At 46.3% G+C, this 45,161-nt stretch carries 50 protein-coding genes, 1 tRNA gene and 1 pseudogene (1 of these 52 cut by a window edge); 29 read left to right on the top strand and 23 right to left on the bottom strand.

The window, feature by feature from the left end; translation table 11 throughout:
• Positions 1-289: 289 nt before the first annotated feature.
• Positions 290-943 carry a YkgJ family cysteine cluster protein gene (locus MNV_RS13590; protein ID WP_096206490.1) on the bottom strand — a complete coding sequence of 218 codons (654 nt, stop codon included), beginning with the start codon at positions 941-943 and terminating at the stop codon, positions 290-292.
• Between the two features lie 486 nt (positions 944-1,429).
• On the opposite strand from MNV_RS13590, the gene MNV_RS13585 reads away from it, so the two are divergent.
• Positions 1,430-2,023: a superoxide dismutase gene (locus MNV_RS13585; RefSeq protein ID WP_096206489.1), complete on the top strand. Its 594-nt coding sequence runs from the start codon at positions 1,430-1,432 to the stop codon at positions 2,021-2,023.
• A 99-nt stretch (positions 2,024-2,122) separates the two neighbouring features.
• Entirely contained in the window at positions 2,123-2,482 is a 360-nt protein-coding gene (locus MNV_RS13580; protein ID WP_096206488.1) for a hypothetical protein, read from the top strand.
• 12 nt (positions 2,483-2,494) lie between these two features.
• Here MNV_RS13580 and MNV_RS13575 read toward each other — a convergent pair whose 3' ends face one another.
• Together MNV_RS13575 and MNV_RS13570 are read right to left on the bottom strand one after the other, a co-directional pair.
• On the bottom strand, positions 2,495-2,884 hold the full coding sequence (locus MNV_RS13575; protein WP_096206487.1) for a DUF473 domain-containing protein: 390 nt from the start codon (positions 2,882-2,884) through the stop codon (positions 2,495-2,497).
• Between the two features lie 4 nt (positions 2,885-2,888).
• Complete coding sequence (locus MNV_RS13570; protein ID WP_096206486.1) at positions 2,889-3,632, bottom strand: proteasome assembly chaperone family protein; 744 nt, start codon at positions 3,630-3,632, stop codon at positions 2,889-2,891.
• 160 nt (positions 3,633-3,792) lie between these two features.
• On the opposite strand from MNV_RS13570, the gene MNV_RS13565 reads away from it, so the two are divergent.
• The 4 genes from MNV_RS13565 (at position 3,793) to MNV_RS13550 (ending at position 9,190) form a co-directional block, all read left to right on the top strand.
• On the top strand, positions 3,793-4,167 hold the full coding sequence (locus tag MNV_RS13565) for a GerW family sporulation protein (RefSeq protein ID WP_096206485.1): 375 nt from the start codon (positions 3,793-3,795) through the stop codon (positions 4,165-4,167).
• Positions 4,168-4,197: 30 nt separating this feature from the next.
• Positions 4,198-4,809 carry a DUF2953 domain-containing protein gene (locus tag MNV_RS13560; protein ID WP_096206484.1) on the top strand — a complete coding sequence of 204 codons (612 nt, stop codon included), beginning with the start codon at positions 4,198-4,200 and terminating at the stop codon, positions 4,807-4,809.
• Between the two features lie 167 nt (positions 4,810-4,976).
• The gene (locus tag MNV_RS13555; protein WP_096206483.1) at positions 4,977-8,126 is read left to right on the top strand and encodes a PAS domain S-box protein; all 3,150 of its coding nucleotides are present in this window, start codon (positions 4,977-4,979) and stop codon (positions 8,124-8,126) included.
• A gap of 20 nt (positions 8,127-8,146) precedes the next feature.
• Positions 8,147-9,190 carry a peptidase U32 family protein gene (locus MNV_RS13550; RefSeq protein WP_096206482.1) on the top strand — a complete coding sequence of 348 codons (1,044 nt, stop codon included), beginning with the start codon at positions 8,147-8,149 and terminating at the stop codon, positions 9,188-9,190.
• Between the two features lie 20 nt (positions 9,191-9,210).
• On the opposite strand, the gene MNV_RS13545 is transcribed toward MNV_RS13550, so the two are convergent.
• On the bottom strand, positions 9,211-9,678 hold the full coding sequence (locus MNV_RS13545; RefSeq protein WP_143311783.1) for a hypothetical protein: 468 nt from the start codon (positions 9,676-9,678) through the stop codon (positions 9,211-9,213).
• Between the two features lie 104 nt (positions 9,679-9,782).
• Between MNV_RS13545 and truA the strand changes: the two genes are divergently transcribed.
• Both truA and MNV_RS13535 read left to right on the top strand, forming a co-directional pair.
• On the top strand, positions 9,783-10,592 hold the full coding sequence (truA, locus tag MNV_RS13540; protein WP_096206480.1) for a tRNA pseudouridine(38-40) synthase TruA: 810 nt from the start codon (positions 9,783-9,785) through the stop codon (positions 10,590-10,592).
• A 3-nt stretch (positions 10,593-10,595) separates the two neighbouring features.
• A complete protein-coding gene (locus tag MNV_RS13535; RefSeq protein ID WP_096206479.1) occupies positions 10,596-11,612 on the top strand; it encodes a TRM11 family SAM-dependent methyltransferase in 1,017 nt (338 codons plus the stop codon).
• Between the two features lie 130 nt (positions 11,613-11,742).
• On the opposite strand, the gene MNV_RS13530 is transcribed toward MNV_RS13535, so the two are convergent.
• Complete coding sequence (locus MNV_RS13530) at positions 11,743-12,483, bottom strand: helix-turn-helix transcriptional regulator (RefSeq protein ID WP_096206478.1); 741 nt, start codon at positions 12,481-12,483, stop codon at positions 11,743-11,745.
• Positions 12,484-12,707: 224 nt separating this feature from the next.
• On the opposite strand from MNV_RS13530, the gene MNV_RS13525 reads away from it, so the two are divergent.
• Positions 12,708-13,709 (top strand): hypothetical protein, encoded by a 1,002-nt coding sequence (locus MNV_RS13525; protein WP_096206477.1) that lies wholly within the window; start codon positions 12,708-12,710, stop codon positions 13,707-13,709.
• Positions 13,710-13,745: 36 nt separating this feature from the next.
• Entirely contained in the window at positions 13,746-14,015 is a 270-nt protein-coding gene (locus tag MNV_RS13520; RefSeq protein ID WP_218838028.1) for a hypothetical protein, read from the top strand.
• Positions 14,016-14,226: 211 nt separating this feature from the next.
• Here MNV_RS13520 and MNV_RS13515 read toward each other — a convergent pair whose 3' ends face one another.
• Together MNV_RS13515 and MNV_RS13510 are read right to left on the bottom strand one after the other, a co-directional pair.
• Complete coding sequence (locus MNV_RS13515; RefSeq protein WP_096206475.1) at positions 14,227-16,152, bottom strand: DUF2341 domain-containing protein; 1,926 nt, start codon at positions 16,150-16,152, stop codon at positions 14,227-14,229.
• 1 nt (position 16,153) lies between these two features.
• Positions 16,154-17,047 (bottom strand): hypothetical protein, encoded by an 894-nt coding sequence (locus MNV_RS13510; protein WP_096206474.1) that lies wholly within the window; start codon positions 17,045-17,047, stop codon positions 16,154-16,156.
• A gap of 336 nt (positions 17,048-17,383) precedes the next feature.
• On the opposite strand from MNV_RS13510, the gene MNV_RS13505 reads away from it, so the two are divergent.
• Entirely contained in the window at positions 17,384-17,929 is a 546-nt protein-coding gene (locus MNV_RS13505) for an epoxyqueuosine reductase QueH (protein ID WP_096206473.1), read from the top strand.
• Here the strand turns inward: MNV_RS13505 and MNV_RS13500 are convergent.
• Together MNV_RS13500 and MNV_RS13495 are read right to left on the bottom strand one after the other, a co-directional pair.
• Positions 17,918-18,643, bottom strand: a complete 726-nt coding sequence (locus MNV_RS13500; RefSeq protein WP_257000066.1) for a polysaccharide deacetylase family protein — start codon at positions 18,641-18,643, stop codon at positions 17,918-17,920. The genes MNV_RS13505 and MNV_RS13500 overlap by 12 nt on opposite strands.
• Positions 18,609-19,817, bottom strand: coding sequence for a glycosyltransferase family 4 protein (locus tag MNV_RS13495; protein WP_257000071.1), 1,209 nt, complete (start codon positions 19,815-19,817; stop codon positions 18,609-18,611). Before MNV_RS13495 ends, MNV_RS13500 begins: the two co-directional genes overlap by 35 nt.
• A gap of 232 nt (positions 19,818-20,049) precedes the next feature.
• Here MNV_RS13495 and MNV_RS13490 point away from each other — a divergent pair, with 232 nt between their 5' ends.
• Both MNV_RS13490 and MNV_RS13485 read left to right on the top strand, forming a co-directional pair.
• A complete protein-coding gene (locus tag MNV_RS13490) occupies positions 20,050-20,478 on the top strand; it encodes a hypothetical protein (protein ID WP_096206471.1) in 429 nt (142 codons plus the stop codon).
• Between the two features lie 52 nt (positions 20,479-20,530).
• A complete protein-coding gene (locus MNV_RS13485; RefSeq protein WP_096206470.1) occupies positions 20,531-20,770 on the top strand; it encodes a response regulator in 240 nt (79 codons plus the stop codon).
• 34 nt (positions 20,771-20,804) lie between these two features.
• On the opposite strand, the gene tgt is transcribed toward MNV_RS13485, so the two are convergent.
• From tgt to MNV_RS13470, 3 genes are all read right to left on the bottom strand, one after another.
• The gene (tgt, locus tag MNV_RS13480; protein WP_096206469.1) at positions 20,805-21,902 is read right to left on the bottom strand and encodes a tRNA guanosine(34) transglycosylase Tgt; all 1,098 of its coding nucleotides are present in this window, start codon (positions 21,900-21,902) and stop codon (positions 20,805-20,807) included.
• A gap of 6 nt (positions 21,903-21,908) precedes the next feature.
• Positions 21,909-22,913 (bottom strand): tRNA preQ1(34) S-adenosylmethionine ribosyltransferase-isomerase QueA, encoded by a 1,005-nt coding sequence (gene queA, locus MNV_RS13475; protein WP_096206468.1) that lies wholly within the window; start codon positions 22,911-22,913, stop codon positions 21,909-21,911.
• Positions 22,914-23,015: 102 nt separating this feature from the next.
• The gene (locus MNV_RS13470) at positions 23,016-23,792 is read right to left on the bottom strand and encodes an SAM hydrolase/SAM-dependent halogenase family protein (RefSeq protein ID WP_096206497.1); all 777 of its coding nucleotides are present in this window, start codon (positions 23,790-23,792) and stop codon (positions 23,016-23,018) included.
• Positions 23,793-23,845: 53 nt separating this feature from the next.
• On the opposite strand from MNV_RS13470, the gene MNV_RS13465 reads away from it, so the two are divergent.
• Positions 23,846-23,919: transfer RNA gene (locus MNV_RS13465), tRNA-Arg, on the top strand.
• Between the two features lie 367 nt (positions 23,920-24,286).
• Here MNV_RS13465 and MNV_RS13460 read toward each other — a convergent pair.
• From MNV_RS13460 to MNV_RS13445, 4 genes are read right to left on the bottom strand one after another with little or no spacing between them, the layout of a single operon-like run.
• Complete coding sequence (locus MNV_RS13460; RefSeq protein WP_096206467.1) at positions 24,287-24,850, bottom strand: XTP/dITP diphosphatase; 564 nt, start codon at positions 24,848-24,850, stop codon at positions 24,287-24,289.
• Entirely contained in the window at positions 24,847-25,032 is a 186-nt protein-coding gene (locus MNV_RS13455) for a hypothetical protein (protein ID WP_096206466.1), read from the bottom strand. Before MNV_RS13455 ends, MNV_RS13460 begins: the two co-directional genes overlap by 4 nt.
• Positions 25,029-25,898 (bottom strand): damage-control phosphatase ARMT1 family protein, encoded by an 870-nt coding sequence (locus tag MNV_RS13450; RefSeq protein WP_306453650.1) that lies wholly within the window; start codon positions 25,896-25,898, stop codon positions 25,029-25,031. The genes MNV_RS13455 and MNV_RS13450 overlap by 4 nt, the downstream gene beginning before the upstream one ends.
• A gap of 2 nt (positions 25,899-25,900) precedes the next feature.
• Positions 25,901-28,489: a DNA-directed DNA polymerase gene (locus MNV_RS13445; protein WP_096206496.1), complete on the bottom strand. Its 2,589-nt coding sequence runs from the start codon at positions 28,487-28,489 to the stop codon at positions 25,901-25,903.
• Positions 28,490-28,554: 65 nt separating this feature from the next.
• Between MNV_RS13445 and MNV_RS13440 the strand changes: the two genes are divergently transcribed.
• Positions 28,555-29,067: an NTPase gene (locus MNV_RS13440; protein ID WP_096206465.1), complete on the top strand. Its 513-nt coding sequence runs from the start codon at positions 28,555-28,557 to the stop codon at positions 29,065-29,067.
• A 17-nt stretch (positions 29,068-29,084) separates the two neighbouring features.
• On the opposite strand, the pseudogene MNV_RS13435 reads toward MNV_RS13440, so the two are convergent.
• Positions 29,085-31,351, bottom strand: a pseudogene (locus MNV_RS13435) (CDC48 family AAA ATPase).
• Positions 31,352-31,470: 119 nt separating this feature from the next.
• On the opposite strand from MNV_RS13435, the gene MNV_RS13430 reads away from it, so the two are divergent.
• Positions 31,471-32,001, top strand: coding sequence for a hypothetical protein (locus tag MNV_RS13430; RefSeq protein ID WP_096206464.1), 531 nt, complete (start codon positions 31,471-31,473; stop codon positions 31,999-32,001).
• A gap of 21 nt (positions 32,002-32,022) precedes the next feature.
• Here MNV_RS13430 and MNV_RS13425 read toward each other — a convergent pair whose 3' ends face one another.
• Positions 32,023-33,288 (bottom strand): adenylosuccinate synthase, encoded by a 1,266-nt coding sequence (locus tag MNV_RS13425; RefSeq protein WP_096206494.1) that lies wholly within the window; start codon positions 33,286-33,288, stop codon positions 32,023-32,025.
• Positions 33,289-33,445: 157 nt separating this feature from the next.
• Between MNV_RS13425 and MNV_RS13420 the strand changes: the two genes are divergently transcribed.
• Positions 33,446-34,030 carry a cupredoxin domain-containing protein gene (locus MNV_RS13420; protein ID WP_096206463.1) on the top strand — a complete coding sequence of 195 codons (585 nt, stop codon included), beginning with the start codon at positions 33,446-33,448 and terminating at the stop codon, positions 34,028-34,030.
• 198 nt (positions 34,031-34,228) lie between these two features.
• Here MNV_RS13420 and MNV_RS19790 read toward each other — a convergent pair whose 3' ends face one another.
• Entirely contained in the window at positions 34,229-34,405 is a 177-nt protein-coding gene (locus MNV_RS19790; RefSeq protein WP_179293990.1) for a DUF5350 domain-containing protein, read from the bottom strand.
• A gap of 116 nt (positions 34,406-34,521) precedes the next feature.
• On the opposite strand from MNV_RS19790, the gene MNV_RS13415 reads away from it, so the two are divergent.
• Together MNV_RS13415 and MNV_RS20845 are read left to right on the top strand one after the other, a co-directional pair.
• Positions 34,522-35,217 carry an RNA ligase partner protein gene (locus MNV_RS13415; protein ID WP_096206462.1) on the top strand — a complete coding sequence of 232 codons (696 nt, stop codon included), beginning with the start codon at positions 34,522-34,524 and terminating at the stop codon, positions 35,215-35,217.
• 123 nt (positions 35,218-35,340) lie between these two features.
• Positions 35,341-35,532 carry a hypothetical protein gene (locus MNV_RS20845; RefSeq protein ID WP_257000065.1) on the top strand — a complete coding sequence of 64 codons (192 nt, stop codon included), beginning with the start codon at positions 35,341-35,343 and terminating at the stop codon, positions 35,530-35,532.
• Between the two features lies 1 nt (position 35,533).
• On the opposite strand, the gene MNV_RS13405 is transcribed toward MNV_RS20845, so the two are convergent.
• The 4 genes from MNV_RS13405 to trpD are packed head-to-tail and all read right to left on the bottom strand — an operon-like array spanning position 35,534 to position 39,316.
• Positions 35,534-36,115 carry an anthranilate synthase component II gene (locus MNV_RS13405; protein WP_096206460.1) on the bottom strand — a complete coding sequence of 194 codons (582 nt, stop codon included), beginning with the start codon at positions 36,113-36,115 and terminating at the stop codon, positions 35,534-35,536.
• Positions 36,112-37,635 (bottom strand): anthranilate synthase component I, encoded by a 1,524-nt coding sequence (trpE, locus tag MNV_RS13400; protein ID WP_096206459.1) that lies wholly within the window; start codon positions 37,633-37,635, stop codon positions 36,112-36,114. Before trpE ends, MNV_RS13405 begins: the two co-directional genes overlap by 4 nt.
• The gene (locus tag MNV_RS13395; protein WP_096206458.1) at positions 37,625-38,275 is read right to left on the bottom strand and encodes a phosphoribosylanthranilate isomerase; all 651 of its coding nucleotides are present in this window, start codon (positions 38,273-38,275) and stop codon (positions 37,625-37,627) included. Before MNV_RS13395 ends, trpE begins: the two co-directional genes overlap by 11 nt.
• Before the next feature lie 12 nt (positions 38,276-38,287).
• Positions 38,288-39,316: an anthranilate phosphoribosyltransferase gene (gene trpD / locus MNV_RS13390; RefSeq protein WP_096206457.1), complete on the bottom strand. Its 1,029-nt coding sequence runs from the start codon at positions 39,314-39,316 to the stop codon at positions 38,288-38,290.
• Positions 39,317-39,415: 99 nt separating this feature from the next.
• On the opposite strand from trpD, the gene MNV_RS13385 reads away from it, so the two are divergent.
• The 10 genes from MNV_RS13385 to MNV_RS13340 all read left to right on the top strand — a co-directional run.
• Positions 39,416-40,303 (top strand): hypothetical protein, encoded by an 888-nt coding sequence (locus tag MNV_RS13385; protein WP_096206456.1) that lies wholly within the window; start codon positions 39,416-39,418, stop codon positions 40,301-40,303.
• Between the two features lie 106 nt (positions 40,304-40,409).
• Entirely contained in the window at positions 40,410-40,769 is a 360-nt protein-coding gene (rpl7ae, locus tag MNV_RS13380) for a 50S ribosomal protein L7Ae (protein WP_257000070.1), read from the top strand.
• 4 nt (positions 40,770-40,773) lie between these two features.
• Positions 40,774-40,989, top strand: coding sequence for a 30S ribosomal protein S28e (locus MNV_RS13375; protein ID WP_096206455.1), 216 nt, complete (start codon positions 40,774-40,776; stop codon positions 40,987-40,989).
• A 4-nt stretch (positions 40,990-40,993) separates the two neighbouring features.
• The gene (locus MNV_RS13370) at positions 40,994-41,185 is read left to right on the top strand and encodes a 50S ribosomal protein L24e (RefSeq protein WP_096206454.1); all 192 of its coding nucleotides are present in this window, start codon (positions 40,994-40,996) and stop codon (positions 41,183-41,185) included.
• A gap of 9 nt (positions 41,186-41,194) precedes the next feature.
• Entirely contained in the window at positions 41,195-41,644 is a 450-nt protein-coding gene (ndk, locus tag MNV_RS13365; protein ID WP_096206453.1) for a nucleoside-diphosphate kinase, read from the top strand.
• A gap of 66 nt (positions 41,645-41,710) precedes the next feature.
• Positions 41,711-42,088: a MarR family transcriptional regulator gene (locus tag MNV_RS13360; RefSeq protein WP_096206452.1), complete on the top strand. Its 378-nt coding sequence runs from the start codon at positions 41,711-41,713 to the stop codon at positions 42,086-42,088.
• 159 nt (positions 42,089-42,247) lie between these two features.
• The gene (infB, locus tag MNV_RS13355) at positions 42,248-44,011 is read left to right on the top strand and encodes a translation initiation factor IF-2 (protein ID WP_096206451.1); all 1,764 of its coding nucleotides are present in this window, start codon (positions 42,248-42,250) and stop codon (positions 44,009-44,011) included.
• Positions 44,012-44,039: 28 nt separating this feature from the next.
• Positions 44,040-44,627, top strand: a complete 588-nt coding sequence (gene udg / locus MNV_RS13350; RefSeq protein WP_096206450.1) for a type-4 uracil-DNA glycosylase — start codon at positions 44,040-44,042, stop codon at positions 44,625-44,627.
• 25 nt (positions 44,628-44,652) lie between these two features.
• The gene (locus tag MNV_RS13345; RefSeq protein ID WP_096206449.1) at positions 44,653-45,090 is read left to right on the top strand and encodes a bis(5'-nucleosyl)-tetraphosphatase; all 438 of its coding nucleotides are present in this window, start codon (positions 44,653-44,655) and stop codon (positions 45,088-45,090) included.
• Positions 45,077-45,161, top strand: partial view of a putative ATP-dependent zinc protease gene (locus MNV_RS13340; RefSeq protein WP_096206448.1) — the 5' end (the start) only. Its footprint extends 452 nt past the window's final position; only the first 85 of its 537 coding nucleotides appear in the window; its start codon is at positions 45,077-45,079; the stop codon falls past the right edge of the window. Before MNV_RS13345 ends, MNV_RS13340 begins: the two co-directional genes overlap by 14 nt.

The raw sequence follows: 45,161 nt of genomic DNA, 5'->3' as shown, positions 1-45,161 counted from the left end.
ATAGGGGGTGACTTGTGGCGCAAACGTAATATGTTAAATGAAGGCAAAAGATTGAGTAAGATTTAGAAGCTTTAAATTCGGTAATCACTTAAAGTATGCTAAAAATTATAATGACCGCATAAATGTAACTACAATTTACCATAACCCGTATTTGAAGTGTACAGGGCTTGCTATCGTTTTTCGCCCATAAAGCTTCTCCTGTATAACTCCCTAAAGTTAGAAAAGCTCACCATATCTTTATTTTTCTCGGCAATACAACTTGCAATAAAGCCTCGGCAGGAATTCTTCATTAACGGCACGCCAGCCGCACATTCGAAATCCTCTCTCCATCACAAACGAATACATCCCCTGAATAATCACACGGCAGCGCCCGCAGGCTGGCAAAACTCAGTCTATCCCCTAACTGCCCGATAATGCCAATATAACTCCGCAGCTTCTTCATCTCATACCTCTTCAGCATCCTCGCCATCTCTTCCGCCCTCTCCTGCGTCATCTCATTCCCCAGCCCCTTGCAGTGCATTATGTCCACATCTCGCTCGCCCATAAAAAATGGATAGCACCTGCATATCATCGGGCGCCAATCATATATCGCGCATTCATTGTTTTTATAAAAGACACAATCTCCGGCATCATTGCGCCGTAATATCCATCCGATTGCCCATATGTTCTCCCCGTCGGATAGGCATGAATATATGTCTGGCTGCGCGACATCGTCCCATTGAAATCCTGTGCCCCTGATTATGCGCCTGATATCGCCAGGGAAAATCGAGATGGCATTGGATGGGCGCGATATGTCCTCTGTAATCTTTATATCAAAATTATTCCGGCAGCACCAGCCGCAGCGCGCGCATGAGAAACCGGAGCCGCGAATATGCGGAACATAGTCTGAAGAATGTATATGGATGAGATGCCCTATCCTGCTCCTGAGAGAGGCGATGTCCATGAATAAACATCGTAGCGCCGGGATATATAGTCTTTTGAGGGAGAGACCATCCGCTAATTCAATGTATATTTGTTATACCTATATCATTATTTGCCGTTAGTGCCCTAAATTTCATGACCTGTGTAAAAAACAATCGCCACAGAGGCGCTGGGACGCAGAGGAATATTTCAAAAAGCTCTCTGTGCCTCAGCGCCTCTGTGGCTTCTGATTATTTTGGCCACGGAAGCGCAGAGAACGCGGAGGTTACAATCAGGGCTTCAGAAAAAACTTGCCACTGAGGCACAGAGAACACAGAGAGTGATGTTAAAATGTTAGCTTTTTTTCCTTAGCATCTCTGCGGCTCATTTATATGCTCCAGTCGTTACAGGTTTTGAGAAAAAAGCTATTGAAATGTTAAAGGGTTATAAGGGTTTGGCGGATGGTCTCTTTTGAGTGAATAAAGTATAAAAGGGTTTGAGACTATGATTATTTACAGGGGTGTATAACATGGCATACGAAGCAAAGAACTTTGAACATCTGCTGGGAACAAAAGGTCTCAGCGACCAGTTGTTAAAAAACCATTTCACGTTATATCAGGGTTATGTGACGAACACGAACAAGTTAGCCGATACATTGAACGCAATGTTAAAAGAGGGAAAGGCAGGCACGCCGGAATACTCGGAGCTCAAGCGCAGGTTCGGCTGGGAATGGAACGGCATGAGGCTGCATGAATATTATTTCGGGAACATGACAAAAGGCGGCAAACCCATCGATAAAAATACGAATATGTATAAAAAGATAGTAGAAGATTTCGGGTCATACGAGGACTGGGAAAAGGATTTCAGGGGCGTAGGCTCAATGCGCGGCATAGGATGGGTAGTGCTGTATTATGATATGATAGAGGGGCGGCTTTTCAATACCTGGATAAATGAGCACGATGTCGGTCATCTGTGCGGAGCCAGTCCTATCCTGATAATGGATGTTTTCGAACATGCGTTCATGATTGATTACGGGGTGAAGAAAGCCGGTTATATTGATGCATTCTTCAATGCCATTGACTGGACCATAGATCCGGAACTGGATAAGATGCTGTTCGAATAAAAATAATGAAGATTTAAAGATCTTCATCTTTCGTTATTTTTATTTAGGCTGATTCTGTATATTATCCAGTATTAAATATTTCATTAAAGGATCACTCCAATGCTACCGGATAACATAGACCCTGAAATCGTCAGGCTCTTCCCCTCAACCAAAAGCGGTGTGGTCGAGCGGGGATTATGGAGAATACCGGTCTTCTTTGACAAAAGCTTCGGGAAAAACAGGGGATGCATCCGCCTGCGCCGCTATATTGTCCACATGGCTGAAACGGGCGAGACGAAGGAAGCGATGATGAGCAAGACCATGGAGATATACAACGAGTTCTCAGGACTGATTGACAGGTATCCCGCGGATGAAGATACTAACAGGCGGCGGAGGGATCAGCTGGATAAATACATGCAGGAATTCGTTGATGAAGTGACAGAGCTTATAGCAGAAGGCGACTCCACGCAGGTTTATTAAAAATCGAGAGGATTATCTCCCTTCGAAAAACTTCATTTCATCGGCATCTACGACCGTAGCTTCCCCTATGGCGCAGCACTCGGCGCGGCGCACTCTTGCGTGCCCTTTCATCTGGAGCTGGAGGCGCGCCATCTGGACTTCCGCCTCCTCATAAAAATCCTCGGTTCTCTGGACCATTCTGTGCATCGATATCTGTTTTTCATTTATTTTTGCAATGATACCGGTCGTGCCCGGTCTTACATCTTCAAGGCTTGTTGATGTCAGGAAGATCACATCCCCGACGTTGGTCTCAAGCGCCGAGAGGAAATTATGAGGGCTTCGTATCTCGATGGTTTTTACCTTGTTAGTTTCAAGGCTTTTTAATACCTGCTGCGATATTCCGCTCAACACGACGTATCGCATGATATCACCCGTACATCGGGAACTCTTTCTTCGGCATTGAAGGCGCCTCGGTGGTCCTTACCTGCTCTGCAAGCTTGGAGAGTTCAAGCTCTATCTGCTCTGCCTGGCTCAGTAATTTTTCAGTATTGATGGATAGATCAAATATCTTGTTAAGGACCTTTATTACTTCGACCGCTGCCCTTGGGTCAGGATTCGGTCCCGGGGTTTCACCAAGCAGGCTCACGGCGGGCAGGTTGCGAAGGAAACATTCGGTCATTATACTGCCTGAAATACCTGAGATCGTCCCGACCTGGAATATTTCCGTTTTATCTTTGATCTTTTCCAGCATTTTATTATTTGTAGCTCCCCCGAAAACCCGGCGTTCTCCTGTTGTTGTAGCTATTCCTGCGATCGAAACAATAGTTTTTGCCCTGATTTTTTGCATCCAGTCAACCAGAGCCTTGCTGATATCGTATGATGCCGTAGGATGTATGGGTATGTCCGAGATTACCACAACTATGTCTTTCTTTGCAGCTTCATAAATGCGCACAGGCATATAGATGATACCGTTGAAAAGTACGGCAAGAGGCGGGAAATACCTTGAGTCTATCGAGCCTATGTATTTCATTTCCAGTTCCTCTATAACGTGCTGACATGTTATGTTCCCCACAAGACCGATGCCGGGAAAACCTTCAATGACTATTGGATTTTCTGAGTTTATAGGCTCACTGATTATATTTACAACAGGTTCTACGGGTTCTGATACCATACTTCCTCCAAATTACTAATTAGGGTAAAAGTAAATAAAAGCATCGATGCGATTAGAATTTGTCTCATAACAAAGATAAGCCATCGCTAAAAACCTACGTTTTATTTAAGTACTAATAAAATCAGATACAATATTAATCAAACTAAGGGGGTTTAACCATATGAAAACAGAAGAGATTTTAAAGACCGTTACCGAGAAAGTAGCAAGCATGATATCTACTAAAACCGTAGTTGGTGAGAGTATAACAATAGAAGGGAAAACTATCATACCAGTTACCAGGGTAAGTTTCGGCTTCGCGAGCGGTGGCGGTGAAGGAAAGGGGAAATCCGGCGATGAAGGCACTGGAAGCGGTGGCGGCGCAGGCGCTGTCATCCAGCCTATCGGCTTCCTTGTTGTATCAAAGGAGGACGTGAAATTGTTCTCCATCCAGGGAAAAGATGTGATTTCCCGGTTAGCAGAGGTTATACCGCAGATCATGGAAAAATACAAATCCGTCAGGGAGGAGCACGGGAAAGAAGAACCGTCCACGACCTGAAAAAAATAAACTATCGAATCTGAAGTTCCGATGATCGCACAGATACTGGTAATTATCGCAGCCATTGGGCTGGTGATGCTGTTATCCCCGGTTACGATTTACGCAAATTCCACAAGGTCGGGAGGAAAAATAGAAGGGGATTTCAGCATAAGCTGGATAATTTTCAAGTTCAGGTATGCGATAAAAGACAGGCAGATGGAAGTTCTTGCTTTTGGCAGGCATATAATCAGTAAATCATATAAAAAAAAGCCGCCGAAACCAGAAAAACCAAAAAAACCAGAGAAGATCAAGGGACTCCGGAAAATGCTGCTTATCGGGGATTTTTTTAATCTGGGTAGACCGATATTGAAGCTTTTCAAAGATTTTATATATGCTTTTCGATTGAAATATCTTGATATTGACATCACCTATGGCCTGGATGATCCTGCCTGTACAGGCATACTTACAGGGTTCCTGTATGCAGTCAGTGGTTTTTCCCGTACAGGACGTAACATAAGGTTCGCATCTGATTTTACAAGACAGGTACTGGACTGGAACCTGAGCGTAAAGGTCTCTATTATACCAATCCGGATAATACCGCCATTGGCAGAATTCGTTGCCAACAGGGACGTTTTGAGGTCAGGGTTGAGGATTATCCGATGATGGGTTGAGCAATATTAAATCATTCTGGCATTAAATCCCCTGGAATAATAACGGCAGATTAATATAAGACCTGGTTAAACAAAGAAAAACTGAGTCCGAGTAAAGGTGGTTCAATGTAACCTGTCAGAATAAAGCGGGTCCGCAGGTTCGGTAATAGGCTGGAAAAAATGAGACTAAAGCAAAAATTGGTTGCGGTATTTATAGCAATCTCCCTACTGGTAGGTCTTGTGGGATTCCTCGGTCTTTACACCAATAACCGGATTGTGAACTCTTTTGAAAGTGGGGATGAACATTTCGGATCTATAATAGAGGCATCAAACGAGGTTAGCAGTTATGCAAAAAGGGCAGAGGGGCACTTGATGCTGTATTTGACATTACATAACGAGTCGGATAAGCAGAAATTCTTTATCAGGCTTGCATCGTTGCGCGAACAAAATTCGATAATGTATGAAAAAGTAAAGGACCCCGAGGCAAGAAAGATTTTAGATGATATCAATTCTAAAACAGACAAGCTCCAATATACCGGGGAATCGCTGCTAAAAGCATATGAAACCGAAATAAAAACAACAGGAATGTTCAGATTTGAAAATCACCAGGGATTGATCAGGAATCTTGACGATACTGCTGCTGATATCCGGGAAGATGGGCTCAGGCTGGCAAAAATAGAAGTCGGTTTAAGGACTGAACAGGACCAGGCAGCCAAAAAAAACGCTGCGAATCTTTACAATATTATTCTTATAATCGGTGCGGCTGCTATTTTTGGTGCCTTAGCTCTCGGATATGTTATTGCCAGAAATATCGCCGACCCTATTATGAGACTGAAGAAAGCGGCTGTGGATATAGGCAGAGGTAACCTTGGAACTAATATAGAAACCGGATCAACGGATGAGATCGGCGAGCTGGCAGGAACGTTCAATATAATGGTGCAAAATTTGCAGAAGTCAGGTACTGAGCGCTTGCGTGCCGAGGAAAGGCTATCAAAGCTGAACGAATGTTTCCTCGTATTCGGGACAAAACCGATTGAGAATATCAACCGTCTTACCGCTCTTTGCGGTGAACTCATGGGGGCAACTGCTGCGCTCTACAACCGCCTTGATAAAGGGATGCTCTGCTCATGGGGACAATGGAACCTGCCGCACGGTTACAAATTGTTAGACAATCCCGCAGGACATATCTGCCATGATACGATTAACCGTGGTAGTGATGAAATTAATATAATTCACAACCTCCCCGGAACCGTGTATGCTCACACCGACCCTAATGTGGTGGCATATAAGCTCAAAACCTATATCGGCCGTGCTGTCAAATTCGGTGATAATTATGTCGGTTCGCTATGCGTTGTTTATCAGGATGACTATTTTCCGAGCGCGGATGACAAAAGGCTTATGGGTGTTATCGCCTCAGCCATCGGGATAGAGGAAAACCGCATGCGTGCCGAGGAGGAGTTATCAAAGTTCAGATTAGGAATTGAGCGATCGGCTGATGCCATTTTTATAACTGATCCCAACGGTATGATAATTTATATCAATCCTGCTTTTGAGAATATATACGGGTATGGCAGGGAAGAAGCACTGGGGAAAACACCCAGGATTTTGAAATCTGGAACTCTTCCTCAGGAAGTTTATAAACAATTCTGGGATACGCTTCTTGCAAAGAAAGCCACGACAGGGGAGATAATCAATAAGACAAAAGATGGACGGCTATTAAATATCGAAGGCACTGCTAATCCGATCATGGATAGAGAGGGGAACATCATTGGTTTTCTGGCAATCCAGCGCGACATAACCATGCGCAAGCAGTCTGAAGAAAAAATCCGGGAGCAAGCCTCGCTACTTGATAAAGCGCAGGATGCGATTTACGTCAGGGATCTGGAACATCACATTATCTACTGGAATAAAAGTGCTCAGCGTCTGTACGGCTGGACAGCGGAGGAAGTCATCGGGAAAGACGCGAACAAGCTTCTACATATAAAAGAGCTCCCTAGACTCACCGAAGCCCAGAGAATTGTAATCGAGAAAGAGGAATGGATGGGTGAGTTATATCAGGTGACCAGAGATGGTAAGGAGATCATCGTTGAGAGCCGCTGGACTTTAACGCATGATGGCGGGGGGAAACCAAAATCAATACTTATCATCAACACTGATATCACCGAGAGGATAAAGCTTGAGGCGCAGCTGCTCAGGGCTCAAAGGATGGAGAGCATAGGCACGCTTGCAAGCGGTATAGCGCATGATATTAATAATGTGCTGTCACCGATAATGCTATCATTGCAACTATTGCAGGATAAGTTCACGGATGACGGTAGCCAGAAATTGATCGGCATCCTTGAGAGAAGCGCCCAGCGTGGAGCCGGTTTGATAAAGCAGGTCCAGTCATTCGCAAGAGGGATTGAAGGTGAAAGAAAAGCTCTTCAGGTGACATACATTATATCCGAAATCAGGCAGCTTGCAAAAGAAACATTTCCAAGGAACATAGAAGTTAAGGCAGATATATCAAAAGACCTCTGGACGACTTATGGAGATGCAACACAACTGCACCAGGTCCTGATGAACCTCTGTGTTAATGCACGCGATGCAATGCCGGCTGGGGGTACCCTTAGCATTTCTGCTGAAAATATTTCTATTGATGAAAGTGTTGCAAGGTTTAATGTTGATGCCAGGGTCGGTCCTTACGTCTCAATTGCTGTTTCAGACACCGGGACCGGTATTCCTGCTAAAATCATGGACAGGATATTTGAGCCGTTTTTCACGACAAAAGCTCCCGGCAAAGGCACTGGTCTTGGTCTTTCAACAGCCCTTGCCATTGTGAAAAGCCACGGCGGATTTATAAATGTGTATAGCGAAGTTGGAAATGGAACCAAGTTCAAAGTATATCTGCCGGCTGTTAAAACCAGCGAGACACAAAAAGCGCAGGTACAGCAGCTTGAACTTCCTGCAGGGCATGGGGAATATATTCTTGTTGTTGATGATGAAGCACAGATACGCGAGATCACCAGAGTATCACTGGAAAAAAACGGATACCGGGTGCTGACAGCCAGTGATGGTGCGGAAGCAATACAATTATACTCACAAAACAGGGACAAGATAAAGATAGTTCTTATGGATATGATGATGCCCGTAATGGACGGTCCGGCAAGCATTAATGAGCTTCGTAAGATCGACCCCCGGGTCAGGATAATCGCGGTCAGCGGATTGACCGAGAGTGATAAGTATGCAAGCATTACAGGCAAAGTACACGCTTTTTTATCCAAGCCTTACACAGTAGAGAGATTGTTAAAGACCATTCACAAGATCCTGAATGCAAAACATTTATCATGATTGCAATTAACAGGTAAGGCATGAAGCTATTTGTCCCCTCGCCCGGGCATATCAACAGCCTTAAAGAACTGCTGACAGCAAAGGATAAGATATATTCCATATTCATGGCAGGCTCGCCGGATTATATCGGCACGGGCAGAAGTAATCTTGCTTCCCCCCAGCTTGAGGATATCGCGGCGCAGACTGAATATGCCCATAAGAACGGTGTCAGGATGGAGCTTGTACTGAACTCAAGCTGCATGGGCGGGAGGCAGCTCACGCCTGAAGGTTTTCGGATAAACCACTGGTATATCGAGAAGCTGGTTGATATCGGCATCGATTCTATCGTGGTCGCCGACCCGTACCTTGTGGAAACAATAGCGCGGGATTTCGATGTCGATGTCGTGGTCTCGGTGCTCGCTTTTGTGGATTCGCCGCAGAAGGCGGAGTTCTTTGCCGGACTGGGCGCAAAATCTATAGTGATCGATTCGAATGTTAACAGGCATTTTGATGTGCTCCACGCTATCCGGGATTCGGTGGACTGCGAATTAAAACTCCTGGTGAACGAGGGGTGCCTTTACCGCTGCCCCTTCAGGTATGCCCATTTTAACTTTTTCTCGCATGCTTTCGGACCCGAGCCAAGACCCAATGTGCTGGATGACTACTATTACTTCAAATGTCTGGAGCTGCGGATCGCCAGCCCGGAGCTGATAATCAAATCGCCATGGATAAGACCTGAGGACATAAAGCATTACAAAGATATAACGGATGTTTATAAGATCGGCGGCAGGACGCATTTTGTGGACTGGATACTGAACTGCGTTAACGCATATCACAATGAGAGCTATGATGGCAATCTCATGGATTTGCTGGACTGCCCCAAGGATTTGAAAGACCTGTTCTATATACCAAATAAAAGCCTTGACAGCGTTTTAGAGCAGCAGTGGAAGAACTGCAAGAAGGTATGCAAGAAATGCGGCTACTGCAAGGTTCTTACGAAAAAGGTCACCAGAACGTACACGAAAGGGGGAACGGAGTTCGAAAGCCTTGAGCCGTGGGAGGAGACCCTTGCTGTTGGAACTTGATCCAGGGATCTCAAAAACTGCTATAACATTGTTTCAAGGACATGCAGGAAATACTCATAAAACGGCGGGGTACTATTATAGCTCATCAGATACATCCACCCAAAAGACGTGAAATAAAAATAGACAGGGATCAGCATCCACGCAGCGAATCTTAAAGCCCTGCTTGTGTTGCTTAAGTAAACGTTATCCCCTTCTGTTATTTTAATATTCCAGCCCCTTATTACCGCTAACATGACCAGGACTATCGAAGCTGCAGAAAGCAGCGGCAGTTTAAGATCTCCTGTAAGGAATGCACTTCTCAGGATCGGGTTAGCCTCAGCGAAGCCGGGCTGATGCGTTCCTACGAGCGTCAGCAGTGTATCCAGATAAATTATGAACAGGTAAACCATTGCCCAGTTCTTACTTTCGGAAAAGAAGCCACTAATACGTTTTTTCATGCTGCTCACTTTTGGATAGGGTACGTTCAGGAGGTATATATTTTTTTGCACGCTGACCAGGGTTATTTTATATTTTTTAACAGTGCCCAATCCAGCTTTTTGTTTATAAATTTTTTTACCGAAGATTTATATATCTACGTACCAATTTAAAATCCATGCGAATCGCTCTACAGGTTGCATACATAGGCACGGACTACCACGGTTTCCGATTCCATCCCGATGTCAGGACCATTGAAGGTGAACTCTTCAGGGCTCTTGCGGAATTGAACATTATAAACAATCCGCATGAAGCTAATTACATTGCTGCAGGCGCGACCGATAAAGGAGTACATGCGCTCGGTCAGGTGATAGCGTTCGATACGGCTGACCCGGATGCGTTCACAGCCAGAGCTATAAATACCAGACTTCCCCCGACGATATGGGTATGGGCACGGGCTCATGTACCTTCCGACTTTGACCCGCACAGCAGTGCCTTAAGCCGCGAGTACAGGTATATTATGTGCGGGAAATACAGCATCTCCCTGCTTCGTAATGCCTCGCGGCTGTTAAAAGGAGTACACGACTTTGCCAATTTTGCCACGCTTGAAAAAGAAAAGAGCAGCATATGCAGGATAGAGAAAATCGAGATGCGGGTAGAGAGAGAATTCACCATTATGGACATCCGGGCAGACCATTTTATCCGGCATATGGTGCGCAAGATCGCCACGGCGATGAAAATGACGGGTTGCGGGGCGAAGGACTTATCGTGGCTTGAACAGATGCTTAATCCGGCGGAGTTTACCGAAGGGCTTGAGCCTGCTCCTGCTTATGGTCTTATTTTTAAGAACGTCGAGTATGAGAATATAATCTGGGACGAGGATGCGTACGCAAAAAAAACCGTAAGACAGAGTCTTGAGGAACAGTTCCGGTGGCACGGCGTTATGGCTGAGATGCTGAGGGAATTAAAAGAGAGCATGATAATATAGGCTATGTTAATTGCATTTGAACTGTCAGGCGAACATGACACCATCCCGGCATCTGAAGCGATCGCCTGCCTTGAGTCGCTGCATGTGGACTTTAAAATCCATTTAAAGCTTGACGGATGCCTTGTCATCGAGCTAAAAGACGAAGCGTACCGGACTGCACATGCCCTGTCAAAAAGACTTTCGATGACCCATCATCTCATGATAGTCCTGGGAATCGGAGGGGCGACAGAAGAAGATATCCTGGATACGGTAAGCAGAGCCGATATCAGGTTAGATGGTACGTACAGCGTCAGGGTCAGGAGAATAAAGGACTGCTCAAAAGTGGACACCGGGTCGATGGAACGACGGATAGGCGGGATTTACTACCAGAGAGGAGCCTGCGCAGACCTGAAAAACCCTGAAATTGCGTTCAGGGTACTGCTCACAGGGGATAAGAGCATCTTCGGATATATTGTTGCTTCTGTTGACCGGGGAGCGTTCGAAGCGCGAAAACCCCATTATAAGCCTTTTTTCTACCCCGGTGTCCTGATGCCGAGGGTAGCGCGTGCACTTGTGAACATAGCAAAGCCGGAAGAGTATCTGTTCGACCCGTTCTGCGGGACAGCCGGTATCCTTGTCGAAGCCGGGATTATCGGCATAAAGGCAATCGGAGGCGACGTGCAACGGAAGTTGCTCCTTGGGGCTAAAATGAACCTTGATTATTACGATATCGACTATTCCCTTATGTACCAGGACGCATGCCGCATGGCGCTTTGCGATGAGAGCGTGGATGCCGTTGTAACAGACCCCCCGTATGGCAGGTCGGCGGCGATAAAAGCAGAATCACTGGATGATCTGCTTACCGGTTCCTTAAGCGAGATACACAGGGTGCTTAAAAAAGGAAAGCGCGCGGTTTTTATTTCAGAGCGCAAGATAGAGGATATTGCAGAAAAAGCGGGGTTCAGGGTAATCGAGAGCCATCTGCAGAGGGTGCATAAGAGCCTTACAAGACGCATCTCGGTTCTTGAAAAGAACGGTTAATAGGAGGATAGTGGGCAAAGGATTGTGGTGGTATGAAAAAAAGTATGTTTTGCCCACTATAATTCGTATATATACGAACGAAAGTATTTATAGTTTACGACGGGCGTAAAGTTGTGCACGAATGAGGAAATCAATTTTTTTGGACTTCAGCGATAATAATGTTTGACCGTCCTTTTTTGATCTTTTTAATGAAACCCCTGTTCTCCAGGTCATCCAGCATCAGACTGACCCTTGCCTCCGAGTATGACGTTTTTTTCCGCAGTTCCTTCTGGGTTGACCTGCCGCCCGTTTTCAGTATTAAGCTATACAGTTCCTGCAGGTCGGAGGGAAGTTCCCCGGTTCCGGTTACAGCCGCAGGGGGCGGTAAAGGAGTTTCATTAATGACGGTTCTGTCGCTATTGCTTTTGTTAAGCCGGTAAAAGATTATTATAGCGGACAGGATAACTATTAAAATAATTACAATATAAATATACGGGCTTACTTCATTTTTTACATCCATGTTATCTGTAAAATTAATATCCCCGAGGTACTCGTACTCCGTGTCCGTCGGAGGGAAAAGCAGGAGGTCGCGGATAAAATCCCCTTCATGGCCTACCTGGATTTCCTCTTCGGTACTGAGTTCAAGGACATTGTTCCTGTAGTATTTTGCTTTGATAAGGTAATTGCCGGGTGACAGGTTGAACGAGTAGATCCCTGCTGTTGCGACCGTGTACTGCACAGGTGTTGAGTTCACCTCGACTATAGCGTTCCTTAGAGGCTTTTCAAAATCCTGCCATTCATATACCGTGCCGTGCAGGGTTGCCCCCTGTGCGCCTGTAACTAGTACGGCTATCAAAAAGAATATCAGGAGTCCTTTCGTGTCCCTGGGCATGTACTCTTATAATCTTATAAAACTGTATATATAGTTTATTCTAAAGTAAAACAAGCATTTATGGGGCTCTATAATGGATTATGGACTTTGATAAAGTTTTATAAAGGGTTATGAAGCTTCATAAACGTTTAAATTTTGATGCTGTAAAAGTATGTTTATCTGTTCGGTGATTGTAGAACGGGTAGACAATTGCGTTATGCGATTGATAAGAAGGAGGAACTAATATGAAAAACAGGCAAAGGCTCAATATATTAACGTCGCTGGTCGCGGCTGTATTCATACTGAGCTTATTCTCAGGGCTTGCGGCTGCGCAAACGCCAAAAGAGCTATTCGAAAAGGATAAAGAACAGTACAGGATACAAAAGGAGAGATATGAAAACACACAAAAGAAATTCGAGGAAGCTAAGAAACAATTCGATGAAGCCAACGAAAAGTTAAAAAACGCAAAAGACACAAAATCCAGGGGAGAGCTAACAGAGAAAGCCAGGAACTATGTCGAAAGAGCTATTAACCATACAATTGCGCAACTTGGGGTTCTCAAATCCAGGATAGAGCTTTCTGAAAATAAAGGCGTCATCCCGTTCGATGCCTCTAAAAATATCGATGCGCACATCGCAGAACTGGAACAGCTAAGAACAAAAGTACAGCAGGCTACCACGTTCCAGGAATTAAGGGATGCCCATAAGGAATTAAAAGACCAGTGGGTTAAGATAAGGCTTGAAACACGCTATTATCTTGAAATACTGATCAATCACCGGGTTGATGAATTCATTACAAGGGCAGAGAACGTCTCGACAAAATTAGACACAGCAATCGAGAATGCGAAGGCAGAGAACAAAGATGTATCCAGACTGCAGGATGATGCGTCAAGGTACAAAGCCCTTGTAGCAGAAGCAAAAGCCATCCAGCAGCGGGCAGACACCTTGCTGGCAAACCACAGCGGGTTTGCCTCTGACGGGACCGTGACAGATAATAAGGCTGCGGCTGAATTCCTGCGCCAGGGAGATAATCTGGAAAGGGATGCGATCAAAAAAATGAAGTCGGCAAGTAAGGAATTGCTGGATTTTGTCAGGGATTATAGAAAGCTCTTCGGAAAAGCCAGGGTTAATGAAAAAGGCGAACTTGAAGCCGGCGGAAGTGCAACCGCAACACCGGTGGCAACTTCAACTGTGAACGCAACAGCTACAGCAACGCCTACCGCGACAGCAGAAGGTAATAGCAGTTAAAAGGTGATATAAATGAGAGTAATGTATCTATTAATTGTGTTAGTAGTCGCAGCATCGGCTTTAGGCTGCTTGGGCAATAAGGAGAAAGGCAAGGTGGCTGACATCTCTACCCAGGCGCCTGCTTCCCCTGCCCAGACCCAGCAACCTGCGCCGCAGGCAGCAAACACCCAGGTTACTGCCTCACCTGCTCAGACCTCTTCAGGTACTTCTCCTGATGACTTGTTCGGGACGGAAAATGAGCTTACCTCGGTGGATTCGCTGGTTAATGACCTGGATGCGGATATTACCTTTTCTGATTCGATTTGAGGTAGACGCATCTGCGTTTACCTTTTTCAATATACTTTATAAGGCTTCAACTAAGACTCCTTTAGAACCTTTGATACAATTCCCAAACTCGGCAAATGCTTCTTTCCATAGCTACGTGCTTTTTCTATTGTAATCCACGACAAAACCATTCCAGAACTGCCTGATTATGCTTTCAATATAGCAAAGAACCGCTTAATATCGCTTCTGCATCTTAATTCCCCCATGCGGGTTCCGGATTTACATATTTATGATATATAAAATTGTCAAATCTATTTGGATAAGATCCTGCATTTCCTCCTGAGCCAGATGTGTACAATGTAGTAAAGCTTGAAGAAGTTGGACCATTTCCTGTTGCCTGATAGATTTGCACTCCATTTACATACAATGTCCACACATTATTATAATTGGTAACTTTATAATGTAAAATTCCTGTACCAACAGTGCTAGAACCAGTATCATAATTAACTGTAGTGACACCTCCGACTGCAACTGAAAGAAGATATCCTCCTAAATAACAGCTCTGACACGCCACAGCCAAATTGTTATCATTTACATATGAAAAATAAATTCTGGATTGCTGATAGGCGTTTCCAAAGCTATCTAATCCTTGATTATATACATCAAACTCCCACGCAGTGTTTTGGTATGATGCAGATGGCGTGTGAATTACTGCACCTTGTGAATTAGAATATAATCTCTTACTTGTAATTCCACCTAATGTCTCGCTCTGGACCGAGAATGTTCCTTTATCGATTATCCATCCTGCTGGAACAGATCCTATAGCATCTGATTCGAAATTATTAAAAAAATCGAATGTCGCCGTTCCACTGCTTACACTTATCGCCGATGGATTACCATAATAGAGATAAATATTTGCTGTACCTGGGCTTGCCGGTATTGAATCAACCTCTACCCATACCACGGCACTTATCCCTGGAGTGTATGACTCTATCCAGTAGTCCAGTAATGTAGCTCCGTCTGATTTGGTGAACCTCAAATCGCTGAAGTCGTTCTTTGCGTTCCCCCCGAGATAGATGTTGCCGAGTGTATCAGTTCCGGTACTATTATAGACTGTGAGCTTCATCTGGTAATTTGTCTGGGCGCCTGCTGTTGAGCCAGTGATGGTTAATCTGCGGTTATAACGCCAGCTGCTAAGCATGTTACTAGTAACAGCTGCAGATGCATTAACCTTGCCATAACCATATTCTATGTCCTTGCCAGAAGAACCAAGATCGACAGCAGTATTTTTCAATATCTCTCGAACATTTTCATTACTGAATGTAGGATACTGCGACCATACGAGTGCTGCAACCCCAGCAACATGCGGGGCTGCAAATGATGTGCCAGAACCATTATACAAATCGGCTTCGTATCCGTTATTACGAATTGTTGAAAATATCTCAACCCCGGGTGCAACAAGTTCAAGTTTGGAACCGTAGTTTGAAAACGAAGCCCTTTGATCATTAGAATCTATTGCTCCAACAGCTATAACCGAGCTAAAATTTCCGGGATATGGTATATAGTTTTGTCCTCCACCAATGAACGAATTACCAGATACACCGACAAGTAAAGCTCCTTTAGTGTAGTATGCATAGTCGGCTGCAATTTCTGCAAGATCATAGTACTCAGCTTTCTGGAGGCTCATGCTTATTATTTTTGCACCGTTATTTGCTGCATAATAGATACCATCCGTGATAGCAGGCCAGGTGCAATTCTGCATAAAATTGCATACCTTTACTGCAAGCAGTTTGGTCTGTGCAATACCTGCAATACCTGTGCTGTTATCCATGATAGCACCAGATATACCTGCAATGCGTGTTCCATGAGATTTGCTGTTATCATCCATGACTACATTACTGTTATTATAAAAGTTCCATCCCTGTATAACACGTCCTGTCAGGTCTTCATGGTTATAATCAATCCCTGTATCAAGAATTGCAACAGTAATAGTTGTACTGCCTTTCTGATAATTCCATGCATTAGGAGCATCTATATTATTTGGTCCCCATTGATTGCTCCAGTATGTGTCATTTGGTGTATGTGCCGAAGCTGTACTCGCTGCAAGAATGAGAGCCATGCCCACCGGCAGCATTGACGCAAGCAGTGACTTCAGAATAAATCCTATACTTCTTCTCATATTATCTCCTTCTCATCATAAAGATAATAGAGATAAGAAGCAATATTGAAACAACTGATTCAAATCCCGATGCCTTGGGCGTATCTGCCACTTCTGAGCTGTTATTCACTGATATAGAAGCGAGACTTGGTTCTGTACCAACGAGCGAGACTGAAGCAACATATGGATCAGTTGAAATTTTATTGATGAATTCAGAGATATTACTCGTTTCAAAGCCAGCCGCCATAAAAAACTTATCGGCATCCGATAGCTCCATGAGCTTTCCTCCATACTTTGATGCAAACTCTTCAAGAGATGGAGGAGCCCTCCAAAATCTAACCCGCACTATATTGGGAATGTATTCCACACGCAGCTTCTCGTAGTATTCAGGGCCCTGTATTAAAGGCTCTGTCGAATAATATCCTGTTTCTGCATTGATTAACAAATATCCCGTTTTTGTATTGATAAACAAATACTCATCACGAAATGCTTTCTCTACAAGGGAATCATTTGAAAACTCGCTGACTACATCCAGCGTTCTCTGGCTTACGCGCCCGGTCTTTCCTACGGGCAGAGTTTCAAATGCCGCCATCTTTATATCCGAATCGATGAATATTGGTTTTACACCGTATTTAGAGGCAAAGCCATTAGTCGATGCTGGCATTTCTTTGAAATATACAATAACAACTTCCCTAAATACAGGCATTGTAGGTTCTCCAATTCCTGTATTATTTTGATCTAGTTTCTTTTCTTGAGGGATTGTACTATTGTTAAGATTAATTGTATTATTACTAAGATTAATTGTATTACTGCTAAGATTTGCACCTACCGGTTGTTCTGCACCCACTGCCGCCATGCTCACAAGCAGCATTGCACCAAGTAGCGCGCCTAATTGCAATCCCTTACTTTTTTTCATGTTTTTATTCCTCCATTTATATTTTCTTCTTAAGTTCAATTTATAGTCTTGCCTTCGGACAAGGGGCTCACTCTCTTGAAACAATCAACCATCACTTTTATTATTATTGCAGAATGATTGTTTGAGCTTTTGCCCAACCACTGATTTTACATATTTAATTTTTTAGATATGAAAAGAAGTATATATTTCAAATGGTATTCAATATTACAATGAGGTTAAAAAATTATAATGTCGTTAAAATTTTCTCTAAACCTAGGTCGAAAATGAAGCCCGAAAGATTATGGCTATATCTCCTCATACACAAAAATTAAGCTAAGATACGCCCAGTTAAACCACATGCAAATCCTCGTCCACATCTGCTGCGCCCCGTGCTTCACATATCCCCACAAACGACTGGTCGAAGAAGGGCACGACGTAACAGGCTTTTTTTACAATCCCAACATACACCCTTACCTGGAATATAAGAACAGGCTGGAATCGCTTGAGAAATATGTGGAATTAAAAGGAGCCAGGATGATTTATAAGGATGATTACAATATCGAGAGCTACCTGCGCGGAGCCCTTGACGCTGATGACAGGTGCAGGTTCTGTTATACCATGAGGCTCACAGAGGCGGCAAAAACCGCATGTACGCTCGGATTTGAGGCTTTTACCACCACCCTTCTGATATCCCCTTACCAGGAGCATGAAGTGCTTATCGAAACAGGGAAAAAAGCGGCGGATGAAAATGGGATTGAGTTCTATTATGAGGATTTCAAGGAAGGGTACAGGGAATCGCGGGAGCTTGCCAGAGGCTTCGGGCTTTATATGCAGAAGTACTGCGGATGCATTTTCAGCGAAAAAGAGCGATATTGCAAGACTAAAAATAAGTCAAAGCCTTAAGAAATCAGATATAGTACAGAAACGGTAATTGTTATTCTTAAAAAACCCTATCAATGACCCAAGCCTCTCAAGCGCCCTGCTGCCTGTGTTTATCTTGCAGTCCCACCTTACAGGTTCGCCGCTCATATCCACGAACTCCCAGGGATGGAAGAACAGGATTACTGGTGAATCAAGTCGCCGGAGTATCCCGCTCCCGAGAGGCAATCGCAACATTGAGGAGGTCGCAGATACCGGGACTCTTAACAATCCGTTATTCAGGTCATCATCTTTATCACTGGCATGTATCCTGTATAAGTGCCCGATCTTATACTTAGCAAGGGACGAATCGATCAAATACCCGTTGTTTTTCAGGAGCCCCAGGAACCTTTCGGGAAATATGAGATTTGGCGCCCTGAAAGAGATAATCCTGCCGGCGAGACTGCGCAATACCGCGGTGCTCTTTTCTATCTCATCCGCAGCTTCCTCAAAAGCCATCCTGTCAAAACGCGTATGGGAATAGCCGTGGCATCCGATTTCGTGACGCCCTGCGATCTTTGCCACATCCTGCGGGTATTTTGAAGCCACATCGCCGGTTATAAAAAACGTAGCTTTCACATCATATTTTTCCAGGACTTCAAACAGTGCGGGAAGCCCTGATTCTATGCCCCTGTATGTCCCAAGGTATGGAGGGCAGTCAGGCTCAACATCTATTGTCAGGGTTACGGTTCTCATCATGGCGGGGTTTTAACTTCCTAACAATTCTTCCCATCTTCGCAAGTTTCATATCATAATACCTGGGGGTCTCCACTTCAGCCACCTCATCTACAAAATCGTATACATCAAGTGTCTTCTTGCAGACTATATCCCAGGCAAAATTCGAAAGCACATGCCTCCTATTATTTCTTGCAAGCTTTGATCGGAATTCTTCATCCGTTATCAAAAGCTCAAGATTGTTCCTTATTCCTGCTGCATTGTTAGCCGGCGGAGGGCCATTATTGCCGCTCAGGATATCTCTGATACCGTTCACGTCTTTTACCACAACAGGAAGTTCACATGCCATAGCCTCAAGAATGGATATTCCCAGCGCCTCATTCTCGGAACATAAGGAGAATATATCGGATGCATTCAGATAATCAAAAGGGTTTGTTACGTAGCCTGTAAACCGAATATTCCCGCTTATGCCCAGCGATTTTGAAAGCTTCACCAGTTTTTCTTTTTCCGGACCGTCGCCCACGATAAGCAATTTGACGTTATGCCTTTTATTAAGGTCATGCGTTATCTGTATCAGCTCGCGCATCTTTTTGCGGGGCACAAGCCTGCCCACTGTAACGATCACGATATCCTTATCATCAAATCCGAGATAGCGGCGTATCTGATCCCTGTTCGTGACATCAGGATAGAATTTATCGCAATCCACGCCGTTGGGGATAACAAATACCGGTTTATCCATATAGAAACGCTCGGTATCATCTTTTACGGCGTTACTTACGGCTATTAACGCATCCAGCCTTGTAAATTCTTCACGCAGCAGATGCTGAAGCAGGCTGCGCATCAATACTTTTCCCCAGAGCGAATGGTTCGTGGCAACCGTTGGTATGTACCTCAATGTCTTGCCTGCATACGCTGTGACCATAGCCATCGGCGAATAAATGCTGTGGGCATGTATAAGCTCGAACTTCTCCCTTCTGATAACGTCATTCACAAACCAGCTTATCCTCGGATCGACCATCGCGCCCCATCTTCTGACTGCATGACCTTTTACCCTGTGGATTATGATCCCTTTTTGCCTTTTTTGCGCATCATGTGCAGCGATCATCTCCTGTGAACCCTGGTATTGGCGGGTCAATATATGCACCTCGTTGCCCTGTGCAGCCATGAGCTCAGAGAGGTAATCGATGTGGCTCTCTATACCTCCTATCTTGGGATAATACCAGTCGCTAACAAGACATATCTTTCTGGTCTCTATACCTGAACCTCCTGTACTGCTTTTACAATACTTTCTTGTATCTATATTTTATTTCTACTCCATAAATCTTCTCAGACACAGCCCCGCTAAAAAGTTGCTAACTTTAGTAGCAACCGCTGATTTCCTGTTGTGTAGCAGATGATAGTCTGGAAAACCATTCCCCAGGAGGCTAAACATGACAGAAAACATCCATATCCTGTATATCACAGCGTTCATAACCTTTGGAATAGGCGATGGAGTTACAGCTGCTTACATGATGAGCTTGCTTGGAGCAGGCATCGAGGCAAACCCGGCTGCAAGCTACCTCTTCACAACATATGGTTTTAATGGCATCGTGTTCGCCAAGATGTGGCTCACTTTTGTATTGTTGTTCGCAGTTTTTGTACTCCAGCTTAAATCCTCAACAAATATGTACTGGACCATGAATGGTTTCCTTGTCGCCCTCACGTCAGGTGGATTGATGGCGGTAAATGCCAACCTGACAGCAGTAGCAGGACAAATCCCGCAAGCTCCCGACGAAATAATATTCATTTACATGTTCCTGGTGTTAATACTGACAGAGGCGGGAAGTTTCGCGGATGATCATACAGTTGCAGCAAGCTAATAGATGGCAGAATGATTGATAAAAGGTACTAAAGTAGGAGAAGGGAATAGACATGAAACAACCAAAAGTACCCATGGCGGATGACGAACCCTTGAACACCGGGCCAGGAACTCTCTCAAAGGATTACGATGCCATTAAAGCTTCAGGCGGCATTGACTTGCAGATCAAAGTAGAAAAAACCCTGCCTGATTTTATACTTCTTAATACGATGATATCAAATAAGAACGGCTGCGCCGTTTGCAGAGAGCTTAAAACGAACCATAAAACCAGGTTCATACCAATCCTTTTATGATTACCGGCCTGAAGAACGGTGCGGATGTAATTAATCATGGAAAACCAGTAAGTACCTTTTCTTTAAATTCAGCAAACCTGTCCTCCGTTATTGCTTCCCTGGCACCATGCACTATTGACTGGATAAAGTGCAGGTTATGAATGGATGCCAGTCTCAGTGCAAGCAGTTCGGATTCCTTAAAAAGATGATGCAGATAAGCCCTTGTATAGTTTTTACAGGCATAGCACCCGCAATTCTCATCGACAGGTGCAAAATCCTGTGCATATTTCCCGCGGGCAATATCCATATTCCCTTTTGAGGTCATCAGGGTCTGGTGCCGTGCATTCCTTGTAGGGAAGGCGCTGTCGAATATATCCACGCCGGACCCGATTGCCTCAAGCAGTTCCGCAGGCGAACCCACGCCCATCAGATAGCGCGCTCTGTCCTCAGGCACTAAAGGAACATTATACCTCAATACCTCGTTCATTATCTCTTTTGGTTCGCCGATGGATAGCCCGCCTATCCCGTAGCCGTCAAAATCCATTGCAACGAGTTCCTGTGCGCATTTTTTCCGCAGTTCTGCGAACGTCCCGCCCTGCAATATCGCAAAAACGAGCTGATCTTCATTTTTTTCCACCCCTTTTGCTCTTCCTGCCCACCGTATCGTCCGCTCCATCGAAGCCTCTACTGCGCTGTAATCGCTTCCATAGGGTGGGCATTCATCAAGCACCATTGCAATATCGGAGCCTATGGTTTTTTGGTTGTTTATGCAGATCTCGGGCGTGTATGAGTATTTCTTCCCGTCACGGGGGTTTTTATACGTTATTCCCTCATCCGTGATCTTGAAATGGAAGTCCTTGCGTATCATCTGGAAGCCGCCGCTGTCCGTGAAAATAGCGCGCTCCCAGTGCATGAATTCATGCAGCCCTCCGGCTTTCCGGAGCACGTCCATACCCGGCGAAAGGAAAAGGTGGAAGGCGTTGCTGATGAGCGCCTGCGTGCCCATGTCATACAGTTCTTCGGGTATGAGCGTCTTCACCGTTCCTTTGGTGGCGACTGGCATGAACGCGGGCGTATTGATCACCCCATGCTTTGTCCTGAGCTTTCCCGCCCGCGCGCCTGTATTTTTATCTGTGTGTATCAGTTCGTACATAATACCTTACCTGAAAACCAGCATTGCATCTCCGAAGCTGTAAAACCTGTATGAATTCAATATGGCTTCTTTATAAGCAGCCATCAGCCTCTCCCTGCCCGCGAATGCGCTCACAAGCATAAGCAGGGTGGATTTGGGAAGATGGAAGTTCGTGATAATTGCATCAATCCTCGCTTTAAAAGCATAAGGCGGGTAGATAAAAAGTTGACTGAATCCTTCTTTTGCAGTGATATTGCCATTTACGCATGAACTTTCAAGCGCTTTTACCGTGGTAGTGCCGGCTGCTATCAGCTTTCCCCCTGTTCCATTGATTATCCCCGCGCTCTCTGCATTTATTGTAATATACTCAGGCTCCATAATATGAGATCCCAGGTTCTCCACTTTAACCGGAGTGAACGTGCCGATGCCGACATGAAGGGTAACGTAAGCGATATTGACCCCTTTATCTCTTATACGGTTTAATAACTCATTTGTGAAATGCAAGCCTGCGGTGGGTGCGGCTATCGAGCCTTTTTCCTTTGAATAGATTGTCTGGTAGCGGTTACTATCGTCCAGTTTCTTCTTGATATAAGGCGGAAGAGGCGCTTCCCCGGTTTTTTCGAGGATATCGTTCAGGTTCCCGTTGCAGTTGAACTCCACAAGATATCTGCTCGCATTTTCATTCTTTATAACCTCAAGAATCGTTGCCTTAAGCTCCCCGAAATAGAGATTTGTGCCTTCACGGATGTTCTTGCCGCGGATAAGGCACTTGTATCCTGCCCCGCTTTTTGAGATCACAAGTGCTTCGACATGCCCCCCCGTGCTCTTTTTACCGCTGAGTTTTGCGGGTATGACCCTTGAATCGTTGAGCACAAGGGTATCTCCTTCTTCAAAGTAATCAATGATATCGGCAAAATACCGATGCTCAATGTCCTTTCCGAGCACCATTAACCTGGATGAGTCCCTCGGCTCTATGGGGGATTGGGCGATAAGTTCCGAAGGCAGGTGATAATCGAAATCGCAAAGTTTCATCTGGTGCTTAGTTCACACACTGGGTTAAGTAATTTTTCTTAAGTATGACCAAAATTGAAGCAGAGTTTAAGATTTCCCATACTAAAATTAAACTGTAGTACCTCAAATTTTTAAGATTATATCATCGCCCTGTTTTTTGTTAAAGTAAGCTGCTGCGTTCCCCTTGTTCACCGCAATCTCCAGGTAACCGTGGCTTCCGATCAATGCCAGGGGTTCGCCGTCTTTGCAAAACCCGTAAGATTTCTGGAATGAGATCCGTTTTTCCTGGATTTCCAGTACATCGCCGGGTTTAAACCCCGAAACCTTTGAAGGAATATTTGTCACGATATTCCCGAATGAATCGATAAATATAATGTTGCCGTGCAGGACACCATCTTTTTCCATTCCTTCCCCGAAATCAAGGTCTATAAAATCAAAAATCTGCCTGCCGACATCGCTAATATTCAATCCCTTGGAAATATGCGCACCCACAGGCGCGAAGATATCCCTACCGTGAAAGGTAGAAGATACGCTGGAAAGGAACAGACCCGTATTAGTGATCTCATAAACCTTGAGTTCTCCGATACTTCGTGCAGCTGGAACAAGAAGCCCGTTATCCGGGCCGATGAAGTAATGGATTCTTGAATCAACAGATTCCGCCATGACCGCAATCGGGAGCCTCTCTGTCCCTACCCCGGGGTCAACGACCGCCACATGAACCGTACCGGAAGGGAAATATCGTGCGCAGGTCATGAGCACGAACGCTCCGGCGCGCACGTCCTGGCGTGGGACAGAGTGGGAGATGTCCACTATACTGGCATCGGGGGCTATACCCAGGATCACACCTTTCATGGAAGCAGGGTAAACATCACCGAAATCTGAAAGCAGCGTTATGACCATAGCAAGAAACATTTAATACGTTGTTAAACTATAAAACCCGCTGTCAAACCCATGGACTCGTGGGGTAGCCAGGATATCCTAGCGGGCTTCGAACCCGCGGACCCGCGTTCGAATCGCGGCGAGTCCGTAATTATTTTTTAAGTAAATCCACACCACCAAAACTTTTTGAGGGGAGTAAATAATCTTCTTTTTGAGATATACTAATCCCCCACACCTCACCTGCCCACCTCACTCAGTTATTATACGGTAACAGAGGGTAAGTGCTATTGCTTAAAGGAATTACGTCAGTATAAATATAATGGTAGTTTATGAGGTTTTTTTAGTTTCCTAAGGTTTATTTCAGTTTTATACCGTTTATTAATAGATTTTTTGGTGTAAAATAATACAAAAACATTCAAATTACCAAAAAACAGTATAAAAAAGGAGGTTCTGTGTAAGCGCTATGCACTGGCTATAACGGTAGTACACCGGAAAGACAAACAAAATTCGTAAAATTATACAATATTAATGCTCCTTTTCAACCATTCGGCGAACTTTACAAGCGCCCTGTACCTGTGCGATAACTTATTCTTCCCATATTCATCCATTTCCCCGAAAGTCACGCCGTCCACCTCGTATATGGGGTCATATCCGAAACCCGCGCTACCCCGTATATTCTTTGCAATCTCTCCAGCCACTTCCCCTGTAAAAACCCGCGCCTTTTCGCCCGGGCGGCAGTATCCGATAACGCATCTGAAGATCGCGCTCCTGTTCGTTTCATCTTCCATGAGCTTAAGTATCTTCTTATTACCGAGCGTGTCAAATACATACGCTGAATACGGACCGGGGAATCCGCCCAGCGCTTCGATAAATAACCCTGAATCATCCACCATGACCTCGCAGTTCAGTTTTTTCGAAGCCCACTCAGCGCCGAACGCAGCTATAGGCTCAAGCTCCTCCTCCTGCAATTCGGGGTACCCGCAGTTGTTTTGCTCCACGGTTATGCCAAGGGGCGATAAGATGCCGGCTGCCTCCCTGACCTTATGGGGATTGCCTGTTACAAAGATAATTTTTCTCATGATAACTTCTGTTTTTTCCGCGCCAGCGTCCTTTTTATAAATTCCCTGTATTCGGGGCTGTATTTCATCAGGATCAATATTATCGGGTAACGTAAAACCAGCACAAAAGAGAAGAACCCGACAGAATAGCCTGCTATCAGGGCTATTTTTGAGTATAACGGGAGAGAATTGAAATCGATCACTCTTCCAGCCTCGCCACGTTCATGTTCTTCCTAAGCCCCATAGCCTCTGCCACAGATTCGCATTTGGTTTTCAGGAGGTACGCGATCGGTCTGAAATCATATTCGGACATAGTCTCATAATTTGCCATCCCTTTGCTTATCACAAGCGACGCGCTACCGAGCGCCTCAACAAGCTCTGGCGGGGCTTCTTTCAGGCAAACTCCTATTGCGTTCGAACCTGTGGTGAGCACCCTGTCCACCATTTTGTCAAGCCCGAGTTCCAGTACTTCTTTCATAGTGACATCGTTAAGTATTGGCGCGCCTCTTACTACAAGAGTGATCTTCCCGCCAAGCTTTCGTATCTCTTCAAATAACAAAGTATCGAATATAATTTCACCGCAATTATCTGCAAGGTAAACCACGTTCCCAAGAAGAGCCTTTATCCTGTCCGAATCGTCCACATCAAGCCCGCTCTTGAACTGCTGTAACATCGTTTCCTTTACTATTTCCTTCTCAGCATCGTATCCCAGCACCCCGAAATCAAACGAGTTGCCTATGATCGCTACAAGGATAGCGCGCCGCATCGAATCTTTTTCCGACACGAACTCCCTTGCAAGAGGCAGGAGTTTTTTTGCAGCTTCGTTGCTCTGCTTTTTTTTCTCGATATAGGGGTCTATGTCGCCTAATACCCTGTATGCTTCCCTGTGTATTTTCGTGCTTAGCTTCTCCGCAGGCAGACCGTCAACCAGGTATTCCCTCAGCACCTCGATTCCTGCAAGTATCGCTTTCTTTTGGAGTTCTGTGTCCTTTGTGGATAGCTCTGCCTCGAACTGGACTCTTGATAATAGGCACGGTGCACATCGCGGGTGGGTCTTCAAGGTTTTCACTCCTAAAACTCGAACAACGAGCGCTGTTTTGTTTCAGCCTGTGCCTTTCTCTCTCCCATTCCTCTTAACATTTCCCCTGTCACCCCGAAATCCGACAATATGCGCTCAACAGGCGGAAGTATCTGTTTATTGATGTAATAATCGACATCGATAGGCAGGTTCTTTTCCTTTGCGTACTCCGGGTCTTCAGCGCGCTCCACGAACAACCCGTTCCCTGCAAGGATGACGAAAGGTATCCTGTCGCCAACGTTCGCGACGATCCCGCGTTTTCTCAATTTTTCTATAACAGTTATATGAGGCTGCCTGTTCTTGTAACTCTCAACTTTCTTTGTATATTGCCTTGTCAGGATAAGATCATCGAACAACTCCTTATCTTTAGCCGGGTCTATCGACTTTAAGCTGTTAATGGTATTCCTGACAAGTTCGATCGCATCATCTACTTTCCCTTCTTTCAGCACAAGTTCAAGAACCTTTTCCATGGTCTTCGTGGTCAGCTCACACCAGTCCCGCCGGACGGTCTCCATGCCCTTGACCCTGATCTTCTCCTTGATGCCTCCGGCATTTTTCTCCCATACCAGGAGAGCGTATCTCTTTTTGGCTATGAATATCGCCCGCCTGGCGAAAGAATCAAAAACAAGCTCCATCGGCTTCTGGAGAGATTCCGTAACGGTACTTGCGATCTTGTCCCCGATAAGCCCGGCATCTGAAAGCGTGAGGTTTTTATCATGAATATTCACGAAGACGCTGTCAGTATCCCCATACACCACGGACAGGGCTACCGGTTCCCCTTCTTGTGCCTCGTCCTTTTTAAAAGCCCTGCCGTCCTTCAGGATTATCTCTTTTATATCATCCTCGATAAGGGTTTTTGTACGCAGGATATTATCGCGCCCGAAACTTGTGACCGCGCTTGCAAGGGTCAGGCTGTACAGCCGCGCCCTCGCATAACCTGAATAGCCGTAGAAACTGTTAAGGAGGATCTTTAGTGCAAGTTGCGTGGCATCAAGCACCCGGTAATCCTCCTCGTTCGCGTTCTTCATTTTTTCGCGCGTCGCCTGCCTGCTGTCAAGGAGCTCTTCAAGTATGGCAGGCATTATGCCTTTCATTACATTCCGGGAGGCAAATTCACCGCCCGATGGCGCCTTAATTACATCATCCGGTCTATCTTTTACTACGACCGTTGTATAGCACAGGTTATGCGCCATCATAATAGTCGGGTAAAGCGACTTGTAATCAAGTATCACGATATTCTCAAGCAGCCCCTTTTTCGGCGGAAGGACTTCACCGCCTGCCAGTTCCTCTCCTTCATCGAACCGCCCGTCCGAGGTCTCTTCAGTGGGCTTTGCGGACATGACGCGCTCATGCATCCTGTACTTGCGAAGCAGGAGGTTTTCCACCATCTGTGTCTGTCCGCCGTCAAGAATGTCCTGGAGCAGGGTGCCGCTTGTCCTGGCAAGCGCAATGTACTTGTCTATAAGCCGCAGTTTCAGGACAAATCCCAGCGCAAGCTCTGCATCGCGCCTTGAGTATTCGATGAATTTCGAAAGCTTCTCACCGTCATCGTTCCAGTATGTTTCCATCTCAAGGAAAGGAATGTCCAGTTTCTCAGCCCCGAGCAGTTCTTTTGCTGCGTTCTTAAGCGTGTATTGCTTGAGGCTGAATCCCCTTCGTATCAGCGGCAGGACATCAGCAACAACGCGCCCAATAACGCTTACTCTGGTAATGTTGCCTATTTTCCTGTAATAAGCAGGTCTGCCATCCCTGCCCATGGACGGATCGATCTTGATCCCTTTCTTGTTGAGAGCCTTTATCCTCTCCACGATATAGGGGATGTCAAAGCTGTTGGAGTTGTAGCCTACCAGGATGTCGGGGTCGTACTCCCTTATTATCTCAAAAAACCTCTTCAGCATCCTTTCTTCACTGCCGCAGCTTTCTACGTTCCCGTCCATACCGGTATTTTTTCCTGCAAGGACTATGGTCTTCTTGCCCTTAAAATCAGGCTCAAACGCCAGACTTACAAGCACAATAGGGGAGATTTCAGGAACGGGCAGGGCGCCATTCAGGGGCAGGCATTCGATATCAAAGGCAAGATAGCGAAGGGGCGCATTACGCAGGATGTCCACATGCTCCACTTTTCTTGATGTTATTTTGATGCTGCTTATGACATCGGGGTCAACAGAAACCCCGGGGGCTTCCACTTTTGCCCAGCCCATTCCCCCGAGTTCGTTATCTATCAAATACCTGTTCCGAAACAGTATATCGGTTTCGTACACCTCATCCACCATCTTCCTGACATCATCGCGTATGACTGGTACACCTTTGGGGTCGTAGAGAGTGATCTTGAGCATGGTGACCGGGCTTTTGAAGTATCCGATAGGCTCGAATCTCCTGACTTCTTCGACCCTCTTTACATGCTCTTTGAACCGCGCCTGGATGATTCCTGCCATTTCAGGCGCGGCTTTTGCATAAAAATACGGCTCAAAACCGGGTACCGAGCAGCAGACGCTGTTTCCAGATTCATCCCTGCCGAAGAGCCGCACTACCGGCTTACCTTCGCTATACCTGTAATCCGCATCAAGAATCTGGAAATTCATGAGCGTTAGATTCGATTTAATCCCTTTATAGGTTTCTTTAAATCTTTGCATGACCATTTTTTATTATGGTGAGGATTGCAATTACAGGAAGCCCTGGTGTAGGCAAATCCACCGTCTGCCGCAATGTTCTAAAGCACCTGACCTATACCTACGGTGGCATGGTCAGCGCAGACATAAGGGTAAAAGGAGAGCGCGTCGGGTTTGAGATAAAAGACATCGCCACAGGAAAGCATGGGATACTTGCGCACAGGCAGGGCACCGGGCCGCGCGTGGGCAGCTACCATGTAAATATTGAGGATCTAAACAATATCGGGGTGGCTGCAATTAGAAATGCGCTTAGTTCATCAGAGTTGATTGTAATAGATGAAATAGCCCCGATGGAGTTCAAGTCGCCGGAATTTATTAAAGCCGTCGAGGAAGCGCTTGATTCTGGTAAAAACATGCTCGTGGTGCTGCACCAGAAATCAACTCACCCGCTTGCACAGAGGATACGAAATGAGTTTCAGGTATATACTGTGACGAAAGAGAACCGGGAAACCCTTGTCCCGGAGATAGCCGATAAGATAAATAAATCTTAAGAATCCGGCTATAGCACTTACGCGTACATCTCAGGTCTGCTCTGTATCTGCTTTGCTCGTTTCTTTCTTAATTCGCTTTTTATCTGCTCGTAATAAACCATGACATCGGATGTGACAGACGGACCTGTATCATCTATAGCAGCCAGGAAATGCTTTTGATCGACGCTCCTGGTATTAATATCCTCCCGCATGGCGAAGCGTCCCGCTTTCTTGCACACGGAAGCTATATCGGCGCCCGTGAAGTCCTCGGTAAGCTTAACAAGCTCTTCAAGATTAACATCCTCAGCCAGCGACATTTTCCTCGTATGCACTTTGAAAATTTCAAGCCTGGTTTTTTCATCTGGTATTGGTACAAGGATCATTTCATCGAACCTGCCGGGGCGCAAAAGTGCGGCGTCTATGATATCTGGTCTGTTGGTAGCCCCGATAACCACCACGCCTCGCAGTTCCTCAAGCCCGTCAAGCTCTGAGAGCAGCTGGTTCACTATCCGCTCCGTAACATGCGGCTCTCCCATCGCAGACCCCCTGACCGGTGCCAGCGCATCAAGCTCATCAAGGAATATGATCGCGGGTGCGACCTGGCGGGCTTTTTTGAAGACCTCTGCGATATGCTTCTCGGATTCGCCGTACCATTTCGATAGTATATCGCTGCCTTTGACTGTTATGAAATTCGCCTCGCTCTCGTTGGCTATGGCTTTTGCAAGCAGTGTTTTTCCTGTGCCCGGAGGTCCGTACAGGAGTACGCCTTTGGGAGCTTCAACGCCTATCCTGCGGAAAGACTCCGCGTAACGCAGCGGCCATTCCACTGCTTCTTTGAGCAGGGATTTTACGCTCTCAAGCCCTCCTATATCTTCCCATGTCACGTTCGGCACTTCAAATAATATCTCCCGCAGCGCGGACGGCTGGACTTCTTTCATGACGACCTCAAAATCAGAACGGGTGACGACAAGTTTATCCAGCGTCTCTTTCGGGATCTCTTTCAGTTCAAGATTGATTTCAGGCAGTATGCGGCGCAGCGAGTTCATCGCGGCTTCGCGGCACATGGCTGCGATATCAGCACCGACAAAACCATATGTGCGGTCAGCAAGGTCATCAAGGTTCACATCTTCGGCAAGCGGCATCCCGCGTGTGTGTATCTGGAATATCTCAAGCCTGCCCTCGCGGTCGGGTACACGAAGCTCTATTTCGCGATCAAACCTTCCTGGCCGACGAAGCGCCATGTCCAGCGCCTCGGGGCGGTTGGTGGCTGCAATCACTATCACGTTCTTTCTTGTCTTTAGGCCGTCCATGAGGGACAGCAGCTGGGCTACCACACGCCGCTCCACTTCGCCTGTGACCTCAGCCCGCTTTGGCGCAATGCTATCTATCTCATCTATGAAAATGATCGCCGGGGTATTTTTTCAGCCTCTTCAAAAGCCTCACGCAGTTTGTGCTCGCTTTCCCCGTAGTATTTTGACATTATCTCAGGCCCGTTGATAGTGATAAAATAGGCATCACTCTCATTCGCTACAGCTTTTGCCAGCATCGTCTTACCTGTGCCTGGCGGTCCGTGAAGCAACACTCCTTTCGGGGCGTCAATGCCAAGCCTGTTGAACAATTCAGGATGTTTGAGAGGTAGTTCTATGATCTCCCGGATTTTAGTGATTGCAGGTTTTATCCCGCCGATGTCCTCGTACATGACTTCAGGTATTTCACGCTCAAGTTCTGCAGCTTCAGGTAATAGTTCCATCCCGGTCATATCCGTTATTTTGACAATTCCGGGTGGCGTGGTGGAAACTACCTGCAGCTTGATCTCACCAAGACCGAACGAGGGGAACATCCCTTCGAATATCTGCTCGAACATCACATCGCGACCCGGGGATTCCCTGGGCCTGCGCACGCTTGTGGTCGAGATTATATCACCTTTTGAAACTGTCCTGTTGTAAAAAATAGCCCGCAGGCTGTCGCTGGGCGCGTAGATATGGATATTCTGTACTACAGGAGCGAGAATGACCTTCTTTGCTTCCTTCCATTCCGCTTTCCTGACCTCTAGATACTCTCCGATGCTTGTCTTTGCATTTGTACGTATCAACCCGTCCATTCTTATGACATCGAGCCCCTCGTCCTGGGGATATGACCTTCCCACAATAGCAGAAGTGGTGCGTTCCCCTTTCAATTCGACTACATCGAAGATATTTACCCCGATGATATTCCGGAACTTCTCATCGATACGGACGATTCCTTTCCCGACGTCCCTCTGGTCAGCCTCTGTTACTTTTAATCGCATTGATTTTTCGTTGCCCATTTAATAATTTAATTTGGTTTTCAATCCATAAATGCTTTACCTTGCGATGAATCGAAGGATTTATTATTAGTAATCATATGTATTAGCCCGGTATAACTAAATAGAGCAGGTGAAAAATCGTGAACAGGAGAGGTACTTTTATAATTGTGGGAATCATGATACTGGCAATAAGCGGATGTTTGCAATCAACTAAAGAAAATGTATCGGTTACACCAACTCCCGGGGTAACACCTGTACCCACTACAGTAATACCTGCTACTTCAGCGGCAACAGAAATTCCGACACCACAGATTCCGACACCACAGATAACCCCGGTGCCTACAATAAAAAATCTGTCGCCTGGTACCCTGTACGTGATAGCACGGATGTTAACACCATCATACTGGGGCAATAATAATTATGAGCTCAGGGCATTTAAAGTAGAGATATATAACCAGGGAACTGCTCCACTTAATATAAAAGCTCAGGTCAATAACGACGGGCAGACTCTCGAAGAAAGATCGTTCTCTCTAAAAGGTGGAGGCAATAGCTATCAGTTTATAAATGACAGGAATCATTTTATCAACAGTACCAATGTAACCCTGCGATTGATTGTTAACGGTTATCAGCCTGTTAATTATTCGTTCGAATCGGTGAGCAGCCTGGGTTAATACCTGCTGCCAGAAGCCATTTTATTTCTTAAATGTCTGTTTCCTGCCAGGCCCTACAGAGATATACTCTATATCGACTTTCATCAGTTGTTCAAGCAATTTGACATATTCCCTGGCATTCCCGGGAAGTTCTGTGAAGCTTTCCAGATCCGAGAGTTCCTCATCCCAGCCTGCAAGTTCCATATATACGGGCTTATATTTTGCAAGTTCATCGGAAAGCTCGGGCGGGTAATCTATAATCTTGCCTGCCAGTTCGTATCTCACGCAGATTTTTAACGTCTCAAGCCCTGTCAGTACATCGAGCTTTGTTAATGCCATGCTGGTATACCCGTTGAGGTTGATGGATTTTCTTGCAAGAGGCAGGTCAAACCAGCCGCATCTCCTGGGGCGTCCTGTAGTTGTGCCGAATTCACCACCTTTTTCACGCAAGTGTTCTCCGACATCGTTTTTCTGCTCCGTGGGAAGCGGGCCCTCTCCGACCCGTGTAATATATGCTTTAATGACCCCGATGACCTTATCCACCTTTGTTGGCCCAACTCCAAGTCCGGCACATGCCGAACCTGCGACCGTGCTTGAAGATGTAACGAACTTTTGCGTCCCGTGGATGATGTCAAGATGGGAACCCTGCGCTCCTTCTGCAAGCACTTTTTTACCTTCTTTCAATGCAAGGTTAATCTCCATTGATACGTCGGTAACGTAGGGTTTTAACTTCTTTCCGATTTCCAGGTAATTATCAACTTCCGACCTGGCGATCTTCGGGTCTCCGCCAAGCTCCCTTATCGCAGCCTCTTTCTGGGGAGCGATCTCTTCAAGCCGCTTCAGGAATCGGTTCCTGTCCGCTATATCCGCCATCTGTATCTCATCGCGCCCCACTTTATCCACATAGGCAAAGCCGATGCCCCGGTTCGTTGTACCTATCTTCACGGTGCGTTTTGATTCGCGCAGGCTGTCAAGAGCAATGTGATAAGGCATTATGATGCTGGTCTTGGCATCGATTCCTAGCTTATCCGGCTTAACGACAGTGCCGTTCTCAGCCAGCATCGCGATCTCCTCCATCAGTATCTTCGGGTTCATGACCGTGCCGGGACCGATAAGCAGGCGGGCATCGAACAGCACACCTGACGGGATCAGGTGCAGCTTGTATGTCTTCCCTTCAGCGACAACGGTATGCCCGGCATTGTCCCCTCCCTGGAAGCGCGCAACGATGTCGTACTGCGATGCCATCATATCCACGATCTTTCCTTTGCCCTCATCACCGAACTGGGCGCCTGTTATTATTGTGAACATATTTTTCGCCTGTTTTTTAACGGGAAAGATGATAAGGTTAATTCTTTTTATCGTGAAAAGATCAACTTTTTTATGCAGGCTCTGGAAGCACCAGATAACTGTAAACTCCAAAAATGATAAATAGTAGTTATAGCCATACTACCCTTGGGGTGAGGTAATGAGAAAGATTTTGTTTATCGGATTAGTGGTAACTGCTGTGGTATTAGTGAGCGGATGTTACGGACCAACTACAAGTCCCAACGCTACAGTCCAGCCGACAGGTGAAACTCCTGGTGAGATAACACCTGTTATGACGCCTATCGAAACTATAGCGCCTGTAATGACGCCTATCGAAACTATAACACCTGTTATGACGCCTATCGAAACCATAGTTACAGGAACACCATCTGCAACAACTACAGGGACAGTTACAGGGATTGCAACAACTACAGGGACAGCTACAGGGGTTTCATCAGGCACTACAACTACGGGAACAGCAGCAGCAACTATGACGGTGGCAGCAGTAAATGCGGTAGATATTAAAAGTACTACATTTGACCCTGCAATTATCACTGTCTCGATTGGAACAACTGTTACCTGGACAAACAGGGATAATAAACCGCATACTGTAAGAGGGAGCGGCTTTGATTCAGGTTCTCTTGATCCGGGACAGACATTTAGCCGGACGTTCAGTTCAACTGGAAGTTATGATTATGGTGATCCAGGCAATCCAAGTATGAGCGGGACAGTAATTGTGACGTAAGATTTCCGGGTTATCGGAGTTGAATTGCTTAAAATAAATCATTGATAAAAAGAGGCAAACCTGTAAAAGCTCTTTTTATCTTTTTGCTTATTTTTTATCTTCTTAATTGAAAATCCGAATGGAACCAGAATGTCAGAAACCGAAAAACAGATAGATGCCAGAGGCAGCTATCCGTATAGCTATCCGTATCAAAAAAGATTACGCTTTAACAACAGCTTTCGGTGAGCGTGCTATCTTCCTGCGCTTTGCGCCTGAAGAGGTGTACCGCTGTGCCGGGCCGGGTCGTTTGTGGGTAAGTTCAGCTTCCGGGACAAGTATTATCTGACCTTTTCGGTGCTTTATCCTGCCCCATTTTGTTGTGCCGGTTTTTCCCATGTGGTTTAATCCTCCAGTGAATTTGTGTAGCTCCACAATACTTCCGTTTGTTCATAAACCTTTCCCCGCCCCAGTCGATAGAAAGTTTCTTAAATGGATAAAGATAATTATATAATATGATACGCCAACGGTTCGTTTTAGATACCAGCGCCCTTACCGATTCCCAGACTCGCGAGCTTGAAGGCGGAACGCTATGCGTGGCCATGGGCGGCATCCTGGATATTATAGCCGAGGCGCGCCTGCATCTTGGCATCAGTTGTTACATACCGTTCCCATCAGTATACAATGAGATGAGGGATTTTGCAAAGAACAACGGCTGCGATGAGGAAACGCTGGCAAAAATAGATACATGGCTTGTAAAAAAAACCCCTGACAGGTATGAAGTGAAAATACCGTCCAAGATATTCTACGATTATGTTGATTTCATGCGCGGGAGGATAAACAAAGGCATGGACGTGGCTGAGGAAGCGATATGGGAGGCTGCTACGGAATGCCTCTTCCGCACCACCAAAGCACGGACGAAGCATGAGATCGAGCCTGAGATAGAGCGCAACGTCATCGGTGAAGTTATCAGCAAGTTCAGGGATAAATACAGGAATGCTTTGCGCTATGGGATTCTTGACAGCGCTCCTGATATAGATGTGCTCCTGCTAGCAAAAGAGCTTGACGCCGCTGTGGTAGCAAGCGATATCGGAATCCAGAAATGGGCTGAGCAGCTGGGGCTTCGCTTCGTGAATGCCAGATCGTTCCCTGCTATGATAAAGGAATATCTTAAACGAACAAAACCTGAGAAACTGGCAAGCATGGTTTAGTATGTCGACCTTTATATATATCGCAGCATTCGGTTTTTTTCGATCATTTTCCTTACCCTGCGGGATATTCGCATATTCCGCCGCACCAGGATAGAATCATATAGAAAGGGCGCGCTCCGCGGTATGCTTGCGGGTGCGCTGGCTCTTGTGGGCTTGAATGTTACTGTTGTGAACCCATCTGTGGGTCTGACAATAACGCTCGTTGCGGTTTACCTTAACGGGAAAGGAAAGAGGGAGGACGTGTTCGGGGATGCACCGCTGATTAAGAGGGTGTTCGGGGAGACGATAGTCCGGAAGCATATTAACCATAGATGATTTAATTTGTTTCTTCCCGCGCCATCCTCAAAAAGTTCTCGATTATCTTCAATCCCTGCGGTGTCAGCACAGATTCAGGATGGAACTGCAGCCCGAATACAGGTATCTGCTTATGCTTTACTCCCATTATTATGCCGTCCTGTGTCTTCGCAGTCACTTCAAGCTCGTGCGGCAGCTTTGTTATAGCCAGTGAATGATACCTGCCCCCCACAAGAGGATTTGGCAAGCCATGGTATATGCTGTTGCCATTGTGGGTTATAAGCGCAGTCTTCCCGTGCACCGGACCTGAAGGGGAATGTTTCACCTCGCCATCGAAAGCTACGCATATCGCCTGGTGACCGAGGCATACTCCAAGGAGCGGGACGCCCGATTCCCTGATGATATCGAGGCAGGTTCCGATATCCTTCGGGTTCGCCGGATGCCCGGGACCGGGAGATATCACTATGGCATCAGGGTTGAGTTCCTCCACCTCCTTCAGCGAGATAGTATTCGGAACGACTGTAGTATCAGGCTCGAATATAGATACGTAATCCACAAGGTTCCAGACAAAAGAGTCCTTGTTATTCACAAATAGAACTTTCATGTTCCTCCGATTGCCTTAATCATCGCCGCCATCTTGCGTTCAGTCTCGTTGTATTCATACTCCGGGTCAGAGTCCGCCACTATCCCGGCGCCAGCCTGAACCATAGCCTTCTTTCCGTTCTTGATTATCGTCCTTATCACAATGGCAAAATCCGCATCACCGTTCCATGAATAGTAACCAACGCCGCCGCCGTAGATGCCGCGGGCGTCTTTCTCAAGGTCGTGTATTATCTCCATAGCACGTATCTTTGGCGCGCCTGATAGCGTACCTGCAGGAAAGATGGCGCGTGTGGCATCGAACTGGTCGCATTCGTCGCGCAGTATGCCGGACACGGTGCTCTCGATATGCTGCACATGTGAATACTTCAGCACTGACATGAAATCATCCACTTTTACTGTACCTCCTTTTGAGACCATTCTCACATCATTGCGCCCCAGGTCAACAAGCATCACATGTTCCGCCCTCTCTTTTTCGCTGCCCAGCATCTCTTTTGCGAATCCTTCATCCTCCTGTGCTGTTTTACCGCGCGGGCATGTGCCGGCAATAGGGTTAATGACGACTTTCTTTTTATGAACCGACAGCAACGTCTCGGGACTTGCACCTATGATACTTGTTCCGTCAAACTCAAAGAGATACATGTAAGGGCTTGGATTTACGTTGCGCAGCACGGTATATAGTTCAAGCGGCGTCTGATCTGTGGTTACCTCGTACCTGCGCGAGAGCACGACCTGGAAGATGTCGCCGTCTATTATGTGTTTCCTGGCTTTCCTGACAGCATTCTCGTATTCCGGCTTATCCATATTGCACGATATCTGTGAGGGTTTATTTTTCTGCGTAACGAACGGTCGTGCAGAGCTTATCGTTGATGCCAGTTTCTCAGCATCATCCTGAGCAGCCCGGTACACCTCTTTAGCATCGTCCTCTTTCAGGACAAAAGGGGTCATTACTATATACGTTTCATCTGTCATGTGATCAAAAACCACAGTCTTTGTGGTAAGTGCAAACTGCGCATCCGGGGTGCTGCTTGTTTTAGCAGATATATCAAGCCAGCAGTCATACACCATGTCATAAGCGCAAAACCCGATAGCACCCCCGAGGAACGTCTGCCTGTCAAAGCCCTTGCCGATAAATCTAACATCAGAAGCGGCAAAAGCAGAGCGGAGTGCATCCATTGTATCTGACTCTTTTTTGATCCTGCCTTCTCTGCCATTGCTCATATCACAGACTTTTGAAAGGGATGAGCGGATAAAATCTATTAAACTCGTCTTTTGTATATAATCAAGGGTTACCATCCGGTTCTTAACAGCGACAACTGCATCAGGTTCTGCCCCCACGAACGAGAAACGTGCATGTTTTTTTTCTTTCTCCACAGATTCGAGAAGATAAGCGCATTTTTTATCCAGGGAAGCATACAGGTCAAGGGGAGAACATGATGTTTTCACCTTTGCCATTAACTGGATTATAACAGGTTTTTCTTCTGCAAGGCTCAGGAACTTTTTTTCATCAATATCAAATTTCATGCATCCTCGCATTCTTGATAAAAGCCATCACTTTCTTCTCATCCTTTCTTCCATCGGTTTCAACTCCAGAAGCTGTATCTACCGCATAAGGTCGCACCGTCCTGATCGCATCCGTGACATTTTCAGGCTTCAATCCGCCTGCCAGTATCACGGGCATGCCTGAATGAAGTGCGATTTCCGAACTTATCTCCCAGTTATGCGGCACTCCTGTCCCGCCGGAGTTCCCGTCACGCATGGAGTCAAGGAGAACTGCATCGGCTATCCCGTGAAGTTCGCTTACCTGCTTTATAAGGGTCAGGGCATCGGCCTGTTGAGACACATGAATCGTTTTAATGAGCTTTACCCCGGTTTCCTTGATTTTCTTTAACTCCTGGATCCCAAGCGTATTATGTATCTGGACAGCAGTTGGTCTTGCAGCCTGTATCATACGTACCCCCTGCTCCGCATTCTCCGGCATGATGACAAGTACGGAGGCAACGAAGACCGGTACTTTTAATACCAGTCTTGATGCTTCCGCAAGACTGATTTTTCTGGGCGAATCCACCGGCACCTCGGTAATGAAACCTACAGCATCTGTCCCGGCATTCAATGCCATGCCAAGATCGCGCTCTGTCTTAATCCCGCAAATCTTAACCTTCATTTGTTCTACTCTCTACAGGAATCGCTCAAGCTTTCCAGTCTCACCAGCGGCGTTCACGAACTCTCTCAGCTTATTCAGGGCTGCGCCGCTGTCAATGGATTGAACTGCCATTTTTATACCCGAATCCAGGTTCTCCGCCTTCCCGCTTACAAGCAGGGCTGCGCCCGCATTGACTGCTATTATATCCCGCTTTGCTCCTTTTTTCCCTTTTAACACCTCCACGATATCCCTTGCATTTTCTTCAGGGGTACCGCCTGCTATTTCACTTGCCTGAACACGTTTGATGCCAAGTTTTTCGGGCGATATTGTATATTTTGTAATCCTGCCCCCATTCAACTCGGCTATTGCAGTCTCACCCACATTTGATATTTCATCCATGCCGCTTCCATGGACTACCAGGGCTCTTTTAGTGCCGAGGAGCTTCAGGACATTTGCCATCGGCTCGCACAGGGAATTATCGAAAACCCCGATCACCTGCGCCTGCGCGCCTGCGGGATTGGTGAGCGGACCCAGGATATTGAACACAGTCCTGAAACCGAGGTCGCGTCTTATCTGCCCAACACGTCTCATTGAAGGGTGGAACACCGGGGCGAGCATAAATCCGATACCTACGTTCTCAATGGTCTTTTCCACCTCCGCGGGTGGTGAGTCTATCCGGATGCCGAGTTCTCTTAGCACGTCAGCACTTCCTGATTTTGAAGTGATGGAATAGTTCCCGTGCTTTGCAACCGGGACACCGGCACCGGCAGCCACGAGCGCTGCGCCAGTGCTCACGTTGATGGTGCCTGTCGAGTCGCCTCCTGTGCCGCAGGTATCCACAAGTATCCCGTTTACTTTCGGGGAAATCCTGTTCGCTGCCTTTTTCATTCCGCGCGCCAGCCCTGCGATCTCGGCGGGAGCTTCGCCTTTCAGTTTCAGCGCTGTTAAGAACGCTGCTATCTGGGCATCTGTCGCCTCCGTGAATATTTTAGATATGGCGACTTCCGCCTCGTCCGATGTCAGATCCTGCTTCTGGATGAGTTTCTGGATATATTCTTTCATAATTATCACTGTACATACTTGTACATCAATGTATAAACGAATACATTGTATATAAAAGTTACGTGAGGCTTTAATATAAGTAAAATAATATGAGGCAGCATGGGAAAGCAGAATACATACAAAGTAATCTTAGCCCTCTTTCTGGCTTTAACTATGGTACTTTCGGTGTTTGCTTTATTACTCAATCCGAGAAGCGAGACGGAGCAAGAGGCACCGCAATCAACACCTCAACAGGAAAAATACAACCCCGAATACTGGACTATGAACCAGCCGTTCTATTCCATCTCTGATGCTCTCAATATGACACCCGTTGATGCAGTGTCAGCCAGCTATACTGATCTTGAAGGCATGACGCCGCAGATGATGCAGTGGGTAAGACAGGATGTAACGGTCATCAATGAGGCAGATATCATTTATAACTCAACTACCACAAAAGTGTATTATGCCGCGCTAAAAGAGGGAGAAAACAACTCGTTCTTGCTTCTCAGTATTATGTATCCTGAAAGGAATGATTTTGAATATATCGAGTATCCTCAACAGATCGCAGGCTACTATATTCTCGTTAGACAGGAACCGCAGTTAAACGGATTATATAATGTAATGGGAACTCCTACTATTCTTGCGCCAGGAGATACGATCGGTGGAGTTCTGGAAATCATCACAAGCCTGAATAAGACAGCAACCGCATATGACCGGTATGCAGGTTTGCTCAGTAAAGCTGAACCGGCACCATACCAGATGCTGAGTTCAAATGTCAGTTTTGCGAAACAGTATTATATGGGTGTCGGGTTGAACAATGGTAGTTATGTGAGGACAACTGCATATCTTGATTTGAACTCCACTACCCTGAAAAAGCTCAACCAGTTAAAAGCCAACAGTACGGAGAAAGGTTTTACGGAATATAACGTGACCGGTGAAGGAAACTATACCACTGTCAAAATAGCTGGACCTGACCTGTTCAGGGTATTAAGCGAAGAGACCTCTTAGCGCAAAATATATACCATTTAATGCTGTAGTGAAGCCGATACTTTTAATCAAATGAATGATGAAGGATACTAATATCCTGAAGGAAGTAATTAATATGGCACAACCAATGTACATTAAATTCGAAGTTCCCGCAGATTTATCCAATAAAGCACTGGAAGCTTTAGAGATGGCTCGGGATACAGGAAAGATACGAAAAGGAACAAACGAAACAACAAAAGCAATTGAGCGTGGGATTGCAAAACTTGTAATAATAGGCGAAGACGTGAACCCGCCCGAGATAGTGGCTCATATGCCTGCACTGTGCGATGAGAAGAACACACCGTACATCTTTGTCAAAAAGCAGGTAGAGCTTGGTGCAGCCGCCGGATTGACCGTGGGAAGCGGTGCGGCAGCAATAGTAGAACCGGGGAAGGGCAAGGAATTAGTAGAAGAAGTAGCCCAGAAGGTCCAGGCGCTGAAGAAGTGAGAACATGGCAGACGAAGAGGCAGGATATCCTGCGGAAGTAATCGAAGTGATAGGCAAGACCGGAATGCATGGTGAGGCCATGCAGGTTCAGTGCAGGATACTCGAAGGCAGGGACAAAGGCAGGATCATAACCCGCAATGTTATCGGACCAGTAAAAAACGGTGATATCCTGATACTGCTTGAGACATCCAGGGAAGCAAAGAAATTAATTTCAAGGTGAAGTCATGGAAAAAAGGAAATGCTCTTTTTGCGGAGGCGCAATAGAGCCGGGCACCGGCAAACTGTTTGCCAGGAAAGACGGGACTGTGTTCTATTTCTGCTCATCCAAATGCCAGGGGAATTCAGACCTTGGAAGAATACCGCGCAAGGTCAGATGGACAGAAGCCGGAATTAAAGCAAGAGGAAAAGCGAAGTAAGGTGAGACCTTGGAGCGCACGTATGTTATGGTCAAGCCGGACGGCGTACAGCGCGGGCTGGTAGGCGAGGTAATCAGAAGGATAGAGAGGCGCGGGCTTAAAATAGTGGCGCTCCGGATGAACACGATATCCGGCGAGAGTGCCAAGGAACACTACGCTGAGCATGCCCAGAAACCTTTTTTTAATTCGCTGATCGACTTCATAACATCCGGACCGTCGGTCTCGATGGTGGTTGAAGGGAAGAATGCGGTCTCTGTGATGCGTGCTATTAACGGAGCCACAAATCCCGCCAACGCTGCGACGGGAAGCATCCGCGGGGACTTCGCGCTTGATACGGGACGCAATGTCGTCCATGCCAGCGACTCACCCGAATCCGCGCAGAGGGAAATAGGTATTCATTTCAAGGAATCCGAGATTTCATGGTACTCGCGGATGGACGAAACCTGGGTTTACGAGTAAAGTCTCATAATTTTCCTATCGAAAGATTAATATATTACGGTATCATAATATATTCTGGGAGTCGATATGAAAACACTTATTATGAAACAACTCGACGAAAAGAACGAAGAAATCACAGATACACTCATATCTTTAGGTATGAGTAGACCTGTTGCCAGAATTCTGAGCTACCTTCAAACAGGGGATGAGGTTACATCTGTAGACTTAGAGAAAGTAACCGGGTTGAGGCAGCCGGAAGTCAGCGTTGCTATGAGGGAGTTAAAAGAACATGGCTGGATAAATGAGCGTGAGGGGAAAAAGCCGGGCAAAGGAAGACCATATAAAATATATTCACTCAAAGTTAGCTTTGATGAGATAATCGCGCAGATTGAAAAGCAGCAGAGAAAAGCAGCGGATGAGGCGCGGTTAAGGATTGAGCGGTTGAGGAAATCGAGAAGATACTGAACTTATTAAAAAATAAGCAACTGGCTCAAGTATTCTTCCTATCAGGCATGGAGCGTCAGCCTTCTCCGGGAACGTCTAAAGCTGGCATAGGACAGCCGGATGAGCCGGGTGTAACCCAAATATTATAACTATAGTACACGTTATAGAGACCACAACGTTATGGCACAAAACCTGCGCACGCCCATAGTATGCGTTATGGGACATGTTGACCACGGTAAGACATCGCTCCTTGACAGGATAAGGGGCACCACAATAGCTGCGCGTGAAGCGGGTCTGATAACGCAGCATATCGGCGCAACAGAAGTGCCGCTAGATGTAATAAAACGCGTATGCGGGCCCATTTTTAAATCCGATACAAAAATACCCGGGCTGCTTTTCATAGATACCCCGGGGCACAGGGCGTTCACCACGCTGCGGGCAAGGGGAGGCGCGCTGGCTGACCTTGCGGTGCTTGTTGTTGATATAAACGAAGGGTTCCAGCCCCAGACTATTGAAGCTGTTGAGATACTTAAAAGGTTCAAGACGCCGTTCGTGGTCGCTGCGAACAAGATCGACAGGCTCTCAGGCTGGAACTCGCAACCGGGGCAGCCATTCATACTATCGTACCCGCAACAGGCAGAGCATGTAAGGACCGCGCTTGATGGAAAAATATACGTGCTCATCGGTAAGCTCTATGAGATGGGGTTCAGCTCGGACAGGTACGACAGAGTGCGTGATTTCCAGCGGAACGTAGGCGTGATACCGCTCAGCGCAAAGACCGGAGAGGGCATACCGGACATCCTCATGGTATTGATGGGGCTGGCGCAGAGATTCCTTGAGAAAGACCTGGAATACAGGGCGGTAGGACCTGGCATTGGCACGGTCATTGAGGTTAAGGAGGAGACCGGTCTTGGCACCACGCTGGATGTGATATTGTATGACGGGGAACTGAATGTCGGGGATACTGTGGTGGTAGGGAGTCTGGGAAACCCTATTGTTACGAAGGTAAGGGCTCTCCTGAAACCGCGCCCGCTATCCGAGATGAGGGCAGAGGAAAAATTCAAGCCTGTAAAAAAAGTGGTTGCCGCGTCCGGTATAAAGATCGCCGCACCGAACCTTGAAGGTGCACTTGCGGGCTCGCAGATACGGGTGGCGCTGGATAATATCAATGAAATAGCTGCTCAGATAAAATCCGAGGTGGATGCGGTAAGGATTGAAACGCAGTCAAACGGGATATTGATCAAAGCCGATACCCTTGGCTCTCTTGAAGCTCTTGTGAACGAACTGAAAAAAGAGAATATACCGATACGCAGGGCGGATATTGGCGACATTACGAAACGCGATGTGGCAGAAATAAAAACAATTAAAGACCCGCTTTTATCGGTAATCGTTGGATTTGATGTGGATATTCTTCCTGATGCCCAGGAGGAACTTGCCGGTTCGAACACCAAGGTGTTCATTAACGATGTCATCTACAGGCTTATCGAGGATTACAAGAAATGGGTTGCGGAACAAAAGCAGCTCATTGAGAAAAAGCGCTACGAGACCATCATCAAGCCCGCCAGGTTCCAGATACTGCCGGACTGCACGTTCAGGCAGAGCAAGCCTGCTGTTGTGGGTGTACGCGTGCTGGGCGGTATAATCAAGACGAACCTTGAGGTGATGAGGACGGACGGGATGATAGTTGGAAGGATAAAGGGCATCCAGGAACACAGCGAGAACCTGAGCGAGGCTGCGACTGGCAAGGAGGTGGCTGTTGCTATAGACGGACCAGTTGTGGGGCGGCAGATAAAGGAAGGGGATATACTCTACGTAGAAGTGCCTGAGAAGCATGCGAAAATCGCCGAGCAGGAGCTATTCGAGGCGATGTCGGTCGAGGATAAGGAGGCACTGATGGCTTTCATGGAGCTAAAGAGGAGAGGAAACCCGTTCTGGGGCAAGTGAGTGGAAAATATAGCTTTTTCAGATCAATATGCCAAAGCAGGAACTTATCGATGAAATAGTCGCACAGGTGCAGGTCTGTAGAAAATGCCGCCTCTGGCAGCACGCCAGGAATCCTGTTCCCGGTGAAGGCAATCTTGATGCATCCCTTATGCTGATAGGCGAGGCGCCGGGTAACCAGGAAGATATTAAAGGCAGACCTTTCGTCGGGAGCGCGGGAAAGCTTCTCAACACGCTCATTTCAGTTACAGGTCTTAAAAGGGAAGATGTGTATATATGCAATATCGTAAAGCACAGACCGCCTGAGAACAGGGAGCCAAGAGCCGATGAGATCAAAGCCTGCACATCCTATCTTGACAGGCAGATACATATCATAAAGCCAAATATCATTGCTACACTGGGAAAGCACTCAACAAAATATATCCTTTCAAAGGTAGGTGTTGAGGTAAATGGGCTCGCGCAGGTCAGGGGAAGGATATATACGGAGAGGCTTCTTGATATTCCTGTAAGGATAATACCCACCTATCATCCGGCAGCAGTACTTTATAATCCTTCATTCAGGCAAAGACTCAAAGAGGATTTCCAGAAAATAAAGAAAGAACTTGAAGAATCCGTATAATATATAATAGCTACAGGGAAGAAATATGATGCGGAAAAAATCATGTGGGGCCGTAGTATTCAGGAAAAACCGGGAAGTAAAATATCTTTTATTGCATTACGAAGCAGGTCACTGGGATTATGTAAAAGGCGAGGTCGAGAAAGGCGAGAGCGAAAGGGACACGGTCGTAAGAGAGCTCATGGAAGAAACAGGTATCACGGATGCAAGGTTCATCGAAGGATTCAGGGAAGAGATAAGATATTTTTTCAAGATGGGGGGCAGGACTGTCTATAAGGAAGCCGTATTTTTCCTGATGGAGACCGAAACTAGTGAAGTGGTGCTATCTTTCGAACATACCGGCTACGAGTGGCTGGACTATCAAAAGGCTATAGAGCGACTCACTTTTGAGAATGCGAAGAATATACTGAGGAAGGCACATACATTCCTTAAGGAACAAAGGATCATAGAAAATGGACATAGATAAGGTCAGGGAAATCATAGATTTCACGAATGCCGAGAGAAAGCTGATTTCAAGTTTTAACTTGCCGGCAGATG

This window comes from Candidatus Methanoperedens nitratireducens (genome assembly GCF_900196725.1).
In the GTDB taxonomy this organism is placed as follows: domain Archaea; phylum Halobacteriota; class Methanosarcinia; order Methanosarcinales; family Methanoperedenaceae; genus Methanoperedens; species Methanoperedens nitroreducens_A.
Note: the sequence above shows the minus strand (reverse complement) of the source record. Positions and strands in the feature narration are given on the sequence as shown.

Bases quoted from the DNA above. Each gene is read 5' to 3' on its own strand.
- MNV_RS13590 (WP_096206490.1), bottom strand. From the start codon at position 943: ATGGACATCGCCTCTCTCAGGAGCAGGATAGGGCATCTCATCCATATA.
- MNV_RS13585 (WP_096206489.1), top strand. From the start codon at position 1,430: ATGGCATACGAAGCAAAGAACTTTGAACATCTGCTGGGAACAAAAGGT.
- MNV_RS13580 (WP_096206488.1), top strand. From the start codon at position 2,123: ATGCTACCGGATAACATAGACCCTGAAATCGTCAGGCTCTTCCCCTCA.
- MNV_RS13575 (WP_096206487.1), bottom strand. From the start codon at position 2,884: ATGCGATACGTCGTGTTGAGCGGAATATCGCAGCAGGTATTAAAAAGC.
- MNV_RS13570 (WP_096206486.1), bottom strand. From the start codon at position 3,632: ATGGTATCAGAACCCGTAGAACCTGTTGTAAATATAATCAGTGAGCCT.
- MNV_RS13565 (WP_096206485.1), top strand. From the start codon at position 3,793: ATGAAAACAGAAGAGATTTTAAAGACCGTTACCGAGAAAGTAGCAAGC.
- MNV_RS13560 (WP_096206484.1), top strand. From the start codon at position 4,198: ATGATCGCACAGATACTGGTAATTATCGCAGCCATTGGGCTGGTGATG.
- MNV_RS13555 (WP_096206483.1), top strand. From the start codon at position 4,977: ATGAGACTAAAGCAAAAATTGGTTGCGGTATTTATAGCAATCTCCCTA.
- MNV_RS13550 (WP_096206482.1), top strand. From the start codon at position 8,147: ATGAAGCTATTTGTCCCCTCGCCCGGGCATATCAACAGCCTTAAAGAA.
- truA (WP_096206480.1), top strand. From the start codon at position 9,783: ATGCGAATCGCTCTACAGGTTGCATACATAGGCACGGACTACCACGGT.
- MNV_RS13535 (WP_096206479.1), top strand. From the start codon at position 10,596: ATGTTAATTGCATTTGAACTGTCAGGCGAACATGACACCATCCCGGCA.
- MNV_RS13530 (WP_096206478.1), bottom strand. From the start codon at position 12,483: ATGCCCAGGGACACGAAAGGACTCCTGATATTCTTTTTGATAGCCGTA.
- MNV_RS13525 (WP_096206477.1), top strand. From the start codon at position 12,708: ATGAAAAACAGGCAAAGGCTCAATATATTAACGTCGCTGGTCGCGGCT.
- MNV_RS13515 (WP_096206475.1), bottom strand. From the start codon at position 16,152: ATGAGAAGAAGTATAGGATTTATTCTGAAGTCACTGCTTGCGTCAATG.
- MNV_RS13510 (WP_096206474.1), bottom strand. From the start codon at position 17,047: ATGAAAAAAAGTAAGGGATTGCAATTAGGCGCGCTACTTGGTGCAATG.
- MNV_RS13505 (WP_096206473.1), top strand. From the start codon at position 17,384: ATGCAAATCCTCGTCCACATCTGCTGCGCCCCGTGCTTCACATATCCC.
- MNV_RS13500 (WP_257000066.1), bottom strand. From the start codon at position 18,643: ATGATGAGAACCGTAACCCTGACAATAGATGTTGAGCCTGACTGCCCT.
- MNV_RS13490 (WP_096206471.1), top strand. From the start codon at position 20,050: ATGACAGAAAACATCCATATCCTGTATATCACAGCGTTCATAACCTTT.
- MNV_RS13485 (WP_096206470.1), top strand. From the start codon at position 20,531: ATGAAACAACCAAAAGTACCCATGGCGGATGACGAACCCTTGAACACC.
- tgt (WP_096206469.1), bottom strand. From the start codon at position 21,902: ATGTACGAACTGATACACACAGATAAAAATACAGGCGCGCGGGCGGGA.
- queA (WP_096206468.1), bottom strand. From the start codon at position 22,913: ATGAAACTTTGCGATTTCGATTATCACCTGCCTTCGGAACTTATCGCC.
- MNV_RS13470 (WP_096206497.1), bottom strand. From the start codon at position 23,792: ATGGTCATAACGCTGCTTTCAGATTTCGGTGATGTTTACCCTGCTTCC.
- MNV_RS13460 (WP_096206467.1), bottom strand. From the start codon at position 24,850: ATGAGAAAAATTATCTTTGTAACAGGCAATCCCCATAAGGTCAGGGAG.
- MNV_RS13445 (WP_096206496.1), bottom strand. From the start codon at position 28,489: ATGAATTTCCAGATTCTTGATGCGGATTACAGGTATAGCGAAGGTAAG.
- MNV_RS13440 (WP_096206465.1), top strand. From the start codon at position 28,555: ATGGTGAGGATTGCAATTACAGGAAGCCCTGGTGTAGGCAAATCCACC.
- MNV_RS13425 (WP_096206494.1), bottom strand. From the start codon at position 33,288: ATGTTCACAATAATAACAGGCGCCCAGTTCGGTGATGAGGGCAAAGGA.
- MNV_RS13420 (WP_096206463.1), top strand. From the start codon at position 33,446: ATGAGAAAGATTTTGTTTATCGGATTAGTGGTAACTGCTGTGGTATTA.
- MNV_RS19790 (WP_179293990.1), bottom strand. From the start codon at position 34,405: ATGGGAAAAACCGGCACAACAAAATGGGGCAGGATAAAGCACCGAAAA.
- MNV_RS13415 (WP_096206462.1), top strand. From the start codon at position 34,522: ATGATACGCCAACGGTTCGTTTTAGATACCAGCGCCCTTACCGATTCC.
- MNV_RS20845 (WP_257000065.1), top strand. From the start codon at position 35,341: ATGCTTGCGGGTGCGCTGGCTCTTGTGGGCTTGAATGTTACTGTTGTG.
- MNV_RS13405 (WP_096206460.1), bottom strand. From the start codon at position 36,115: ATGAAAGTTCTATTTGTGAATAACAAGGACTCTTTTGTCTGGAACCTT.
- trpE (WP_096206459.1), bottom strand. From the start codon at position 37,635: ATGAAATTTGATATTGATGAAAAAAAGTTCCTGAGCCTTGCAGAAGAA.
- MNV_RS13395 (WP_096206458.1), bottom strand. From the start codon at position 38,275: ATGAAGGTTAAGATTTGCGGGATTAAGACAGAGCGCGATCTTGGCATG.
- trpD (WP_096206457.1), bottom strand. From the start codon at position 39,316: ATGAAAGAATATATCCAGAAACTCATCCAGAAGCAGGATCTGACATCG.
- MNV_RS13385 (WP_096206456.1), top strand. From the start codon at position 39,416: ATGGGAAAGCAGAATACATACAAAGTAATCTTAGCCCTCTTTCTGGCT.
- rpl7ae (WP_257000070.1), top strand. From the start codon at position 40,410: ATGTACATTAAATTCGAAGTTCCCGCAGATTTATCCAATAAAGCACTG.
- MNV_RS13375 (WP_096206455.1), top strand. From the start codon at position 40,774: ATGGCAGACGAAGAGGCAGGATATCCTGCGGAAGTAATCGAAGTGATA.
- MNV_RS13370 (WP_096206454.1), top strand. From the start codon at position 40,994: ATGGAAAAAAGGAAATGCTCTTTTTGCGGAGGCGCAATAGAGCCGGGC.
- MNV_RS13360 (WP_096206452.1), top strand. From the start codon at position 41,711: ATGAAAACACTTATTATGAAACAACTCGACGAAAAGAACGAAGAAATC.
- infB (WP_096206451.1), top strand. From the start codon at position 42,248: ATGGCACAAAACCTGCGCACGCCCATAGTATGCGTTATGGGACATGTT.
- udg (WP_096206450.1), top strand. From the start codon at position 44,040: ATGCCAAAGCAGGAACTTATCGATGAAATAGTCGCACAGGTGCAGGTC.
- MNV_RS13345 (WP_096206449.1), top strand. From the start codon at position 44,653: ATGATGCGGAAAAAATCATGTGGGGCCGTAGTATTCAGGAAAAACCGG.